Source organism: Clostridium sp. chh4-2, assembly GCF_002899675.1.
GTDB lineage: Bacteria > Bacillota > Clostridia > Lachnospirales > Lachnospiraceae > CHH4-2.
In genome coordinates this window covers 1-57,307 of record NZ_PKUU01000005.1, presented here as the reverse complement: position 1 = coordinate 57,307, position 57,307 = coordinate 1, and the positions used below count along the sequence as shown (strand labels likewise).

At 45.5% G+C, this 57,307-nt stretch carries 54 protein-coding genes and 3 tRNA genes; 43 read left to right on the top strand and 14 right to left on the bottom strand.

Annotated features, from left to right (window positions below; genetic code table 11):
• Positions 1-158: 158 nt before the first annotated feature.
• The 3 genes from C0033_RS06640 to C0033_RS26895 all read left to right on the top strand — a co-directional run bounded on the left by C0033_RS06640 (position 159) and on the right by C0033_RS26895 (position 2,176).
• A complete protein-coding gene (locus tag C0033_RS06640; RefSeq protein WP_103227098.1) occupies positions 159-635 on the top strand; it encodes a sigma-70 family RNA polymerase sigma factor in 477 nt (158 codons plus the stop codon).
• 20 nt (positions 636-655) lie between these two features.
• Positions 656-1,516, top strand: a complete 861-nt coding sequence (locus tag C0033_RS06635) for a DUF3298 and DUF4163 domain-containing protein (protein WP_103227097.1) — start codon at positions 656-658, stop codon at positions 1,514-1,516.
• 369 nt (positions 1,517-1,885) lie between these two features.
• The gene (locus C0033_RS26895) at positions 1,886-2,176 is read left to right on the top strand and encodes a hypothetical protein (protein ID WP_180994597.1); all 291 of its coding nucleotides are present in this window, start codon (positions 1,886-1,888) and stop codon (positions 2,174-2,176) included.
• Between the two features lie 288 nt (positions 2,177-2,464).
• On the opposite strand, the gene arcC is transcribed toward C0033_RS26895, so the two are convergent.
• On the bottom strand, positions 2,465-3,394 hold the full coding sequence (gene arcC, locus C0033_RS06630; RefSeq protein WP_103227096.1) for a carbamate kinase: 930 nt from the start codon (positions 3,392-3,394) through the stop codon (positions 2,465-2,467).
• A gap of 219 nt (positions 3,395-3,613) precedes the next feature.
• Here arcC and C0033_RS06625 point away from each other — a divergent pair, with 219 nt between their 5' ends.
• The gene (locus C0033_RS06625; protein WP_103227095.1) at positions 3,614-4,633 is read left to right on the top strand and encodes a glycosyltransferase; all 1,020 of its coding nucleotides are present in this window, start codon (positions 3,614-3,616) and stop codon (positions 4,631-4,633) included.
• A 281-nt stretch (positions 4,634-4,914) separates the two neighbouring features.
• Here the strand turns inward: C0033_RS06625 and C0033_RS06620 are convergent, their stop codons facing one another.
• The 3 genes from C0033_RS06620 to C0033_RS06610 all read right to left on the bottom strand — a co-directional run bounded on the left by C0033_RS06620 (position 4,915) and on the right by C0033_RS06610 (position 7,505).
• Positions 4,915-5,571 (bottom strand): phosphatase PAP2 family protein, encoded by a 657-nt coding sequence (locus C0033_RS06620; protein ID WP_103227094.1) that lies wholly within the window; start codon positions 5,569-5,571, stop codon positions 4,915-4,917.
• 195 nt (positions 5,572-5,766) lie between these two features.
• Positions 5,767-6,834, bottom strand: a complete 1,068-nt coding sequence (locus C0033_RS06615) for a HAMP domain-containing sensor histidine kinase (RefSeq protein WP_103227093.1) — start codon at positions 6,832-6,834, stop codon at positions 5,767-5,769.
• A complete protein-coding gene (locus C0033_RS06610; RefSeq protein WP_103227092.1) occupies positions 6,831-7,505 on the bottom strand; it encodes a response regulator transcription factor in 675 nt (224 codons plus the stop codon). Before C0033_RS06610 ends, C0033_RS06615 begins: the two co-directional genes overlap by 4 nt.
• Positions 7,506-7,730: 225 nt before the next feature.
• Between C0033_RS06610 and C0033_RS06605 the strand changes: the two genes are divergently transcribed.
• The 5 genes from C0033_RS06605 to C0033_RS06585 all read left to right on the top strand — a co-directional run bounded on the left by C0033_RS06605 (position 7,731) and on the right by C0033_RS06585 (position 15,843).
• Entirely contained in the window at positions 7,731-8,885 is a 1,155-nt protein-coding gene (locus C0033_RS06605; protein WP_103227091.1) for an efflux RND transporter periplasmic adaptor subunit, read from the top strand.
• A 14-nt stretch (positions 8,886-8,899) separates the two neighbouring features.
• Positions 8,900-11,905: an efflux RND transporter permease subunit gene (locus C0033_RS06600; protein ID WP_103227090.1), complete on the top strand. Its 3,006-nt coding sequence runs from the start codon at positions 8,900-8,902 to the stop codon at positions 11,903-11,905.
• A 14-nt stretch (positions 11,906-11,919) separates the two neighbouring features.
• Positions 11,920-13,080, top strand: coding sequence for a TolC family protein (locus C0033_RS06595; protein ID WP_103227089.1), 1,161 nt, complete (start codon positions 11,920-11,922; stop codon positions 13,078-13,080).
• 29 nt (positions 13,081-13,109) lie between these two features.
• The gene (locus C0033_RS06590) at positions 13,110-14,207 is read left to right on the top strand and encodes a hypothetical protein (RefSeq protein ID WP_103227088.1); all 1,098 of its coding nucleotides are present in this window, start codon (positions 13,110-13,112) and stop codon (positions 14,205-14,207) included.
• Positions 14,208-14,916: 709 nt separating this feature from the next.
• The gene (locus tag C0033_RS06585) at positions 14,917-15,843 is read left to right on the top strand and encodes an alpha/beta hydrolase (protein WP_146043742.1); all 927 of its coding nucleotides are present in this window, start codon (positions 14,917-14,919) and stop codon (positions 15,841-15,843) included.
• A gap of 7 nt (positions 15,844-15,850) precedes the next feature.
• On the opposite strand, the gene C0033_RS06580 is transcribed toward C0033_RS06585, so the two are convergent.
• Positions 15,851-16,771, bottom strand: a complete 921-nt coding sequence (locus C0033_RS06580) for a LysR family transcriptional regulator (RefSeq protein ID WP_180994596.1) — start codon at positions 16,769-16,771, stop codon at positions 15,851-15,853.
• A gap of 1 nt (position 16,772) precedes the next feature.
• On the bottom strand, positions 16,773-17,768 hold the full coding sequence (locus tag C0033_RS06575) for a LysR family transcriptional regulator (RefSeq protein WP_180994595.1): 996 nt from the start codon (positions 17,766-17,768) through the stop codon (positions 16,773-16,775).
• 236 nt (positions 17,769-18,004) lie between these two features.
• Here C0033_RS06575 and C0033_RS06570 point away from each other — a divergent pair, with 236 nt between their 5' ends.
• The 4 genes from C0033_RS06570 (at position 18,005) to C0033_RS06555 (ending at position 22,079) form a co-directional block, all read left to right on the top strand.
• Entirely contained in the window at positions 18,005-19,087 is a 1,083-nt protein-coding gene (locus tag C0033_RS06570; protein ID WP_180994594.1) for a tripartite tricarboxylate transporter substrate-binding protein, read from the top strand.
• A gap of 74 nt (positions 19,088-19,161) precedes the next feature.
• Positions 19,162-19,656 (top strand): tripartite tricarboxylate transporter TctB family protein, encoded by a 495-nt coding sequence (locus C0033_RS06565; RefSeq protein WP_103227083.1) that lies wholly within the window; start codon positions 19,162-19,164, stop codon positions 19,654-19,656.
• A gap of 12 nt (positions 19,657-19,668) precedes the next feature.
• Positions 19,669-21,168 (top strand): tripartite tricarboxylate transporter permease, encoded by a 1,500-nt coding sequence (locus tag C0033_RS06560; RefSeq protein WP_103227082.1) that lies wholly within the window; start codon positions 19,669-19,671, stop codon positions 21,166-21,168.
• A 32-nt stretch (positions 21,169-21,200) separates the two neighbouring features.
• Positions 21,201-22,079, top strand: a complete 879-nt coding sequence (locus tag C0033_RS06555) for an MBL fold metallo-hydrolase (RefSeq protein ID WP_242984434.1) — start codon at positions 21,201-21,203, stop codon at positions 22,077-22,079.
• A 203-nt stretch (positions 22,080-22,282) separates the two neighbouring features.
• Here C0033_RS06555 and C0033_RS06550 read toward each other — a convergent pair.
• Together C0033_RS06550 and C0033_RS06545 are read right to left on the bottom strand one after the other, a co-directional pair.
• Positions 22,283-22,356, bottom strand: a tRNA-Met gene (locus tag C0033_RS06550).
• A 31-nt stretch (positions 22,357-22,387) separates the two neighbouring features.
• A tRNA-Val gene (locus tag C0033_RS06545) sits at positions 22,388-22,460 on the bottom strand.
• 173 nt (positions 22,461-22,633) lie between these two features.
• Here C0033_RS06545 and C0033_RS06540 point away from each other — a divergent pair.
• The 6 genes from C0033_RS06540 (at position 22,634) to C0033_RS06515 (ending at position 27,868) form a co-directional block, all read left to right on the top strand.
• Positions 22,634-23,560, top strand: a complete 927-nt coding sequence (locus C0033_RS06540) for a YegS/Rv2252/BmrU family lipid kinase (protein ID WP_103227081.1) — start codon at positions 22,634-22,636, stop codon at positions 23,558-23,560.
• A gap of 20 nt (positions 23,561-23,580) precedes the next feature.
• Positions 23,581-24,126, top strand: coding sequence for a 2-C-methyl-D-erythritol 2,4-cyclodiphosphate synthase (gene ispF, locus C0033_RS06535; protein ID WP_103227080.1), 546 nt, complete (start codon positions 23,581-23,583; stop codon positions 24,124-24,126).
• A gap of 29 nt (positions 24,127-24,155) precedes the next feature.
• A complete protein-coding gene (gene cysS, locus C0033_RS06530; protein ID WP_103227079.1) occupies positions 24,156-25,565 on the top strand; it encodes a cysteine--tRNA ligase in 1,410 nt (469 codons plus the stop codon).
• Positions 25,550-26,002 carry a ribonuclease III domain-containing protein gene (locus tag C0033_RS06525; protein ID WP_103227078.1) on the top strand — a complete coding sequence of 151 codons (453 nt, stop codon included), beginning with the start codon at positions 25,550-25,552 and terminating at the stop codon, positions 26,000-26,002. The genes cysS and C0033_RS06525 overlap by 16 nt, the downstream gene beginning before the upstream one ends.
• On the top strand, positions 25,999-26,739 hold the full coding sequence (gene rlmB, locus C0033_RS06520) for a 23S rRNA (guanosine(2251)-2'-O)-methyltransferase RlmB (protein ID WP_103227077.1): 741 nt from the start codon (positions 25,999-26,001) through the stop codon (positions 26,737-26,739). Before C0033_RS06525 ends, rlmB begins: the two co-directional genes overlap by 4 nt.
• A 151-nt stretch (positions 26,740-26,890) precedes the next feature.
• Positions 26,891-27,868 carry a transglutaminase-like domain-containing protein gene (locus C0033_RS06515; protein ID WP_103227076.1) on the top strand — a complete coding sequence of 326 codons (978 nt, stop codon included), beginning with the start codon at positions 26,891-26,893 and terminating at the stop codon, positions 27,866-27,868.
• A gap of 817 nt (positions 27,869-28,685) precedes the next feature.
• Here the strand turns inward: C0033_RS06515 and C0033_RS26890 are convergent.
• Complete coding sequence (locus C0033_RS26890) at positions 28,686-28,826, bottom strand: hypothetical protein (RefSeq protein ID WP_180994593.1); 141 nt, start codon at positions 28,824-28,826, stop codon at positions 28,686-28,688.
• Positions 28,827-28,919: 93 nt separating this feature from the next.
• Between C0033_RS26890 and C0033_RS06505 the strand changes: the two genes are divergently transcribed.
• From C0033_RS06505 to C0033_RS06475, 7 genes are read left to right on the top strand one after another with little or no spacing between them, the layout of a single operon-like run.
• On the top strand, positions 28,920-29,972 hold the full coding sequence (locus C0033_RS06505) for a type II secretion system F family protein (RefSeq protein WP_103227074.1): 1,053 nt from the start codon (positions 28,920-28,922) through the stop codon (positions 29,970-29,972).
• 14 nt (positions 29,973-29,986) lie between these two features.
• Positions 29,987-30,337, top strand: coding sequence for a hypothetical protein (locus tag C0033_RS06500; RefSeq protein ID WP_103227073.1), 351 nt, complete (start codon positions 29,987-29,989; stop codon positions 30,335-30,337).
• Positions 30,327-30,818, top strand: coding sequence for a DUF4860 domain-containing protein (locus C0033_RS06495; RefSeq protein WP_103227072.1), 492 nt, complete (start codon positions 30,327-30,329; stop codon positions 30,816-30,818). Before C0033_RS06500 ends, C0033_RS06495 begins: the two co-directional genes overlap by 11 nt.
• A complete protein-coding gene (locus tag C0033_RS06490) occupies positions 30,811-31,257 on the top strand; it encodes a hypothetical protein (protein ID WP_103227071.1) in 447 nt (148 codons plus the stop codon). Before C0033_RS06495 ends, C0033_RS06490 begins: the two co-directional genes overlap by 8 nt.
• Complete coding sequence (locus C0033_RS06485) at positions 31,254-31,703, top strand: short-chain dehydrogenase (RefSeq protein WP_103227070.1); 450 nt, start codon at positions 31,254-31,256, stop codon at positions 31,701-31,703. Before C0033_RS06490 ends, C0033_RS06485 begins: the two co-directional genes overlap by 4 nt.
• A 28-nt stretch (positions 31,704-31,731) precedes the next feature.
• Positions 31,732-32,796, top strand: a complete 1,065-nt coding sequence (locus C0033_RS06480) for a PilT/PilU family type 4a pilus ATPase (RefSeq protein ID WP_103227069.1) — start codon at positions 31,732-31,734, stop codon at positions 32,794-32,796.
• A 21-nt stretch (positions 32,797-32,817) separates the two neighbouring features.
• Positions 32,818-34,281: a galactose ABC transporter substrate-binding protein gene (locus tag C0033_RS06475; RefSeq protein WP_103227068.1), complete on the top strand. Its 1,464-nt coding sequence runs from the start codon at positions 32,818-32,820 to the stop codon at positions 34,279-34,281.
• A gap of 125 nt (positions 34,282-34,406) precedes the next feature.
• Here C0033_RS06475 and C0033_RS06470 read toward each other — a convergent pair whose 3' ends face one another.
• Positions 34,407-35,417 (bottom strand): DUF4397 domain-containing protein, encoded by a 1,011-nt coding sequence (locus C0033_RS06470; RefSeq protein WP_103227067.1) that lies wholly within the window; start codon positions 35,415-35,417, stop codon positions 34,407-34,409.
• Between the two features lie 151 nt (positions 35,418-35,568).
• On the opposite strand from C0033_RS06470, the gene C0033_RS06465 reads away from it, so the two are divergent.
• The 3 genes from C0033_RS06465 to C0033_RS26885 all read left to right on the top strand — a co-directional run bounded on the left by C0033_RS06465 (position 35,569) and on the right by C0033_RS26885 (position 37,600).
• Positions 35,569-35,641: transfer RNA gene (locus C0033_RS06465), tRNA-Thr, on the top strand.
• A 910-nt stretch (positions 35,642-36,551) separates the two neighbouring features.
• Positions 36,552-37,103, top strand: coding sequence for a hypothetical protein (locus C0033_RS06460; RefSeq protein ID WP_180994592.1), 552 nt, complete (start codon positions 36,552-36,554; stop codon positions 37,101-37,103).
• Between the two features lie 329 nt (positions 37,104-37,432).
• Positions 37,433-37,600 (top strand): hypothetical protein, encoded by a 168-nt coding sequence (locus C0033_RS26885; protein WP_180994591.1) that lies wholly within the window; start codon positions 37,433-37,435, stop codon positions 37,598-37,600.
• A 47-nt stretch (positions 37,601-37,647) separates the two neighbouring features.
• Here C0033_RS26885 and C0033_RS06455 read toward each other — a convergent pair whose 3' ends face one another.
• A complete protein-coding gene (locus C0033_RS06455) occupies positions 37,648-38,595 on the bottom strand; it encodes an L-lactate dehydrogenase (RefSeq protein WP_103227065.1) in 948 nt (315 codons plus the stop codon).
• Between the two features lie 149 nt (positions 38,596-38,744).
• Here C0033_RS06455 and C0033_RS06450 point away from each other — a divergent pair, with 149 nt between their 5' ends.
• Genes C0033_RS06450 through C0033_RS06440 form a run of 3 tightly spaced genes read left to right on the top strand, consistent with a single transcriptional unit; the run spans position 38,745 to position 42,720 of the window.
• A complete protein-coding gene (locus C0033_RS06450) occupies positions 38,745-40,421 on the top strand; it encodes a glutamine--tRNA ligase/YqeY domain fusion protein (protein ID WP_103227064.1) in 1,677 nt (558 codons plus the stop codon).
• Between the two features lie 58 nt (positions 40,422-40,479).
• Positions 40,480-41,886, top strand: a complete 1,407-nt coding sequence (locus C0033_RS06445) for a PLP-dependent aminotransferase family protein (RefSeq protein ID WP_103227063.1) — start codon at positions 40,480-40,482, stop codon at positions 41,884-41,886.
• 18 nt (positions 41,887-41,904) lie between these two features.
• Entirely contained in the window at positions 41,905-42,720 is an 816-nt protein-coding gene (locus tag C0033_RS06440; protein ID WP_103227062.1) for a hypothetical protein, read from the top strand.
• Positions 42,721-42,750: 30 nt separating this feature from the next.
• Here C0033_RS06440 and C0033_RS06435 read toward each other — a convergent pair whose 3' ends face one another.
• Positions 42,751-43,095, bottom strand: coding sequence for a hypothetical protein (locus C0033_RS06435; protein WP_103227061.1), 345 nt, complete (start codon positions 43,093-43,095; stop codon positions 42,751-42,753).
• 564 nt (positions 43,096-43,659) lie between these two features.
• Between C0033_RS06435 and C0033_RS06430 the strand changes: the two genes are divergently transcribed.
• The 7 genes from C0033_RS06430 to C0033_RS06400 all read left to right on the top strand — a co-directional run bounded on the left by C0033_RS06430 (position 43,660) and on the right by C0033_RS06400 (position 50,709).
• Positions 43,660-43,944 (top strand): co-chaperone GroES, encoded by a 285-nt coding sequence (locus C0033_RS06430; protein WP_103227060.1) that lies wholly within the window; start codon positions 43,660-43,662, stop codon positions 43,942-43,944.
• A gap of 101 nt (positions 43,945-44,045) precedes the next feature.
• Positions 44,046-45,665 (top strand): chaperonin GroEL, encoded by a 1,620-nt coding sequence (groL, locus tag C0033_RS06425; RefSeq protein WP_103227059.1) that lies wholly within the window; start codon positions 44,046-44,048, stop codon positions 45,663-45,665.
• A gap of 106 nt (positions 45,666-45,771) precedes the next feature.
• The gene (locus C0033_RS06420) at positions 45,772-46,266 is read left to right on the top strand and encodes a DUF6106 family protein (protein WP_103227058.1); all 495 of its coding nucleotides are present in this window, start codon (positions 45,772-45,774) and stop codon (positions 46,264-46,266) included.
• 275 nt (positions 46,267-46,541) lie between these two features.
• Complete coding sequence (locus C0033_RS06415; RefSeq protein ID WP_103227057.1) at positions 46,542-47,741, top strand: PLP-dependent aminotransferase family protein; 1,200 nt, start codon at positions 46,542-46,544, stop codon at positions 47,739-47,741.
• Positions 47,742-47,947: 206 nt separating this feature from the next.
• Positions 47,948-49,402, top strand: coding sequence for an IMP dehydrogenase (gene guaB / locus C0033_RS06410; protein ID WP_103227056.1), 1,455 nt, complete (start codon positions 47,948-47,950; stop codon positions 49,400-49,402).
• 120 nt (positions 49,403-49,522) lie between these two features.
• Positions 49,523-49,846: a cupin domain-containing protein gene (locus C0033_RS06405; RefSeq protein ID WP_103227055.1), complete on the top strand. Its 324-nt coding sequence runs from the start codon at positions 49,523-49,525 to the stop codon at positions 49,844-49,846.
• A 23-nt stretch (positions 49,847-49,869) separates the two neighbouring features.
• Positions 49,870-50,709: a sugar phosphate isomerase/epimerase family protein gene (locus tag C0033_RS06400; RefSeq protein WP_103227054.1), complete on the top strand. Its 840-nt coding sequence runs from the start codon at positions 49,870-49,872 to the stop codon at positions 50,707-50,709.
• 216 nt (positions 50,710-50,925) lie between these two features.
• Here the strand turns inward: C0033_RS06400 and C0033_RS06395 are convergent, their stop codons facing one another.
• A complete protein-coding gene (locus C0033_RS06395) occupies positions 50,926-51,351 on the bottom strand; it encodes a DUF3842 family protein (RefSeq protein ID WP_103227053.1) in 426 nt (141 codons plus the stop codon).
• Between the two features lie 209 nt (positions 51,352-51,560).
• Between C0033_RS06395 and fumC the strand changes: the two genes are divergently transcribed.
• Entirely contained in the window at positions 51,561-52,934 is a 1,374-nt protein-coding gene (gene fumC / locus C0033_RS06390) for a class II fumarate hydratase (protein WP_103227052.1), read from the top strand.
• 121 nt (positions 52,935-53,055) lie between these two features.
• On the opposite strand, the gene C0033_RS06385 is transcribed toward fumC, so the two are convergent.
• Positions 53,056-54,465 (bottom strand): spore germination protein, encoded by a 1,410-nt coding sequence (locus C0033_RS06385; protein ID WP_103227051.1) that lies wholly within the window; start codon positions 54,463-54,465, stop codon positions 53,056-53,058.
• Positions 54,466-55,101: 636 nt separating this feature from the next.
• Here C0033_RS06385 and C0033_RS06380 point away from each other — a divergent pair.
• The 3 genes from C0033_RS06380 (at position 55,102) to C0033_RS06370 (ending at position 57,151) form a co-directional block, all read left to right on the top strand.
• Positions 55,102-55,515: an NUDIX domain-containing protein gene (locus C0033_RS06380; protein WP_103227050.1), complete on the top strand. Its 414-nt coding sequence runs from the start codon at positions 55,102-55,104 to the stop codon at positions 55,513-55,515.
• Between the two features lie 106 nt (positions 55,516-55,621).
• Complete coding sequence (gene dcd / locus C0033_RS06375; RefSeq protein ID WP_103227049.1) at positions 55,622-56,167, top strand: dCTP deaminase; 546 nt, start codon at positions 55,622-55,624, stop codon at positions 56,165-56,167.
• A gap of 111 nt (positions 56,168-56,278) precedes the next feature.
• A complete protein-coding gene (locus tag C0033_RS06370) occupies positions 56,279-57,151 on the top strand; it encodes a YitT family protein (RefSeq protein WP_103227275.1) in 873 nt (290 codons plus the stop codon).
• Positions 57,152-57,307 lie beyond the last annotated feature (156 nt).

Sequence of the window (57,307 nt, the reverse complement as noted above, 5' to 3'; positions counted from 1 at the left end):
GCCCGAAACCGGAACTGGAAAGTTCCTGCAAAACTGCCAAAACCGGAACGGATAGCAGAGATCACCTGGGCTGTGAATAGTAAAATTTTTTTATGCTGAAACTTTTTTATCCGTCTGAACCGTCAAACAGATAGAACAGCAGGAAAGGAGAAAACGGATTGAACAATATAGAGTCGGAAGTGGAAAAAATTCTTTTGGAAAACTACCAGAAGTATTACAGACTGGCATACAGCTATCTGAAAAATGAAAACGATGCCTTGGATGCAGTCCAGGAAAGCGCATACCGCGCCATTAAAGACTGTAAAAAAATGCGCCAGCCGGAATATTTGTCTACCTGGATTTACCGGATTGTAATGAATGTTTCCATTGACTTATTACGAAAGAAAAAAAGGGAAAATCTTGTGGATGAGATTGAAGAATCTGCATATGTGCCTCCGGATTCGGAGTTGGAAGTGGCAGATCTTTTAAAGGTATTGGAGGAAAAAGACCGGACCGTCATCATATTAAGGTTTTTTGAAGATATGAAACTGGAAGACATAGCCAAAGTCATGGAAGAAAATATTAACACGGTAAAGTCCAGGCTGTATCGGGCGCTGAAAAAACTGCGGGTGAACTTGGAACCCGGGACATTATAGGAGAAAGGAGCTTTCACAATATGTCAGAAAACAAAGAATTAGCGGAAATGAAGAAAAAATACGAAGAGATTCCCGTGCCGGAACAGGCGCTTGAACGCATGAAACAAGGGATTGAGTCAGCTAAAAAGGAGAGTAAAATCTTGAAAATAACAAAATACATGAAAAACACCGGAGTGACTGCCGCAGCCGCAGTTTTAGCCATCACAGTGCTCACCAATGTCAACCCGACCATAGCAAATGCCATGGAACAGATTCCCGTCATCGGAGCAATCGCTAAAGTGGTCACTTTCCGTACCTATGAAGACCACACCAATAATTTTGAAGCCGAAATTCAGGTCCCTAAAATCGAAACAGAGAACGGCCAGGCCGCTGACGGTCTGAATAAAACCATCGAAGAATATGCTCAGTCCCTGATCAAACAATATGAGGACGATTTAAAATCCAGCGAGGGCCAGGGAAATTACAGCCTGACTTCCAATTACGAAGTGGTAACGGACAGTGAACAATACCTGTCTCTGCGAATCAACACCACATTGGCGATAGGAAGCGGAACCCAATACGTAAAGATATTTACAATCGATAAAAAGACCGGAGAAATCCTCACTCTGGACAGTCTTTTCAAGGATGTCCCCGACTACAAGGAGAAGATCAGCCAAAATATCAAAAAACAGATGGAAGATCAGATGACCGCAGACGAAAACATCTTCTATTTCTACCACTCCGAAAACCCGGAAGACGATTTTAAGGGAATCACCGGAGAGGAAAGCTTTTACTTTAATCAAACAGGCGACCTCGTCATCACCTTCGACGAATACGAAGTAGCCCCAGGCTACATGGGAGCAGTAGAATTTACAATCCCGAAAGACTTACTAAAATTGTGATTTAACGGGGAGCGAAGGGGTACGCATGGAATCAGGAGGCGGAACCGGAAGGAAATGGTCTGAGAAGGCCGCCGGGCCGCCGAAGGAAGATACAGCCGATTGGGATTCGGGATTCGCCCCTAAGAACTACTAAGGCCCGCAAGGACAGAACGAGGCAGGCCAGCGCCATTCGCAGTGAACTCTTTATGACTTCGCTGCTCAGCGGCGCTTTAGAACCTGACACCGAAATCAGGTTCTACCTGCCTCGTTCTGCCCTTGCGGGCCTAAGTAGTTCTAAGGGGTTCCATACGATCCCAATCGGCTGTATCTTCCTTCGGCGGCCCGGCGGCCTTCTCAGACCATTTCCTTCCGGCTCCGCCTCCTGATTCCATGCTGGTTTTCGCTGGCCGGGTTAAAAACAATATTTGCGCTTCGGTATTTATGCAGAGCCACATTTATGTAGATCGTGAAGGGATTTTTAAAAATGCTTCAGGTTTTACTTTAAACGTCAAGGCATTTCACAAAAAGACCTCACCCTTTACATTAAATGGTGAAGGGATTTCTAAAAAAGACTTCACCCTTGATGTAAAATTTACTCACAATCCACCAAATCTTTTTTATCCTAAGCTAGCCAAGCAACAGCCGGAAAGAAGGGGAAACCTGGGCGGGCGGCGGACATAGAGAAAGGCAGGGGATCGTGTGCAGACCCTTAGTGATACTTGGTCGGCAAGAACGAAAAAAGGCAGACAAATACTGAATTCCGGATCAGTATTTGAGGCGCCCTTGAGCGATGAAGTCATCAAGAGTTCATCGCGAATGGCGCCGCGCTGCCTTTTTCCGCTCTTGGCGGCCTAGTATTACTTAGGGTCGAAACCCGAATCCCCTGCTTTTCTCTATGTTCGCCGCCCGCCCAGGTTTCCCCTTCTTTCCGGCGTTTCTTAGTTAACTAAATAAAGATTTCCCCAATATTTATTCGATGACAGTCCCTGCTTTTCCGGCCAGGCTGTCTTTGGCTTTTTCCAAGGAAGTGATCACTGCGCTGCGGCCCTTTCCGGCACGGATGAAATCGATGGAGGCCTGTACTTTTGGAAGCATGGAGGCGAATTCAAAGTGGCCTTCTTCTATAAACTTTTCGGCTTCAGTTACAGTCATGCGGCTGATTGGCTCTTCGTTCTCTTTGCCGTAGTTCAGAGTTACATTGTCCACGCTGGTTACGATCATCAGGACATCTGCATCCACTTCTTTAGCGAGCAGGCCGCTTGATAAATCTTTTTCGATAACTGCACTGGCGCCCTTTAAGTTAGCGCCCTGTTCCATAACGGGAATGCCGCCGCCTCCGCAGCAGATGACGATCTGGTCTGCGTCTAAGAGTGCTTTGATTGCGTCGATCTCAACGATGGAGATTGGATGGGGAGCGGCTACGATTCTGCGGTATCCGCCTTCTACTTCTACCACGGAGTTGCCTTTTGCATCTTCTTCATCAGCTTCTTCTTTTGACATAACACGTCCAACTACTTTAACAGGGGTGTAGAACGCCTCGTCATAGGGATCTACCATGACCTGTGTTAAAACGGTTGAAACAGGTTTGTAGATTCCGCGTTTAATTAAGGCAGAACGAATGCCGTTCTGCAGGTCATAGCCGATGTAGCCCTGGCTCATGGCAGAACATACGGACATGGGAGCGTTGGTATAACCCTCATGCTGTTTGCCGAATTCATTCATGGCAGTATGAATCATCCCCACTTGCGGTGCATTACTATGAACAATGGCTACCTGCCAGCCTTCCTGAATAAAATCGGAGATGACTTTAGCTGTTTTCACAACCGCCTCTTTCTGCTCCGGAAGATTGGTACCCAAGGCATTGTGTCCCAATGCCATAACAATTCTTTTTTTAGCCATAACGATTACCTCTTTTCTGTACGAGTTATTCACTCCCGTTTTACGGTTTTAGGGAGAAAAATATAAGTTTATTATAGTATTTGCCAGGCAAAAATGCAACAATTACTTAAAAAGGGATAGTTTAAGAAATTTTTTATATAAAAACGAAAATTCCATGTTATAATAGGGAAAATGAGGGAAAACTTTATTAGAATGATTGAAACATAAGGAGGATTCGCTGTGAAATTACTTTCTGTAGCAATACCGTGCTATAATTCAGAAGCTTATATGAGACATTGTATCGATACGCTGCTGACCGGAGGCGAAGAAGTTGAAATCATAATTGTGGATGACGGATCAACCAAGGACCATACGGCTGAGATCGCAGACGAATATGCTCAGAATTATCCCACGATCTGCCGCGCAATCCATCAGGAAAATGGAGGTCATGGAGAAGCCGTGAATACCGGGCTTCGCAATGCCACCGGAATCTATTACAAAGTAGTTGACAGCGATGACTGGGTCAATGAAGAGGCGTTTAAACAGGTATTGGCAACTTTGCGCAGATTTGTGTATGGAAATGAGACGTTGGATATGCTGATCTGCAACTTCGTATATGAAAAAGAAGGGGCAAAGCGGAAACGCGTGATGAATTATAAGACAGCCCTTCCTAAAAATGAGCTGATCACCTGGGATGATGTGAAGATATTTATGACCGGACAGTATATTTTGATGCATTCCGTAATTTACAGGACAGAGCTGCTGTTCAAATGCGGATTGGAACTGCCCAAGCATACATTTTATGTGGACAACATTTTCGTATACCAGCCGCTGCCGTTTGTCAAAACCATGTATTATCTGGATGTGAATTTCTACCGGTATTATATCGGAAGAGAAGACCAGTCGGTCAATGAAACGGTGATGATCGGAAGAATTGACCAGCAGATCCGTGTGACAAAGCTGATGCTGGATTATTATGATGTAACCAAGATACAAAACAGGAAGCTCAGAGGATATATGGTTAAGTATCTGGAGATTATGATGGTGGTCTCCTCCATTCTTGCCATTAAGTCAGGAACAGAAGAAAATCTTCAGAAAAAGAAGGAATTGTGGATGTACCTGAAACAAAAGAATATGCCGTTGTATCTGAGACTCCGCTGGGGATTTTTAGGACAGGGCATGAATCTGCCGGGTAAAAGCGGAAGGCAGGTTTCCATCGCAGGATATAAGATTACACAGAAATTTTTTGGATTCAATTAAGATAGAAAAAGGACTGATCCATATCACGGTTCTTTCTTGGCTTTGGGTGCGGGGCTGTGCCGGAGGGTTAATATCCCGTGTCCGCCGGGCTTCCTACTCGCCGTAAAAATGAACGTGACTGTCGGACACAAAATGCATGTGTTCGACAGTCACGTTCATTTTTACGGCTCGTATTCAGATGGCGGTACACTGGGATATTAACCCTCCGGCACAGCCCCGCACCCAAAGCCAAGAAAGAACCTATATCACGGACCAGCCCTTTTAAATTGTTGTCAAATCAATCAGCCGAGCACCTTTTGAGTAACTTTCTTTCTGTTTTCCGCATAAGCGCTGCCATAAACCAGAGGATACATGATGTACGCCATGATCATGGAGCCGGCCACATCCACAACGGAATGCTGTTTTAAAAATACGGTGGACAGGCAGATCAGGAACATGAGTAAAAAAGATCCGATCCGGACAGCCCGGTGTTTTTTCAATGATTCACTGCGCATGACTGCTATATGAACGCCAATGGAATTATAGGCGTGAATGCTTGGAAATACATTGGTCGAGGTATCTGCCGAGTGGAGCACGGATACCAGCCAGGAACAAACATTCTTACCAGGATCGACTACAGGCCTTAAATCGGTGCCGTTCTCAAATAAAGTGCAGATCATCAGGCTGATGGTCATTCCGGTAAACAAAAAGATACACAACCGGTAATAATCCCGCTTATCGGTGAAGAAGAAGTAAAGGATCGTTCCGGCTACATATAAAAACCACAGCAAATATGGAATAATAAAATATTCATTAAAAGGAATCAAATCATCCAGCGCCACATGCATCACATAATAATTACGGGTGACTGTGCGTTCCAAATATAAAAACCATGGAAGATAAAGAAAGGCATAACTGAGTATCCAAACATGCTTATACTTTTTTATCAGGTTTTTCATTAGCTCACAACCTTTCACTTTTTTCGGATTATAACACACCCGAAAAAATATAACAATAGTGTTAATAAAACGTTAAGAAAGTGTTCCACGATAATTTATTATATGCTATTTTTCGAAAGAAAAAACCTGTCAAAACACAGAAATTTTACATAAAATTATCCAATCTTTTGAGCATAATTTAGCTATGAGTATAAGTTAGTTTTGAGCATACTCGGAATATTTAGGAAGTATGACTGTGAACGTAGTTCCTACGCCGATCTCGCTGTCCACGGATATTGTTCCCTTATACAGTTCCACGATTTTTTTCACAATGGTGAGGCCGATTCCGTTGCCTTCTGTGGTATGGGATGCGTCTCCCTGGTAGAAACGGTCGAAGATATGCTGTTTTGTATTGGCGTCCATGCCATAACCATTGTCCCACACCTGGAAAATGACGCAGGTGTCTTTTTCGTGAAGTTTGATTTTAATCTTCCCCTTTGAAAGGGAGAATTTAATCGCATTATCGATCAGATTGATCCACAGCTGGTCCAATAACCCCTTGTTTCCATAGAAAGTCACTTCATCCAAGTCGATGATCAGCTCCAGTTCCTTTTTCTGCCATTTGGATTCCAGAAGCAGGATCGCCTGGCGGATCTCTTCAGACAAGTCGAAATCGCTGTTTTCCGTGACAATGTTGATCTTTTCGATACTGGAAAGATTGAGCACATTGGTTGCAAGCTGGGACAGGCGGTTGGCCTCGCTGATGATGATATCCAGATATTCGGTGCGTTCCTCTTCGGTAAGCGTGTCATTTTTCAGAATTTTGGCAAACCCGCAGAGAGAGACGATGGGGGTTTTGAACTCATGGGAAAAATTGTTGATGAAATCAGAGCGGAGCAGCTCGGTATTTTCCAGTTCTCCGGCCATCCGGTTGAAGCTTTCCGACAGTTTGACTAATTCCTGGGTGGTATCTAAGGAGATTCTGACGTGGAAATCCCCTTCTGCCAGCTGATTGATGGCGGCGATCAGGTCGCGGACCGGCTTTAAAGGAATGCGGCTGGCTAAAAAGGAAAGAAGGATGCCGAAAATTGCGCTGAGAACGAATAAAAGCGGAATCGGCCGCCAGAATTGGGGCATGCGGATATCGGCCTGAAAGGCTATCTTCCAATACAGATACATTAAAAAGCCCTGGAGCGTCATAACGGACAGCACGATCAGGAAGATAAAGATGGTGATGGCCAGGGTAATGTTCCTGTAGGGCTTGTGTTTAAATGGTATTTTCATATATTTTTCACCGCCTTATAACCCAGTCCCCGGATGGTTTCAATGGTAAATTCCGGGAAGCTTTCAAAACGCTTGCGCAGCCGGTTGATATGTACGTTAATGGTATTGTCTTCGGTTTCCGATTCCACGCCCCAGATCTCATCCATCAGCTGAATCCTGGTGAAGATCTTGTTGGGATAGGAGAGCAGCTTGTAGAGCAGATAAAATTCCTTGCGTGGCAGAGTTTGTACTTCCGAACCCCGGGAAACGGTTAATGCATCATAGTCTAAGATCACCTCTCCGATGATGATCTTATGTTCGCTGACAATCTGAGCCCGCCGCAAAAGCGCTTTGATTCTAAGGATCATCTCTTCTTCATCCACTGGTTTTGTCATATAATCGTCGGTTCCGACGATGAATCCCTTTCTCTTATCTTCTGGCAGCTGCTTGGCTGTGACCATCAGGATGGGCAGGCTGTAATCATGATTCCTTAACTGCCGGGTCAGCTCATATCCATCCATGTGAGGCATCATGATGTCCATCACCACCAGATCGATATGCTGGGTATCTAAGACTTCCAGAGCCTCCAGGCCGTCGCAGGCCAAAACAGGACAGTAGCCGTGTTCTTTCAGGATGGCTCCCATCAGTTTTCTGGTATTTTTATCATCTTCCACAACTAATATTTGAAACATAAATCGTACCTCCGGTCCATTGGTTCTTCGAATCATATGCAATATATAACGGTTTATCAGAGCTGTTCATTTATTCAATATTATAACATGGTTTTATAAAGCCAATATAAATAAATCACAGAATATTCACAATTAATTAGAAGAAGCGGCGGATTTGTTAATGTTGAATTTATCTTAGGGCTATAAGATAAAAGAAAATTTAGCCCGTTAAAGGAGAATTGAAACATGGATAAGAAAAAGAAGATAAAAATAGGGGCGGCTGTCGCAGGCGTGGTGATAATTGCAGCGGCAGCAGTTGTTATGTCAGGCGGTAAGAAACAGGCCCAGCCGTCGGGAATGATGATGGGACAGCAGCAGGCGGCTCTGCCGGTTGTGAAAGCGGCCAATCCCACAACAGGAGATATCAGCCTGACCACAGGGCTGACCGGAACGGTTGAGCCGTCGGATGTGGTCTATGTCTATGCAAAGGCCTCCGGCGATGTGACGGCCGTGTATGTGAAAGCGGGAGATACGGTTGCGGCCGGAGATGTGCTTTGCGAAATCGATACCCAGCAGGTAGAGACAGCGCTAAACTCCATGGAATCGGCAGAGGTGAATCTGACGGAAGCCCAGAGCAACCTGAGCCGTATGCAGATTCTCTATGCCAGCGGCGATTTATCGGAACAGGAGTATGAGCAGTACCGCAATAAAGCCACATCGGCCATATTACAGTATGAAGCCGCCAAATTAGCTTATGACAAGCAGGTGGAATACAGCAGGATAACCGCTCCCATCGGAGGAAAAATTGAAAGCTGCGATATAGAAGTTCACGATAACATTTCCCAGTCGAAACAGCTTTGTGTAATTGCAGGAGCAGGAGAAAAACGGGTGTCCTTCTATGTGACGGAGCGCATGATGGCCAACCTGGAAGTGGGGGATGAGATGAATATCACAAAGAACGGTATGAGTTATCAAGCCTACATCAGTGAGATCAGTTCCATGGTGGATGAAACCACCGGTTTATTTAAGGTAAAGGCCGAATTAAAGGATACGGATGCCATTGCAACCGGAAGTACGGTTAAATTAAATCTGGTTACGGAGAAAACGGAAAATGCGATGCTGATTCCGGTAGACGCGATCTATTACAGCGGCGGCGTGGGTTATGTGTATCTTTATAAGGAAGGAAAAGCGGTTCAGGTTCCGATTGAAGTTGGAATCTATGATTCGGAGTATGCGGAGGTTCTGTCAGGAATTTCGGCAGATGATATGGTAGTCAGCACTTGGAGTTCCAACCTTTACGAGGGCGCTTCCGTAAAATTAAAGGGCGAAGAAACGAAAGAGAGCGGTCAGAATGACAAAAAACCACAGGATTCGGCGGCTCCGGTTCCGGCGGCACAGTAGAGGAGGTCTTACATATGGGAATTACAAAATTTGTGCTCAAAAGGCCGGTAACGACGGTCATGGCATTGCTCTGTCTGCTTGTATTCGGTATTTCATCCGTATTTTCCGCCACATTGGAACAGATGCCGGATACCGACCAGCCTATGCTGATTATAAGCGCCAGCTATTCCGGCGCAGGACCGGAAGATATCTGTGAACTGGTGACCGAGCCCATCGAGGATGCGGTAGGCACGCTGGAAGGAATTAAAAGTATGAGCTCTTCATCCAGTGAAAACAGGGCCATGATCATGCTGGAATACGATTATGGAACCGATATGGATGAAGCATATGATGATTTAAAGAAAAAAATGGATAACCTGAGCAGACAGCTTCCCGATGATGCGGAAACCTCTGTGATGGAAATGAATAATAACTCCGGCACCACGATGATGCTTTCCATCAGCCACAAAACGGAAAAGGAATTGTACGATTATGTGGATCAGACGGTTGTGCCGGAATTTGAAAAGATTTCTTCCATAGCGGAAGTGGACGCGATGGGCGGTTCCTCCGAATATGTGAAGATCGAACTGCAGTCGGAGAAAATGGCTCAATATAAAGTGACCATGTCCCAGGCGGCGTCAGCCATCTCAGCGGCTAAACTGTCCTATCCTTCCGGAAGCACCATATCCGGAAATCTGGAACTGTCCGTTACCACATCATTGGAAAATGAAACGGTAGACGACTTAAAGACGGTTCCGATCACCACATCCAGCGGAAAGATCATCTATCTGGAGGATATCGCCAATATTTATGAAGCGGAAGAACAGAGGGGAGGAATTTCCCGGTATAACGGACAGGAAACCATTTCAATTTCCATCAAAAAGCAGCAGAGCAGCACGGCGATGGAAGTGTCCTCGGCTGTTCAAAGCGCCATAGAAAGTTTGGAAGCAGCGGATGAGGATCTGAGCATCAGGATTGTAAACGATACCGCGGATTCGATTCTCAGCTCTTTAAAGGATGTGGCGGAAACCATGGTTTTGGCCGTAATCATTTCCATGGTGATCATATTTATCTTCTTCGGCGATTATAAAGCGTCGCTGATTGTCGGAAGCTCCATCCCGACTTCCATCCTGTTATCCCTGATTTTAATGACCTCCATGGGATTTTCATTAAATGTTATTACAATGAGCGCCCTTGTGCTGGGGGTCGGAATGATGGTGGATAACTCCATTGTAGTGCTGGAAAGCTGTTTCAGGGCAACCCAGGCATCGGAGGATAAGGGAATGCTGGGATATGCCAAATGCGCGCTGGAAGGCACCGGGATCGTCATCCAGTCCATTATCGGTTCCACGGTCACCACATGCGTTGTATTTATCCCTCTGATGTTCTTGCAGGGAATGACAGGGCAGATGTTTAAGCCTTTAGGATTTACCATTGTTTTCTGTATGAGCGCATCTCTGTTTTCCGCTATGACGGTTGTGCCGCTTTGCTATTTGATGTATAAACCCCAGGAAAAGAATCATGCGCCTATGTCAGGGCCGGTTGTGGGAATGCAGAACATTTACCGGAAGGTCATGGCAAGGCTGCTTGAACACAAGGCGGTTGTAATGGTTGTTTCGGTGGCCCTGTTGATTGGAATTTACGTGATGGCAAGCGGCATGGAAGCGGAGCTTATGACGGCAGACGATACCGGAACCATCAAAGTTTCCATTGAAACGAGGCCGGGAATTCTGACGGAAAAGGCCGAGGATATGCTGAACCAGGCGGAAGAGATCGTAAAAAATGACGAGAATGTGGAGTCCTACATGCTCCGCTACAACAACGACAGCGGTTCCATTACCGCCTACCTGAAAGATGACCATGCGATGAAAACGGATGAGATCGCAGAACTTTGGGAGCAGCAGATGTCCGATATCGACAACTGCACCATCACTGCGGAAGCATCCAGTTCCATGAGCTTTATGGGAAGAAAACGGGGATATGAAGTGATCCTGAACGGCACCCAGTACGACGAATTAAAAGAAGTGAGCGATAAGATCGTAAAGGAAATGACAGAGCGGGATGACGTTTTAAATGTCCATTCCAGCATTGAAAATACAGCTCCTATTGTTACCATTAAAGTAGATCCTGTGATGGCATCCGCAGAAGGGCTCAGCGCTTCTGCCATCGGCTCTTCCGTAAAGCAGATGCTGGACGGGGTGGAAGCCACCACGTTAACTGTGGACGGCAAAGAGATCAGCGTCATGTTGGAATACCCGGAAGACGAATACAGAACCATAGACCAGTTAAAAGGAATTATACTGAATACTTCTTCCGGCGGATATGTGGCGCTCACCGATGTGGCTGAAATCTATTTTAAAGACAGCCCGTCTTCGATATCAAAATCCGATAAAGCATATAAGATCACCATTACCGCCGACTATGCAGGCGCTAATGTTAAGTCGCTGATCGACAGCGAAGTGATCAGCCCCAATCTGACAGGAACCATAACTACAGGGGTAAACTCCATGGACCGCATGATGCAGGAAGAATTCTCTTCTCTGTATCTGGCTATTGCAATCGCAGTTTTCATGATCTTTGTAGTTATGTCCGCCCAGTTCGAATCGCCTAAATTTTCATTTATGGTTATGACCACAATTCCTTTCAGCCTTATCGGTTCTTTCGGGCTTTTGAAGCTGACAGGGGTTACCATCAGCATGACATCCCTGCTGGGATTCTTAATTCTGATCGGTACGGTTGTCAATAACGGCATTCTCTACGTGGATACGGTAAACCAGTACCGGATGACAATGGATTTAAAGACAGCGTTAATCGAGGCGGGAGCTACCAGACTCAGGCCGATCCTGATGACCAGTCTGACCACAATTCTTTCCATGATCCCCATGGCGCTGGCTATCGGAAGCAGTGGATCTACAACCCAGGGTCTTGCCATCGTTAATATCGGCGGTCTCACTGCCGGAATTGCGGTAGCCCTGTTTATGCTTCCGGTATACTATGCGGTTATGAACGGAAAGAGGGAACGAAAGGTATTGGATCTGTAGGAAAGGAGGAAACCATGCGAACGAGAAAAATGATAACAGCGTGCTGCCTTACCGGAGTGATTGCGTCTCTGACTCCGTTTTACGCGCTGGCAGGCAGCCCGGAATTTGCTTATACGGCGGAAAAATGGGCTTCTCTGCGGGATAATAAATTGGAATATGACGAAATTGGAGATCTGATTCATGAATATAACAGCACAGTCCTCCAAAATCAGATTGCTTATAAAGAATATCGGGAAGAGGATCAGGACGATATCGCCCAATCCTATTACGATGCGGCTGAGGACATTTACAGCAATATCGAGTATCCGGATTCAGACGATTCCGGGTACGCCGGCCGTCTGTCCGCGGCTCTAAGCAGTGAGCTTCAGGCCGATAAACTGATGGAACAGGGTGACAACAATGTTTCCGACAGCGAGGTCATCAAATTGGGATATGATCAGACGGAGATGGAGCTGGTAAAAAGCGCCCAGACTTTGATGATCAATTACTGGACCCAGCTTTATAATCTGGAAAAGATAAAAAGCAGTAAAGAACTTTCCGAGCTTCAGTATCAGTCTGTGGCGACAAAGCTGACAGCAGGAATTTCTACCCAGGCGGAACTTTTGTCGGCAAAAGAGGCGGTGACATCGGCAGAAGCGTCGATCCGGTCAGCGGAAAGCGCCCTCAGCCAGTCAAAACAGAGCCTGTGCATTATGACAGGATGGAGCTACGGGGCAGAGGTGGAGATCGGAGAGGTTCCGGAGCCGGATCTTTCACGGATCGGGTCTATTGACCTGGAAACGGATATAAAGACCGCTTTGGAGAACAACTACAGCATAAAAATTGTTAAGAAGAAAATTGCCAATGCGAAGAAAACGAGCACAAAAGAGAATCTGGAAGAGACGTTAAAGAGTAATGAACGGACCGCATCAGCCAGCGTTAAAAATGCGTATCAGAACATTTTGCTCACAAAATCCGACTATGACCAGGCGCTTCAGGCATACGAACTGGAAAAGAAAAACATGGATACGGCAGACCGCCAGCTGCAGGCAGGAACCATAACCCCCAATGCTTACCAGCAGCAGAAAGCATCTTTTTCCAATGCGGAAACATCAGTTAAAACCACCAGTCTGTCGCTTACTCAGGCAATCCAGGATTATGACTGGGCGGTCAACGGCCTGGCATCCGTATCATAAAGATGAGGAATAGGAAGGAGGGATTATCAGTGAAATGTAATCGGTTACTATCCATATTCCTGGCGGCAGTTCTGATTACCGGCGCAGCTGCTCCCATCAGTTCTCAGGCAGAAGAGACGCAAACCGTCAGCTATGAAAATCTGAAGGAGCTTCTGAAAGCAGGAAATCTGTCCCTGAAAAGCTCATATGACAGCTATTATGATAATGTAAAAGCATATGAAGAGATGAGAGATACCCTGAAATGGCAGCAGCTGAACCTGGAAGGGAAAGCGGATGACCTGGAGGATTCGGATTCTGAAACGGCGTCCGTCTACTCCTCAAATGCCGCTTCTCTTAAAATGTCATCCAGCCAGCTGACCAAGCAGATCAAGACCATGAATGAAGAAAAAAGCACGAAATCACTGGAAAAATCAGCAGATGCCATGACCATGACAGCCCAGACGCTTATGAATTCCTACAATCAGATGTTGTGCAATATTGAAGCAAAGGAAAAAAGCGTGGAGGCCCAGAGAGCATCCTATTCGGCCGTCACCATAAAAAACGGAATGGGATCAGCTACGGAAGCGGACGTTTTGTCAGCTGAGAAAAGCCTGTTAAGCGCAGAAAACTCCCTGGCCTCTCTGAAAGAAAATGCCTCCCAGTTAAGGGAGCAGCTTCTTACCATGCTGGGAATGGGCAATTCGGAAAGCGTTGTGATCGGAACGATCCCTGAACCGGATCTTGGCGCTATTGATGCCATCGATTTTGAAACAGACCGGCAAAAGGCGGTGAACAACAGCAGCAGCGTACAGAGCGAACGCCACGCGAGCGCAAAAGGCACAGCCAATATAAACCAGAAGTTCAAAAAAGTGGAGGCGGCAGAAAGCGAGGCGGCCGTTTCCATAGAGAGCGTCTATCAGACCCTTCTGCAAAGGCGCATCGAATACCAGGCTGCGCTGGAAGCGTATGAAAGCGCCTGTTTAAGCTACCAGTCACTTCAGATAAAACAAACGGCAGGAATGCTCAGCAATACCGAATATCTGCAAGGGGAAGCTTCTTACCTGGAAAAGAAGGCCGCCAGGGATGTGGCGGGAATGACGTTGTATCAGGCATATGAGACTTATCAGTGGGAAGTAAAAGGAATTTAAAAAAAATTATTTAAGTAGGGTACGCCGGAAAGAAGGGGGAACCTGGACGGACGGCGGAAATGATATGGGATAGGGGATTCGAGTTTCGACCCTAAGAGGTACTAAGGCCGCCAGAGACGGAAAAAGGCAGCGCGGCGCCCATTCGCGATGAACTCTTTATGACTTCATCGCTCAAGGGGCGCCTCAAATGCTGATTCGGAATTCAGCATTTGTCTGCCTTTTTCCGTCTCTGCCGGCCAAGTACCTCTAAGGGTCTGCAAACGATCCCCTATCCCATATCATTTCCGCCGTCCGCCCAGGTTCCCCCTTCTTTCCGGCTGTTGCTGGCCAGCTAAGAGTTAAAAAAATTTTAATCGGAAAGTAAATTTTTACATCAAGGGTGAAGGCTTTTTCAGAAATGCCTTCACCCTTAATGTAAATGTGATTCAACATAAATACGGATGCATAAAAATGTTTTTAACCAGGCCAGCGAAAACCAGCACGTAATCGGGAGGCGGGGCCGGAAGGAAACCGGCTGAGAGGACAACCGAGACGGGGCCGGAAGATTCATAACTTTTTGGCATGGCATTTATAAATAAGTGAGAATGGCTGTGAGCTCTGAGGTGTCTTATACTGGAATGTGAAAAGAGATTTCAGAAAAAAGAGGGCTTCAAGCTTTAAGAAAGGCAGTTCAGCCATCTCTAAGCTTCAGGAGCGGGAAAGGAGTTTTATGAAACATTTTATTGATCCCGGCAGAAAAAGGAACAGTGTTAACTTTGTCGATCACATCGTGTATTCAAGAGTTAAGGATTTGGATGGAAATGATTTGGAGCTGGATCTGTCCATCATGGCTCAGAGCGGGAATATTGAGATGCAGACAGCCGGAGGAGTTATGCCGGAAGCTCACGAAATTGAATATCATCCTGCAATTATCTGGGTGTCCGGCGGAGGGTTCCGCGGTGTGGATAAAAATCAGATGATAGCGGAAACCCAGTTCTTAGCCGATGCGGGCTACACCGTAGTATCCGTTTATTACAGAAGCAGCTCCCAGGGGAAATTCCCGGCCCAGATTGTCGATGTGAAGACAGCGATCCGTTTTTTACGGGCTCATGCGGATCTTTATCACATTGATGTGAACCGGATAGGAATTATGGGGCGTTCGGCAGGAGGATATCTGGCCGCATTTATCGCGATGAATGACGGCGAGTATGAAAGTGAAGAATGGAGCGGTTTCTCTTCCAAAGTTCAGGCGGCCTATGATATGTTCGGTCCGGTGGACATGGTGAAATTGATGGAAGCCGACCAACTGGCCATGGCAAAGGACCCCAACCACCGCTGGAAGACCGTGGAAGACACGCATGCCGGAGCTTTTATGGGCGGGGACCCGGCGACGATGAAAGAGAGGGCAAAAGAGGCCAGCGTGAATCTTAGAATTACGAAAGAGATGTGCCCGATTTTAATTGCTCATGGGGATTCCGATCCATTGGTGCCTTCCTATATCAGCCAGGAATTTTATGATGCCATCAAAGCAGAAGGAATGGAGGACAGAGCCGAGCTCTACCTGCTAAAAAATGGAGAACACGGCTCACCGGAATTCTTTCAGGAAGAAATGAGAGAAATCGCACTGGAATTCTTCCATAAAAACTTAGGCAATTAGAATATAATTACCTTTTGGAAGACACGTATTGTGAAAATGTTTGAAATTGTTTTGAGATAATCTGAAGCAATTCCCGTACCGGAGTTTTAAATGCTTCATTTTGCGGATAAGCTGCTACTAGGTAAAAAAGATAGGGCGAATCGGCGGGAATTGGATCGACTAGGGCCGGATCGACAGCGTTCATACGCGTTTTTGGTAAAAATGCGCAGCATTGCCTGTGATATACGGCTTCCAGGGCGGTGTTAAAAGACGCGGCTTCCATCACTGTTTTCGGAGAGATTCCGATGGAAGCCAGCCATTCGTCCTCCATATAACGGAATGTGGAGCCGGATGGGTGCAGGGCGAAAATTTCATTATTTAATATATTTTTGAACTGATTTGTTGTGACATCTGCAGGAACCGTAAATTTTCCATGAGGCAGTATGAGAACCAGTTCGTCTGTAAAAACAGGAAGGCATTCCAAACCCTCCACATGTAAAAAGGTCGTGGCGATTACCGCCAAATCGGCCTTTTTTTCAGTTAGAAGTTTTTTTGCCTGATATGCATTGGTATCGGCATATTGTATATAAAAATCAGGGTGTTTTTCCCTGAAGAGAGGAAAGATCCGTTTGAGAAAAAAATTGTGGTAAGGCGCATCGATCAGAAGATTCAGGGAATCCTTTTGTTTTCTGCGCATCTCATCCAATGTTTTATTCATCTGTTCCTCAACGTGCAGAATCGTCTGCGCGTTGTTTATAAAGATAATTCCGGCGTCCGTAAGAGTGAGATGGGGCTTACCGCGGATGAAAAGCGGAGCGCCCAGTTCGTCTTCGATTTTCTTTAAGTGGCGCGATAAAACCGGCTGAGACAGATAAAAACGGTCGGCCGCCTGGGATATGGACTTTTCTTCCGCAATCGCAATGATATATTCCAGAATCTTGGTATTCATATCAATCCTCCATGTATTGTGTGAAATGGTGGGCATAATCAAATTCTTTTACAAGATCTAAAAGAGGCGGGCTCCAATTAATCTGGTAATTGGGATTTTCTGCATTGTATTCCAATTCCAGAAAGATCAGAAAACGTTCCGCTTCTGACAACTCATGACCTTTCCTCGTCAAAATACCGGCGTTTAAATGGGCTGGCTGATAGACGCGGAAATAGGAGATTTCCGGACTGTGAACCATATAATAGGCAGGAAGAGGGCCTACGCCTACGCCGGAACGGATCATGGATTCCGCCATAATTATGTTTGGAGAGGAAAATGCGGTCAGAGGCTGGAATCCGGCCCTGGAAAAGAGGGGCTGGACGGCTTGATATAAAGCAGAATCCGGAGCGGGCATAACAAAAGAGGTATCCCGGAATTCTGCCAGGTCTATGTAGGGCAGTGTGCTGAGGGTGTCATAGGAATGTCTGACTAGGCGGTGAAAGGAGGGAACTGCGAGAACGATTTCTTCCGAATGAAGGGGAAGGGACTGCAGTTCCGGATTCATAGTGCCGGTATTAGCCGATAAAGCCAAATCGATCTTTTCCTGAACCAGCAAATCCTGCAGTGAGGAAGAGTATCCTTCATGCGGAATTATCCGGATCTGAGGGAAATACTGGCTGAACTTAGGAAACACGTGGGCGATGAAGAGCGCGCCGCGGTGTGGGGAAATTCCCACGTGAAGTTCCGTAACAGCCGGGCTATCCAAGAGACGGATCGAATCCCTGGTCCGGGTCTGTATGCCCAGAATCTCTCTTGCCGCTTCAATATAGACTTTGCCTGCGGGAGTGGGGTAAAGTCTTTTTCTTTGTGTGAAAAAAAGCTCCATGCCGGTTTGATGTTCCAGTTCAGCAATGTATTTGCTGAGCGCGGGCTGGGAGATGCCTAGCTGTTTGGACGCCTTAGACAGGCTTCCTGTGGCGGCGATGGCTAAAATATAGGGCAGCTGTTTGGTGTTCATGAGAATCCTCCCCATTTTTATCATTTGATAAGAACTATTGGTCAATCTATAACTTTTAGACATAGCATATATAAAAAAGTGAGAATTGTCAATGGTATATTGCTGTATTATACTGAGTGAGAAGTGATAAATATGAATAATTTACATAAAAATAAATGAAAAATAGGCATACATGATGTGCCGGATTGTTCATGTTTTTTGTACGCCAAATTTTATATGAGGAAGGAAAATGTCTTATGAAAAAGAAAATCGCACTTATTACGGCAGCTTTACTATTGGGCACATCACTGGCAGGATGCAGCGGTTCGCAAAAAGCGGCAGCTGATACGGCCGGCACATCGGCAGGGAATGAAAAGAAGGAGGCAGCTGCATCGGGAGAGGTGAAATGGCCGTCCGGTTCCACCATATATTTTGATGTTCCGGCAAAAGCAGGAGGCGGTACAGATTTGATTACCCGCTATGTGACAGCTGGATGGGAGACTTGTCTCTCAGGCGTAAATTTTGTTGTGACCAATTATGACACCTCGGAAGTAGGCGCCCAGCATGCGGCTAAGGCAGATCCCGACGGCATGAATCTGACGGTTGCAGCGTGCGCGAATATGGACAACTATTTATCGGGTTCTTCAGAAGTGAATCCTATGGAAGACCTGACCGTGATCTGTAAAGTTAACGCGGGAGGGCCTCAGGCCTGGATCGCATCACCGGATGCGCCTTATAACAACATGAAGGAGCTGATGGAATACATAAAGGAACATCCCAGCGAGCTGACCGTCGGCTGTACATTGGGCGGTACGTCTCAGCTCATCTGGCTGAATACGCTGGCAGCCATGGAAGAGGGGCTGGATCAGCAGGTGAACTATGTACAGTGTTCCTCAGAAGCGGATAAGCTGACAAATGTGGCGTCCAAAGCGATTGATCTTGGAAACTGCTCGGTCAATAATGCGCTGTCCTATCAGCAGGATGGAAAACTGAAAGTTTTAGGCATTGTAGGGCCGGGATCATTGACAAAAGACGAATGTGCAAAACTGATCGGACAGGAGTTAAATGATTCATTCTTATCCATGCCGGAACAGGGAATCGATGCGGTATGGGATTCCGGATATTACATTATGGGACCGGCAGGTATGGATTCTGCTTTAGTTCAAACGATCAATGAAAGTCTTCAGGGGCTGACGGAAGCTCAGCCGTTTGTGGATGGTATGAACACCATGGCAATGCTTATCGATGTAAAGGATGTGGAAGGTTCCAAAGCTGATTTCCAGACAGAGTGGGATATTAATTATGAATTATTATCCAATCTGGGGCTGATGATCCGCTGATAAAGGATGGTATGATGAACCGGGCCGGCTAAACTGCATTGGCCGGCCCGGTTCGTTGAGAAAAGAGGTGTGATATGAAAAAAGTGAATAAAACATATGTCATGGGTATCGTGTGTATTCTGTTTTCATTCTGGATTTTCTGGGAAACATCCCGGATTCCGGAGCGGCTGGTTTCAAATGAACCGGGTCCTAAATTGTTTCCATATATAGCGGCGTCCGGCATTTTCCTGTTTTCCGTCGTTTCCATGATTTTTGACGGGAGCAAGGAGAGAAAGTCGGAGGGCAAACCATATCTGGATGCCGCCGGCTGGAAACGGACCGGCATCATTCTTGGAGAGACCGTTGTATTTGCTTTGGGAATGAAATATTTCGGCTTTTGGCTTACCTCTATGCTTGGAATGATGATGTTCATTATGACCTTAAAAGGGGATAAGAAAATAAAGACGGTTTTTGCAGTTGTTTTAAGCATTGTATTGGGGACGGTCTGCTATCTTGGCTTTACAAAAGGATTTGTGATTCCGCTGCCTAAAGGAGAGATCTGGTCAATGCTTGGAATCAGTATGATATAGGGAGGAAGGCTAATGGCGACTTATTTGGCTTCATTAATGACGGTTTTGCAGCCGATGAATTTAATCATGCTGTGGGTTTGTGCGGTAATCGGCTGTATTTTAGGCGCGATCCCGGGACTTTCCGGAGGGCTTGGCATTACATTGATTCTGCCGATGACATTTGCGCTCAATACGGAACTCAGCTTTTGTATGCTGCTTGGCATGTACGTGGGAGGTATTTCCGGCTCCTTTATAGCGGCGGTGCTGGTGGGTATTCCTGGTTCGGCCGCATCCATAGCTACCTGTTATGACGGCTATCCGATGACGAAAAAGGGAAAGGCGGCCAGAGCGCTGACCATCGGCATCACCGGTTCCTTTATCGGAACTGCAGTTTCGATTATCGTGGCTACTTTATGTTCCAGCGCGATTGCCGATATCGCTTTGGCTCTGGGGCCGTGGGAATATTTCAGCCTCTGTTTCATGGCAATTTCCCTGGTGGTAGGTTTGAGCCGGGGATCGATCTATAAAGGGCTTCTGGCAGCATTTATCGGCATCTGGCTTTCCACTGTGGGAACGGACCAGGTGACTAACCAGATGCGTTTTACATTTGGAAATTATAATTTATTCGCGGGTATTAACGTTGTTTGTCTTCTGATGGGAACATTTGCGCTGCAGCAGGTTGCCACAAGCTATGCAAAGGGAACCCAGGAAATGCCTGCGGTGGATATGAACGGCCTGAAAGGTTTTGGATTGACAATTAAGGATTTTGTAAAGAGCGCGAAAACCATTATCACCTCTTTGTTCGTAGGGCTTTGGATCGGATTCCTTCCCGGAATGGGTTCCGGTGTTGCCAATATGATTGCCTACGGACAGGCGAAAAAGATGAGCAGGCATCCGGAAGAGTTTGGAACCGGAGTGGATGACGGCGTATGGGCGTCCGAGGTTTCCAATAATGCAGGCGTCGGCGGAGCGCTGATCCCGATGATGAGTCTCGGTATCCCGGGAGACGGAACAACCGTTTTGCTTCTTTCCGCTATGACGATACACGGACTGCAGGCAGGCCCAATGTTCATCTCCACCAATCCAAATCTGGCTTATATGATATTTGCCGCGGTACTGGTGGCTGCCGCCCTCATCTTTGTCACGGAGCTTCTGACCAAAAGATGGTTTCCGCTGCTTCTGAAGGCGCCTTACCATTATCTTTACAGCGCCATTTTAATGATCTGCTTTTTAGGAGCTTTCAGCGCCAGCACTTCCATGTTCAGCGTTTATATGATGATCGCGTTCGGACTGTTTGGAATTATACTGGACTTTTTCGAGATTCCCATGAGCCCGTTAATGCTGTCCTATATCCTGGGCACGAATCTGGAAACTTATTTCCGCCGCGGATGTTCTTATGCAAAAGGCGATATGACTTCATTTTTCACGCGTCCGATATCCTGTATCTTCCTGATCATCGGAATCTACAGCCTGCTTAGTCCTGCGGTAAAATATTTTATCAGAAAAAATAAAAGCAAACGGGCCGCTGCATAAAACCGGCAGCCCGGAAAGGAGTAATATAGGACATGTCAATGAAAGAAGATTATGAAATATACATGGAGCGGAGAAAAAAGCGTCTGAAAGAACCCATGTCAGAGATATGGATGGACCGGGAAAGCAGGTACATGCATCCGTTTCAGATGTACGGAAATCTGTATTACGTGGGAGATAACTGGGTATGTGTGCACCTGATAGACACGGGAGAGGGCCTTCTTCTGATTGACGGAGGAAACTGCGGAGCTACCGCAATGCTGATCCAGTCCATATGGGAGGCCGGTTTTAATCCCGCAGACGTAAAATGGATGATTCTGTCCCACGGCCACGTAGACCACATCGGAGCCGCTGTTTTCTTCAAAAAGATGTTTGGCACCCAGCTCCTTTTAGGCGCTCCCGATGCGAAAATGTTTGAAGAAAACCCGGAACAGTCCGTAATTCAGGAAAGCACCGACTATGCGGACACCCTGTTCAAACCGGACGTCCTGATCCAAGATAACGATGTGATCACCTTTGGAAATACCACAATACAATTTTATCTGGTTCCCGGCCACACAGCCGGCTGCATCGCCTGCTTTTTCGATATCCACGGCGAACAGGGAACAAAGAGAGCCGGATATTACGGCGGCTTCGGCTTCAACACGCTCCTTCGTGAATTTTTAAAAGAAATCGGCGATCCCACCTACCAGATGAGACAAACCTATCTGGATTCTCTGAAAAAAGTAAGAGATCAGCCTGTAGACGTATTCATGGGAAATCACACCAACAACAATAAACTGGTAGAAAAACGCCTCTATATGAAGGAACACCCCGGCGAAAACCCCTTCATAGACAACAAAGCCTGGGCCTCATACCTGGACGAAAAACGCGACAGCCTGCTGTCATTTATGAAAGACCCTGCAAACTTATAATATTAGTCTTATACATTCCACCATATATCCGCTAGCACCTTACTTCATATCAACTTTGTTTTACCTCACTCCCGAGAAAACCAGCATGGAAAAAAGCCGTTCCCGGTTCCGCCCCATCCCTTTTCCATGCGTCCCCTTCGCCAAAAAAGTCAAGGCAAAACAAAAAACCTTGCGATTATATAATCACAAGGTAAACGCGAGAGTAGCGGAAATTGGACTTGAACCAACGACACCACGGGTATGAACCGTGTGCTCTAGCCAGCTGAGCTATTCCGCCATATGAAATTGTATCGATTCTTTCGAATCAGTGGGACCTATAGGGCTCGAACCTATGACCCTCTGCTTGTAAGGCAGATGCTCTCCCAGCTGAGCTAAGATCCCAGGGTTTTGTAGTCTTGCAGACATCTAAAGTGCTGTGCTTGTCGACTGCTTGATTAGTATAATTGATATTGTTTTAATTGTCAATACTTTTTCTACAATTTTTTTCATAATTTTTATTATCATTTCGGGGTGTTTATGATACAATATAGGATAATAAGATTATGGAGGCTTTTATGTATCATTTTATCGTGAATCCCAATGCCTGCTGCGGACGCGGAGCCCGCATCTGGAAGAAACTGGAACGGCAATTAGATTCTGCTAATATCGAATATGAAGCCCATCTGACAAAACAGCAGGGAGATGCAAGGCGGTTTGCCGGCGAATTGACGGAAGGCAGGAAAGAACCGAAGATGATAGTTGCGGTGGGCGGCGACGGTACGGTCAATGAAGTGTTGGACGGTATCAGTTTTTGTGGTCCCATAACATTTGGATATATACCGGCCGGTTCCGGCAATGATCTGGCCCGAAGCCTGAGGATTTCGAAAAATCCTTACCGGGCTTTAAAAAAGATTTTAAATCCCAGATATCATAAGCTTCTGGATTATGGGGTAGTCTCTTATGGAGAGGATGTTATTTCATATAGAAGATTTATGGTCAGCGCGGGAATCGGGCTGGATGCTGCGATCTGCCATAATATGCTTCATTCCGGACTGCGCCGGGGCCTCAGCCGTCTTCATTTAAACGGCTTGAGTTATATTTTGATCGGATTCAGGCAGCTGATGTGCGCGAAACCGGTAAAAGGATACATACTGCTGGATGGTGTGCAGAAGGTGGAATTTAATCACATCTACTTTATTTCGGCACACATTCATCCGTATGAAGGCGGAGGGTTTAAATTTGCACCCAAGGCCGATTACAGCGATGGGAAGCTGGCGGTATGCGTGGCTTCCGGTTCATCCAGGAGAAAGCTGATTCCTGTACTGGCAGGCGCGCGTTTTAAAAAATATGGAAAACGTCCGGGAATCCGGAATTTTGAATGCCGGGAACTGGTCATTCATACGGACAAGCCTTTGGCTGTTCATGTAGACGGCGAAAGCTGTTTATGCCAGCAGGACCTTCAGATTCGATGTATTGAAAAGAAGATAAGGATCATAGTTTAGACATAAAGGAGATTTTTAATATGAGAATAGGACAGGGATATGATGTACACCGTCTGGTGAAAGACCGCAAACTGATTTTGGGAGGGGTGGAAATTCCGTATGAGCTGGGGCTTTTGGGCCATTCCGACGCGGATGTATTGGTACACGCTGTGATGGACGCCCTTTTGGGAGCTGCGGCATTGGGAGATATCGGACAGCATTTTCCGGACACCGATCCGCAATATAAGGGAATCTCCAGCATAGAGCTTCTCAAACATGTGCGGGCGCTTCTGGAAGAGCGTGGATATGTGATTGAAAATATCGATGCCACCATCATTGCACAGCGGCCGAAGCTTGCACCCTACCGCCCTCAGATGACGGCTAATATCGCAGAGGCTCTGAAGCTGGAACCGGGGCGCGTCAGCGTGAAGGCTACCACGGAAGAGGGGCTTGGCTTTACGGGAAATGGCGAAGGAATTTCATCTCAGGCCATAACCCTGTTGACGGAAACCGCTGATTACTGTTATGATGATAAAATACTGGCCAAAGACTGCGGCTCCTGCGGCGGCTGCTGCAAAAAAGCATAGATAGAAGAAGTGAGAGGACAGAGGAAATTATGAAGATCTATAATACCTTAACAAAGAAAAAAGACGAATTTGTGCCTTTGGAAGAAGGCAAGGTTAAGATGTATGTGTGCGGACCTACCGTATATAATTTTATCCATATCGGCAATGCCAGGCCAATGATCGTATTCGATACGGTCAGACGTTATTTTGAATACAAAGGCTATGACGTTAACTATGTATCCAACTTCACCGATGTGGACGATAAGATCATTAAAAAAGCCATTGAAGAAGGCGTGGATGCGGATACAATATCAAAACGCTACATCGAAGAATGCAAAAAGGATATGGAGGCGATGAATGTAAAAGCCGCCACCACACATCCGCTGGCAACCCAGGAAATCTGCGGAATGCTGGATATGATCCAAACATTGATTGATTCCGGCCACGCATATGCGGCGGCGGACGGAACCGTTTATTTCCGCACCAGTTCTTTTAAGGATTACGGCAAATTATCCCATAAGAACCTGGAAGACCTGCAGTCCGGTTTCAGAGAGATCAAGGTAACAGGAGAAGATGGCAAGGAAGATCCTACGGATTTTGTGCTTTGGAAACCGAAAAAAGAAGGGGAGCCTTATTGGGAGTCTCCATGGTGCGAAGGCCGTCCGGGCTGGCATATTGAGTGTTCCGTTATGTCCAAAAAGTATTTGGGAGACCAGATCGATATCCATGCAGGCGGCGAAGACCTGATCTTCCCTCATCATGAGAATGAGATCGCACAGAGCGAGGCGGCCAATGGAAAAGAGTTTGCCCGTTACTGGATGCACAATGCATTTTTAAATATCGACAACAGAAAGATGTCAAAATCTCTGGGCAATTTCTTCACAGTCAGAGAGATCAGCGAGAAATACGATCTTCAGGTGTTGCGCTTCTTCATGCTTAGCGCCCACTACAGAAGCCCGTTGAATTTCAGCGCCGAACTGATGGAAGCGTCTAAAAATGGCCTGGAGCGTATTTTAACTTCCGTAGACCGTTTAAAGGATCTGGAAGGAAAAGTCCAGGGCGAAGCTTTAAAGGAAGACGAGACGGCCGCAAAAGCGGATGCCGATAAACTGGTTGAAAAATATGAAGCTGCTATGGATGACGATTTCAATACGGCAGATGCCATTTCCGCTATATTCGAACTTGTGAAGCTGAGCAATTCCACAGCCAATGAATCAAGCTCTAAGGCTTATGTATGCTTTATGAAAGCCACAATTGAAAAACTCTGCGACGTTCTCGGCATCATCACTGAGAAAAAAGCGGAGATTCTGGACAGTGAGATTGAAGAGATGATCGAAGCCAGACAGCAGGCCAGAAAATCTAAGAATTTTGCCCTTGCAGACGAGATCCGCGGAAAACTTCTGGATATGGGTATCGTTTTGGAAGATACCAGAGAAGGTGTGAAATGGAAGAAAGCATAACGACACAGCTGTCATTTATAGATCACTTTAAAAACAGTCTGAAACTGGGGGAAGTGGATGTGCGCACCTACTCCCCCTTGGTGCTTGCATATATCGGAGATGCGGTTTACGAAGTGGTCATCCGCACAAAAGTGATCAACCACGGAAGCATGCAGGTAAATAAAATGCATAAAAAGAGTTCCAGCCTGGTTAAGGCGGAAACTCAGGCCAGCCTGATTAAAGTGCTGGAAGAAGAATTAACGGAAGAAGAATTGGCGGCTTTTAAGAGAGGGCGCAATGCGAAATCAGTCTCCACCGCGAAGAATGCGTCGGTGATCGACTACCGTATGGCCACCGGATTTGAAGCGCTAATCGGCTACCTGTACTTATCGGAACAGTACGAACGAATGATAACATTGATCAGCCATGGGCTTGAAAAGATTGGAGAATTGGAATGAGATACGAAGAGTTTACCATAGAAGGAAGAAATGCGGTTCTGGAGGCATTTCGCTCCGGTAAGACCATCGATAAGCTTTTTGTGCTGGATGGATGCAAGGACGGTCCTGTTCAGAGCATAACGCGGGAGGCCAGAAAACAGGATACGATCATCAACTATGTGGCCAAAGAACGTCTGGACCAGATATCGGAAACAGGAAAACACCAGGGCGTGATCGCTTATGCGGCCGCTTATGAATATGCTGAGGTAGAAGACATCCTGAAAGCGGCGGAAGAAAAAGGGGAACCTCCTTTTATCTTTTTGCTGGATGGAATAGAAGATCCTCATAACCTGGGCGCCATCATCCGTACTGCCAATCTGGCCGGCGCTCACGGCGTCATCATACCTAAGAGAAGGGCCGCAGGCCTGACGGCGACTGTGGCAAAAACCTCCGCAGGAGCCTTAAATTATACTCCGGTTGCCAAAGTGACCAATCTGGCGGCAACCATAGAAGATTTGAAGAAGAAAGGCCTCTGGTTTGTCTGCGCGGATATGGGCGGCGAACTGATGTACCGCCTGGATCTGAAAGGCCCCATCGGCCTTGTAATTGGAAATGAAGGCGACGGCGTGGGAAAACTGATCCGTGAAAAATGCGACATGATCGCGTCCATTCCCATGAAAGGCGATATCGATTCCTTAAACGCATCGGTTGCGGCCGGGGTTCTGGCCTATGAGATCGTAAGACAGCGTCTGCTGTAAGCGCAATAATTCAGCCTTCCGATACCTGCGTTGGTAACGGAGGGCTGAACTATTACCTGTAAGGAAAACGTAAGTGACAAAAAGATTTACATTATACGATAAAAAGACTATAATGTAATCGTAACCAGAAATAAATACGGAGGTTTTAATTATGAAGAAAAGGAATATATCCGCCGGATTTCTGGCCGTTGTGTTAACAGCAGGCTTAATGGCATGTTCATCCGTCGGCAGTGAAGCCGTACAGAGCAGTGCAGCGGAAACCACCGCAGCATTGGTTGTGATTGAAGATAACCAGATCCCTTTATATGAGAAGCCGGCCAGCAGCAACGTCCGCCAGCCACAGGCATCCGGAAGCGTTGTATATAATAATAGTAAAGTGCTTTTGGACGCATCCAACTCCGGCCAGGGTTATGTGATGTTAAAATATACGGGCAGCAATGCGAAGATCAAAGTTCAGATTACCAAAAGCGGAAAAGAAACCTATACCTATGATCTGAACGCAAGAGATGATTACGAAGTATTCCCATTATCGGAAGGAAATGGTTCTTATTCGGTAAAGGTATTTGAAAATGTTACAGGCAACCAGTATTCACAAGCATTCAGCCAGGATCTTTCCGTAACAATCGCAGATGAATTCGCCCCGTTTTTGTATCCGAATCAATATGTGAATTTCAGCAGCAACTGTGCGGCGGTACAGACAGGCGCTCAGATTGCGTCAGGGATCAACGATCCGATCGAAGTCGTCTCTGCGGTATACAATTACGTAGTAACAAACCTCACTTACGATACAGCCAAAGCTTCCAGCGTTAAATCGGGATATCTGCCCGATGTGGACACGGTTCTCGCACAGAAAAAGGGCATCTGCTTTGACTACGCAGCTCTTATGACGGCAATGCTCCGTTCCCAGAACATACCGACCAAGCTGGTAGTAGGATATACCGGCAGCGTATACCATGCATGGGTCAATGTTTATATCGACAATGTGGGCTGGGTTGATGGCATGATTTTCTTCGACGGAACCGACTGGCAGCTGATGGACCCCACCTTTGCATCCTCCGGAAAACAAAGCAAAGAGATCATGGAATACATCGGCAACGCATCCAATTATCAAGCCAAATTCTTATACTAAACGAAATGCAAATCTTTATTTAGTTAACTAAGAAACGCCGGAAAGAAGGGGAAACCTGGGCGGGCGGCGGAACTAGAGAAAGGCAGGGGATCGTGTGCAGACCCTTAGTGATACTTGGTCGGCAAGAGCGGAAAAAGGCAGACAAATACTGAATTCCGAATCAGTATTTGAGGCGCCCTTGAGCGATGAAGTCATAAAGAGTTCACCGCGAATGGCGCCGCGCTGCCTTTTTCCGCTCTTGCCGGCCTAGTATCACTTAGGGTCGTAACCCGAATCCCCTGCCTTTCTCTAGTTCCGCCGTCCGCCCAGGTTTCCCCTTCTTTCCGGCTGTTGCTTGGCTAGCTAAGTAAAAAAGATTTTGCGGAATAGTAAGTAAGTTTTTACATCAAGGGTGAAGGCATTTTCGGAAAAGCCTTGAGGATTTAATGTAAAGGGTGATGTCTTTTCGCGAAAAGCTTTGATGTTTAAAGTAAAACATGAAGGCATTTCTGATAATCCCTTAAAGATTAATGTAAATGTGATGCTACATAAATACCTAGTAACTCATATTGTTTTTAACCAGGCTAGCGAAAACCAGCACGGAATGGGGAGGCGGAGCCGGAAGCCAATGGTCGGAGGGGCTGTCCGGGCCGGGGAAGGAAGATGCCGCCAAATGGGATCGTATGGAACCCCTTTAGAACTACTTAGGTCCGTAAGGACAGAACGAGGCAGGTAAAAACTGATTTCCGTCTCAGTTTTTAAAGCGCCCTTGAGCAGCGAAGTCATCAAGAGTTCAATGCGAATGGCGCTGGCCTGCCTCGTTCTGTCCTTACGGGCCTTAGTAGCTCTTAGGGGCGAATCCCGAATCCCATTTGGCGGCATCTTCCTTCCCCGGCCCGGACAGCCCCTCCGACCATTGGCTTCCGGCTCCGCCTCCCCATTCCGGGCGTCCCCCTTCGCCAACCCCGTTAAATAACAATTTAGTGCAGCCCCCATTTTTTGTATTCTCATATTTACTTCCAAGTTGAGAAATAGTATACTTGGTAACAGGTGACAGGAAGGAGAAAAAGTGATGGCAAAAAAAATGGAACGGAAATATTCATACGAAGAACTGTCAGCATTCTGCCTCCAGATATCATTGCTTCTGGGCTCTGCGATCCCTTTAGATGAAGGGCTTTCGATAATGGCAGAGGATGCGGCGACGGAATCTGAAAAAGAGATGCTGTTATATATATCGGAAGAAGTGGAGCTTGGAGAACCATTTGCAGAGGTGCTGGAAAAGACGGAAGCATTTCCCCCTTATGTGGTGAGGATGGCGAAACTGGGGCAGCAGACGGGTACTCTTGATCAGATTATGGAATCCTTGTCCGTGTACTATGAAAAAGAGAATGCGCTACTCAGAAGCATCCGTAATGCGGTTACATATCCGATCATTATGGTGTTTATGCTTTTAGTGGTATTGTTTGTGCTGTTCATTAAGGTTATGCCTATTTTTGAAGATGTGTATGCCCAGCTGGGGGCGCAGATTTCTCCGGTTTCCAAGTCGGCCATTCAATTGGGAGGCATTTTCAGCGGCGCTGCCTTAGCGGTATCCTGCGTTCTTGCTGCAGTGGTAGCGGTGATCTGGATTGCGTCCAAGTTTGGGAAGAAGTTTCATGTGGTGGAATCATTTATGGATTCCATGAAACGTAAGAGCAAGATAGCCCTTGCGGTGGCAAACAGAAGATTTACCTCTGTTCTGGCTCTGACTTTGAAGAGCGGAATGGAATTGGAAAAGGGTATGGGCCTGGCACAGGAGCTGGTGGAAAACAGTAAGGTGGAGGAACAGATTCGCAGGTGCGGCGAGGACCTGGAAGACGGAAGCAGTTATTATGATGCGATGAAAAAGACTGGGCTGTTCAGCGGTTTTCATATCCAGATGATCAAGGTTGGCAGCAGAAGCGGCCGCCTGGACACTGTGATGGAGGAAATCTCTAAGGATTACGAACAGCAGGCGGACAATGCCATCGACAATATGATTGCCAGATTTGAGCCAACGGTAGTCGCAGTTCTGGCGGTTTCGGTAGGACTGATCCTGTTGTCCGTAATGCTTCCTTTAGTCGGCGTGTTGTCGGCAATCGGCTGATATGAGGTACATAAATGGTTGAAAAGAAAAAAGAAAAGAGATCAATAATCGGAATTCTGCTGTCCGCAGTGCTGTTTGCTGCGGTTCTGTGCATCTTCTGGCTGGGAGTTTCTTTCTTTTCCGCGAAGGCGGATGAGAAGGGGGCCGACACGTTAAGGCGCGGAATCAGCAGGGCGTCGGTACAATGCTATGCGATTGAAGGGCGGTATCCGCCAAGCGTGGCTTATCTTGAGGAAAATTACGGAATTCAGATCGATGAAAGCCGCTATAATGTGTTTTACAGCGGATTTGCATCCAATATTATGCCGGAGATAACGGTTATTCCGGTAAAGAAAGAATCAGGAGGCGGATGGGATGGGAAATAAATCCGTGCATAAAGGCCAAACCATGAATACGCTTTTTACAATGCTCCTTTTTCTGGTTTTTGTGTTGTGCGCTCTGTTTACCGTACTGATCGGCGGCAAGGTGTATGAGAATATTACGGCGCGTATGGATGAAAATTATACGGGAAGTACGGCGCTTAATTATATTGCCAATAAAGTACGCCAGGGGGATGCTTACGGAGGCATTCAGGTGAAGGAAGTGGAGGACACCCCGGTTTTGGAGCTGTCCCAGGAAATCAACGGCGAAACGTATATGACCATGATTTATTATAAAGACGGGAGCATCCGTGAATTGTTTACGGATACTCAAAGCGGACTGGGGTTATCGGACGGACTGGAGATTATCGAATGCGACGGTCTGAATCTGAGCCAGGATGGCCGCCTGATTACGGTGGAGACTACGGGAGAGGGCGGAAGCAGCCTGACGTTGTCCCTGAGAAGCGGAGGCGGTGCAGATGAGTAAAAAAAGAGAAACTCCGTCAGGAATGTTTATGATGGAAATGATTATGGTTGTATTTTTCTTCATTTTATGTGCCAGCACCTGTATTCTGGTCTTTGTTAAAGCGAATAACATGAGCCGTCAGGCCAAAGATTTAAATCAGGGAGTATTGATGGTGGAAAGCATTGTTGAGATATGGAAGGCAGAAGGAGAAAAGGGACTGACTGAAAAAGTGGGCGCACAGGCTCACGGAGACGGGAAACCAAGGTACGATGTGTACTGGAACCAGGATTGGAAGCCGGCAACCGGGGAAGCGGAGGCCGTTTACCGGGGGGATATCACATTATCGGAAAAAGACGGAATGTCCTATGCTGAAGTGGTGATTTTCAAAATGGAAGATAACGATGAAGTATTTCGTTTAGAAGCGCAAAAATATAGACGGACAGTGAGGGAAGACGGATGAAGGGAAGAATGAATATCGGAAGCACCTCTCTGATCCTGATTTTTATCGTGCTGTGCCTGGCAACGTTTGGGCTTTTATCGCTCAGCAGCGCCAAGGGAGACTGGAATTTGGCTCAAAAAGGAGCGGCGTCGGCCCGCATTTATTACCAGGCGGACAGTGACGGTGAAAATTTCCTTAAAATGGCGGACGAAAAGATTAAGGAAGCATTTTCGGCGCCGGGAGAGGAAGGGCTGGAAAATGCTCTTGAAAAAACGCTGGGAGATTATTACAGAGCGGATTCCGGCACGGTTGAAACGGATATTCCTATGGAATATGGCCAGGTTCTGCATATTGCCCTTCAGGTGACGAAAGAGGGCAAAAACCTGTATGAGATTTCAGAGTGGAAAGTATTTAATCAGGATGAATACGAGATTGATGATTCCATGCCGGTTTGGACCGGTGGATGAATGAAACTTTTGAGAGGAAAGACAGAGAATGAATGTTGAAGAATTGCTAAGCCTTGCTGTTCAAAAGAAGGCAGGAGATATCTTTTTAGTACCAGGTATGCCGTTTTCTTATAAGATCGGCGGGCGCATTATTTATCAGGGAGAAGAGAAGATCTATCCGGATGAGATGGAAAAGATGATTACGGAACTTTACCGGATAGCGGGAAACAGGAGCATGGAGAAGGTGAGATCCCATGGAGATGACGATTTTTCTTTTGCGATCCCAAAAGTTTCCAGATTTCGTGCCAATGTATTCCGGCAGAGAGGTTCTCTGGCTGCGGTAATCCGTGTGGTAACATTTGACCTGCCTAATTTCGAGGAACTGCATTTGCCGAAGAATATTGTGGATATAGCCAAGATGACCAAGGGATTTGTGCTGGTGACCGGACCTGCGGGAAGCGGAAAGAGCACCACTCTTGCCTGCATCATCGATGAGATCAACCGTACCAGAAATGCCCATGTTATCACGCTGGAAGACCCCATCGAGTATCTTCACCGCCATAATAAGAGCGTTGTTACCCAGAGAGAGATTGCGACGGATACCGACAGCTATGTATCCGGCCTCCGGGCGGCTCTGCGTCAGGCGCCGGATGTAATTCTGGTGGGAGAGATGCGCGATTTTGAAACGATTAAAACTGCGATGACAGCTGCGGAGACCGGGCATCTGGTGATTTCCACCCTTCATACGGTGGGCGCGGCCAATACCATTGACCGTATCATCGACAATTTCCCGCCCAATCAGCAGCAGCAGATCAGAATCCAGATTTCCATGGTCATGCAGGCGGTCATATCGCAGCAGCTGATCCCCACGGTCGACGGGGGCGTTTATCCTGCATTTGAGATCATGTTTTTTAACAATGCGATCCGGAATATGATAAGAGAGTCCAAAATCCATCAGATTGACAGCGTTATTTCAACTTCCCAGGCAGAGGGAATGATCTCCATGGATACCAGCCTGATCAACTTGTATAAGCAGGGAATTATATCCAAGGAAAATGCGGTGATATACAGCAATAACAGCGAATTAATGGAAAAGAAACTGAACCGCCAGTAGAGACGGAGATGCGAGGTAGAGATGAGAAACTGCAGAAAGTGGCTGGCATCCCTGTGTATTATTTTTGTAATCCTGATGGCAGCAGCATGCGGCGGAAAGCAAAAGGCGGAATCTGTGCCCCAGGAGGAACCTTCTTCTGAAGCGGAGGCCCCTAAATTAAAGATCGGCGTCTGCATCTATAATTATGACGATAAGTTTATGACCCAGTACCGGGGCGAGATAGAAAAATATCTGAAAGAAGCATATGACGCGGATGTTTTGGTGGTAAACGGCCGGGGCGATCAGGATGAACAGAACCGCCAGATCGACCAGTTCCTGTCTCAGGGATACGACGGATTGATTGTCAATGCGATTCAGGTGTCTGAAGTGGAAGAAATGGTGAATAAATGCCGGGATGCATCAGTGCCGGTTGTATTTATCAACAGGGCGCCGGATGAAAAAGAGATCGGGCGGTGGAAGGACCAAAACATAGCCGCATCCTATGTAGGAACCGACGCCAGACAGTCGGGAACATATCAGGGAGAGATTATTTTGGAAACGCCAAACCGGGGGGATTTTAATGGGGACGGAGTGGTGAGCTATGTGATGATTACCGGTGCCGATAACAACCCGGATTCGGAATACAGGACCGAATATTCCATAAAAGCGTTGGAAGACGCGGGGATCAGGACAAAATGTCTGACTGAGCACTGCGGCAACTGGAGTCAAAAAGAGGGATACCAGCTGGCATCCAATGCCCTTTTCCAATATGGAAGGGAGATTGAAGTCATTTTCTGCAACAATGATGCCATGGCTAACGGCGCCAGAACCGCGGTTTTGGAGGCGGGGCGAACGGTTGGAGACGATATCTGCCTGGTCGGCGTGGATGCGCTCAGAGACACGGTGGGATTTGTCGAGGAAGGAACGGTTACGGGCACCGTATTCAACGATTACGTTACCCAGGCCCATACGGCATCCGATGTGCTGATCAAGATGATTAACGGTGAAAAGACGGATAAAGAATATACGGTAGACTATGTAAAGATCGTCGGCAGCCTGACGAATAAAACCATTGGATTTTGCGTGCCCAAAACAAAAGAGGACGAAGAACTGCAGTACCGGGAAGAATTAATAAGCCGGCTGGGAGGGGGGTATAATGCAAAAGTGAAAATGGTTGAAGTGGAAGGGGACTGGGACAGCCTGGTAAAAGAGATCAATTCCTTTGCAGAACAAAAGGTTAATGCGGTCATCATCGATATGTCCCAAGTGACGGTTCCCGAAAAGGTGGAAAAGAAATGCAGGGATGCAGGGGTATCCGCACTGCTTTTAAAGGCACCTTTAGAGGGAGAATCTCAGGAAACAGAGACTCAGGAGGATGGGATTCAGAAGGAAGAAACTCAGGAGGACGAAGAGGAGAATTCTGCTGTTTCTGCCCAACGCGCGGCGGAGGCAGCAATCGATTTGACAAAGAAACCGTATCCTTCCGTCATTATCATGGAAAGATAGATGAAATCATAATTATTCGGTACTAGAAACATGAAAGCAATGAAATAACCGCGGTGCGGCTGATTTGGAAAGCCGCACCACGGTTATTTGTTTTAAAAACAGGAATGGACAAAAACAGGAAAAGATTAATCTTCGACGGTCATTACGCGGAAAGAATTATCGGACCAGGTATTGCCAATGATGTAGGAAGTATAATTTTTACCGGCCTGAATGTCCACGTAGAAGGATACCAGCGGCTGGCTGGACATATTGGAACCGGCGATTGCACCGATTACGATAATCGGAAGTTCCCGTACAATTGAGAAACTGTTGGCCCGTGTCAGATAGAACTGATAGGAGCCAGCTACCGCCTGTTTGTAAGCGGTGACTTCCTGGAACCCGATATTGCGGAATACAGTTTCGCCGCCATACAGCTTCAGATCAAAGTTGGAACCAACATAGGACATATTGGCGATCCGGTAGCATCCTGAATTAAAAGGCAGATTTCTGCATCCGGTATCTGAAACCCGGATCATATTCAAGCCGCCTGAACCGGAATCCACAAGAACCATAGTGACTTTTTCTCCGGAAACGAATGGAAATGTCTGCTGTAAAAGAATGGAGCGCATTCCTGTCGCCCGGCGGACGGTAACGGTATGGAATCCGTCGGCGATCCAGTCGTAAGAGCTGATGGTGGCAAAACGTGAATTGACGGCATAAGGTTCATTATCAATCGAAATATTCACCGGGAATGAATTGGTGGATGCATTCAGGAAGCGAACCTGGCCATAGTACTGGGCAGGTGGATTTAATGGAAAATTAGGCCAGGAAGGCTGAGGCCTGCCCGGAGCTACGGGACCGCCTTCGCCAGGATTCGGCAGTGGAATTACTGGTATGTTGCTGCCCGGGCCTGGAGCCACAGGACCGCCTTCGCCTGGGTTAGGAAGCGGAATCACAGGAGTATTACCGGAATCAACGGGACCGCCTTCTCCTGGATTGGGAAGCGGAACAACCGGAGTATTGTCATTGGTATTGCCGGGCCAAACAGGAGCACCTCCTTCCGGAGCTACCGGAGTGGTCAGCCCATAGTCATTGTTAGCAGCGGGTGTAGATCCGTTATTGCTGCGGTTATCCGCAGTCATATCATTTTCAGCCATAATTGCCTCGTTATCTTTTTTACTTTAACTTATGAGCCGGGAAAATATTCTGTGAGCAAAAATGGTAAAAAATATTAGAAAATAAATATTATATGTTGACAAAAGTAGTTTCTCATGATAATATATCTAAGGCTTAACCAAGCCAGTAAATGCTGCTGTGGCTCAGTCGGTAGAGCGTCGCATTGGTAGTGCGGAGGTCACGGGTCCGATTCCCGTCAGCAGCTGTATTGAGAACCTTGATAAAATCAAGGTTCTTTTTAGTTTTTGCCGAAATGCATAATGATAATTATTATAGGAACATGCATCATGGCTTCTATTTAACTGTTACTGATTCTGGAGCAGAATTTTTCCTTGTAAATTCAAACCATTTATTACTAAAAGCCAACCATCGGAGGTTGGCTTTTTGCTGCCCGAAATATGGGAGCTATTAAAAAGATAGTATATAGGAATTTAGGGGACGGAGGAGCAAATCCACTTTCACAAGAAATCATGGAATTTTTTATAAGAAATAGGTTAGATAGATGATTCCATTAAATGATGATTGTGTAAATGAAATTATAAAGATTCTAAGAATACAAGATATAAACGTTTAAAATGGGAGTGTTGCGTATTTACGATGATTTGCAAAAAGACTAAAGAAATAGTGTAGGTAGAAGTTGGAATTACCACTTAAATGAGGAATGGAATATGAACAGCAGAGTGCTTATAGCGGCATTTATTTTGGTAAAATGGATAGGGCTTGGGTAACTTTAGTATGTGATAGCTACTTTCAATAATGAAAAGAACCAATTTATACCAGATTCGACAAGGAAGCATGTAGAATGGTATTGTAATTTATGGATTATAGCACTATTTTTGAGAATATGTTGTGTATATTAAAGAGAGACTTGCGCTTGCAATATAGACTTATTATAATAAGTCTATATTGCAACATAAATTGTTAATTGGAGTGAAAATATGCATAAAATTATAGAGTGTATTAATACTTTTTCAGTTTATATTAGCGCCATAATTATATTGTACTCTTTTATCAAAGTATCTATCGATTTAATGGATTATTTTAGGAAGAAAAGAAAGTTAATTAAAATTTTAAATATAAAAAATAAAGTTCTTATATCACCATCGATGTTTGAGATGAAGAAGTTTGTAAAAGATTGGGATTTAGTTTTTGATGAATTTATAACTTATGGGGATATGAAAGCAGTTTTGCAGATTATTTCAGTATTAAACAAACTACACTATACATTTGATCTATATACTGATAGAAATGTAGAGTTTCCAGAAATTCATATTGGGTTAAAAACAAATAAGTATGCATTGAATTATGTGAAAAAAGTTTGTCCAACATATAAATCATGGATGGAGTCAGATGGAACTGTAATGTTGAAATTTGGAAATAGACTTTTGTATTATAGATACAATATGTATGATTATGCGTTTTTAATTAAATTAACTAAGGATGATTATTATGGCCGCACCATACACTTGATTTTTGGAGGATATGATTTGGGTACATATAAGGCAATAGAGTTTCTGTCATCATACAGTAATCAAATATATAAAAGGTTTAAACAAGGTCATTATTGCATAGCAGTAAAAGTCGATTTTAGGAGTAGAGCATTTGATATGGTTACAGGTATAATTGATTTGACAGATGATTTTTTTAACACTAGCAATAATTTATAATTTCTTGCTAAGATAAGAGTATAAATAGACAGCAGAAAATAATTATTAAGAGGAAGCGACAGCTTATAGTACCACTTTTGTAGATATCATGTAATAGAAGTGGGATGAGTTGTTCTATTGATTATAAGAATAATCCCGGTTTTACGCAATCTGCTATGCTTCACAGATCCTTAATTACTGCTCAACAAAAGGGAGGAGGCCGGTCAGGAGTACTCCTGCCGGCCAAGTATTATGAAAAAAAGCGATAAACGTTTTTGTCTTATGAATACAGTATAGGAAAAAAATATGAGCAGTCTGTTTCCGAAATATGAACGGATTGTAAGGAGTTTGTGAAGATTTTGACCTTCATGCTTGGATGCTATATAGACAATGAGACGACAAATAGAACCATTGAAGCATGCGGCGGCTATATGGCTGAAACGAAGCTATATAAAGATGGAAAAATGATGGAAAGCAGAAAACAGACCATATGCGGTAAATTTCCCCAACGCATATGATCTGCTATAAATGATGCTGTGTTATACTTGCCCGGATTTTTACCGGTTTACAAAATCTGACTAAAACTATCTCTCAAAGTAGAACAGGACTGATCCAGCTTTTTCAGCTCGTCATCCGATAAAGAGAGCTTCAATATCCGCTGGATTCCGTTCTGGTTAATGATGCAGGGAACTCCGGTGAAAACATCTGTCTGGCCATATTCGCCGCAGAGCAGGGCGGAAACGGTCAGAACGCTGTTTTCGTCTCCCAGTATCGCTTTTGTGATGCGGGTAAGAGCCATGCCGATTCCATAGTAGGTGGCTTTTTTTGCTTCGATGATCTTATAGGCTGCGCTGCGGACTTCTTCGGAGATCGTTTCCAGATCGTCAGTGTTGCAGCTGTTTTGTGAATCGCCGCACAATTCCAGAATAGGTTTGGTGGCCAGCATGGCCTGGCTCCATGGGACGAATTCGCTGTCGCCGTGTTCGCCCATTACATAGGCATGGACGTTGCGCGGATCAACTTTCAGATAGTCCCCAAGCAGATAGCGGAGTCTGGCCGTATCAAGAGCGGTTCCGCTTCCTAAAACTCTTCTTGGATTAAATCCGGATAAAGCATATACCATTCGGGTCATAATATCCACTGGGTTGGTGGCCACTAAAAAGATGCCGTTAAAGCCGGAGGATACCACCGGCTCCACGATGGAACGGAAGACCACGGCGTTGCGCTTTAAAAGATCCAGTCTGGTTTCACCCGGTTTCTGGGCGACGCCGGCGCTGATCACCACGATGTCCGCATCACGGCAGTCATTGTAGCTGCCTGAGTAGATTCTCATATTGGAGCCGGAAAATGCCAGGCCGTGATTCAAATCCATGGCTTCTCCTTCCGCCCTTTTTTTGTCAATGTCAATCAATACAAGTTCATCGCATACATTTTGATTCAGAAGGGAATAGGCGTAACTCATGCCGACCATTCCGGTTCCGACTAAAACAACTTTTCGTTTATCTATTTTCATTTACAGAACTCCTTTCTGATTCTTTTATTAGTGTATCTACTTTTAGATAAGAACATTCGCATAAAACCCTTTTCTAAATAAAGGAAATATGGTATGATTAGCTATTATTAACGATGTCCCCGATGGGACAACAGCAATGGAGGAAAATTATGGAAGAGAATAAAGCATTAGAAAGTGTTTCTAAAAACTTTATTGAACAGGAGATAGATAAGGATCTGGCGGAAGGCGTTTATAATCACGTGCAGACCCGTTTCCCGCCGGAACCTAACGGATATCTGCATATTGGACATGCGAAGTCCATTCTTTTGAACTCCGGACTTGCACAGAAGTACGGCGGCAAATTCAATTTAAGATTTGACGATACCAATCCGACAAAAGAAAAAGTGGAATTTGTAGAGTCCATTAAAGAAGATGTGAAGTGGCTGGGGGCGGATTTTGAAGACAGACTGTTTTTTGCTTCCAATTATTTCCAGCAGATGTACGATTGTGCGGTCTTTTTAATTAAGAAGGGAAAAGCGTTTGTCTGCGATTTGACGGCAGAAGAGATTCGCGAATACCGTGGAGATTTTAAAACGCCAGGTAAGGAAAGCCCATACAGAAACCGCAGCGTGGAAGAGAACTTAAAGCTGTTTGAAGAGATGAAGGAAGGCAAGTATCAGGACGGAGAGAAGGTTCTCCGCGCAAAGATCGATATGGCGTCTCCTAACATCAACATGCGCGATCCGGTTATTTACCGTGTGGCGCATATGAGCCATCATAATACAGGGGATGCGTGGTGCATTTATCCTATGTATGATTTTGCGCACCCGATTGAGGACGCAATTGAGAATATCACACATTCCATCTGCACGCTGGAATTCGAGGATCACAGACCGCTTTATGACTGGGTGGTGAGAGAATGCGAATTTGAGAATCCTCCGCGTCAGATCGAATTTGCAAAATTGTATCTGACTAACGTTGTTACCGGTAAACGCTATATTAAAAAGCTGGTGGAGGACAAGATTGTAGACGGCTGGGATGACCCGCGTCTGGTTTCAATCGCCGCGCTCAGAAGAAGAGGATATACGCCCGAAGCGATCCGCATGTTTGTGGATCTGGTTGGAGTTTCCAAGGCCAACAGTTCCGTGGATTATGCGATGCTCGAGTACTGTATCCGTGAAGACCTGAAGTTAAAGAAGCCGAGAATGATGGCTATTTTAAATCCGGTAAAACTGGTGATTGATAACTATCCGGAAGGACAGACAGAAGAGCTGGAAGTTCCCAACAACTTAGAGAATCCGGAACTGGGAAGCAGAACCGTGCCGTTTGGCAGAGAACTGTATATTGAACGCGAAGATTTTATGGAAGAGCCTGTTAAAAAGTATTTCCGCCTGTTCCCCGGCAATGAAGTGCGCCTGATGAGCGCTTACTTTGTAACATGTACCGGCTGTGAAAAGGATGAGGACGGCAATGTGACGGTTGTGCACTGTACCTATGATCCGGCTACAAAGAGCGGATCCGGCTTTGAAGGACGGAAGGTAAAGGGGACGATCCACTGGGTAGCCGCAGATACCGCGTTAACGGCTGAATGCAGACTGTATGAGAACATTGTGGATGAGGAAAAGGGAAAATTGAATGAAGACGGCAGTCTGAACCTGAATCCCAATTCTTTGACAATTTTAAAAGAGTGCTATGTGGAGCCGAATTTCTCAGATGTGAAGGCATATGACAGCTTCCAGTTTGTGCGCAACGGATATTTCTGCGTGGACTGCAAGGACAGCACACCGGAGCATTTGGTATTTAACCGCATTGTGTCATTAAAGAGTTCATTTAAAATAACAAAATAACTTGAGTTACCAGGGCGGAGGATATGGAATAGGGTCTTCCGCCTTTTTGGAGTCTGAGATGGAATTAATGGTGCCTTTAAAGTCTCATTCAGAAATCCCACTGTATGAGCAGATCTATGAATATATAAAAGAAGAGATAAAGTCAGGTAATCTAAAGGCGATGACCCGCCTTCCGTCCACCCGGGTGCTGGCTGAGAACCTGAAAGTGAGCAGAAGCACCTCCCAGCTGGCATATGAGCAGCTGCTTTCAGAAGGGTATATTGAGGCGGTTCCCTGTAAAGGATATTATGTATCCAAGATTGAAGAGCTGGTGGAAGTGGGGAAGGGGCAGGACGAAGGGTTTGTGCCGGCGGACGAGTCGGAAGAAACGGAATATCAGGTGGATTTTTCGCCAAGAGGAATCGATCTGGACAGCTTTCCCTTTAATACGTGGAGAAAGATTACCAGGAACACCCTGGTGGATGATAATAAAGCGATGTTTATTGCAGGAGATCCTCAGGGAGAACTATCCTTGAGAGAAGCGATCCGGGAATATCTTCATACGGCCAGAGGGGTGAACTGTACGGCTGACCAGCTGGTTGTGGGAGCGGGAAGCGAATACCTTCTGATGCTCCTTGAACAGGTGCTTGGGCCGGACCGGGTGATTGCCATGGAAAATCCTACCTATAAACAGGCGTACCGGGTATTTAACAGTTTAGGATACCATGTCTGCCCGGTGGAGATGGATAAATACGGCATGAGTCTGGAACTTTTAAACGAAAGCGGCGCACAGCTGGCTTATATCATGCCTTCCCATCAATATCCCACAGGCATCGTCATGCCGATTAAGCGGAGGCAGGAACTCCTTCTTTGGGCAGGACAGAGCGGGGAACGTTTTTTGATCGAAGACGACTATGACAGTGAATTCAGATATAAAGGAAAGCCAATACCGGCGCTGCAGGGCATGGATACGGAAGGAAAAGTGATCTATATCGGGACCTTTTCCAAATCCATCGCTCCGGCCATCCGTGTCAGCTACATGGTGCTTCCAAGGCCGCTTTTAAAAGAATATAAACGGAAAGCCGGATTTTACGCTTCCACCGTTTCGAGGATTGACCAGAATATTCTGTATCAATTTATTGTGGGCGGCTATTACGAACGCCATTTAAACAGGATGAGGGCGATTTATAAGAATAAGCATGATGCGCTTATGAATGCGTTAAAATGTCTGGAGAAAGATTTTACTGTAAAAGGAGAATATGCAGGTCTTCACGTTCTGCTCACCAGCAGGAAGAAAATAGAAGAAGACGTGCTGGTACAAAAAGCTGGAGAAGTGGGCGTCTGTGTTTACGGACTGTCCGGATATTTTATTCATCCAATTCATAATAATACCAAATCCACAGTTGTGCTGGGTTATGCAAACCTGACAGAAGAACAGATCTGCTATGGAATCAGGCTGTTGGAAACGGCCTGGCTGGCGGAATAACCGGAAAGGAGTGTGCGGGTGAGGATAAAAAGATATATGCTGTTGTTGGCCGGTGTTCTTGCAGTGGTATTTTTAACGCTGCTTTATTCGGGAACCGGAAAACGGAGCGAAACAGTTACGGAAGAGGAAACTCAGACCCAGGCGGCAACGCCGTCAGAGGCGGTGAAAGAAGAGGGCATGATATCTGACGAGGAAAGAGTTCTGCTGGAAACCTTGGAAGAATACTTGAAAAATACGGATCTTTTGGCAGCGGCAGCCTTGCTCAACGACAATGAGCAGGCGTTCCGTGATCTTTATTATAATACGATGCAGGGAAAACCTTATTTTTTTAACGGAGAGGAAGCCGGTTATCTCATTGAAGGTGAGGGGATTTGTTTTCAGTCCTATTCCACCGTCTTTTACGGCAGCTTTGATGAAAATGGATTGGAGGGGCCGGGGCTGGCACTTTTGGCCATTCGTCTGGAGCATCCAAGATATGATTATTCAGCCGGCAATTGGGAAGAAGGGCGTTTGAACGGAAAGGGGATTATCGGGTACAGCTATTACGAAGGGATCAATGAAGAAGAAGCCCGCGAAATTAAAAAAGAGGGCACTTTTATTCAGGATCTGATGGACGGCCCTGTCACCTATACCAGCGTCAATTCAAAAGGTGTGGAGACTGTCTGGAGTTTTTCGGCTGAAAACGGCGTCACTTCAATCGATGATAAATGGGAATACGATCCGGATAAAAAGGAATACCATCTGCCGTCCGATCTGGATGGCAGCAGGATTTACATGCAGGAAGAGGACAGCCTTTCTGAGGTGCGCTGGAAAAATATGATACCGTGGAAATAATAACGAGGCGGGAGTGAACTCCCCGCCTCGTTATTCTGTAATATCATCTTCAATTGTAGTTGCGTCTTCAGGTTGTTTGGCATCTTCGCTTACTGTTGCAGAAGCTGGTTCTTCCGGAATGTTTGCTTCTTCCGGTTCTTCTTTTGGAGCTTCCGGTGCAGGCCCTTTTTCCGGATTCAGGGACACATAATTACGGGACATAGTACTGTCTGCCGGTTCGTCAGAATCCTTATCGTCTTCTCCTTCGAAATCGTGGAAGTCTTCTTCCAGTTCGTCGTGAAAAGATTTATATTTAGTCAAATAAGAGATACCAGCCGCAACGACTCCGGCAATTGCAGCAAACGCCACGAATTTACCCAATCCTTTTTTTGCCATATCAATACTCCTTCCTGATATAGATCTCTGTATTAATCTATATTGTAATACCAATAAAAGAAAAAATAAAGGTATATATTAAGAAAATTTCTATAAAATATTTTAGTGAGTTGGAATTTGGCGAAAATTAGGAGTTACTGTTCACAGTCTTGTGGCTCTCTGCCGTCCGGTCATGCTCCGGCGGTTTGCAGAACCTTTCCTGTGACTTTGCAGGGCATTAGCAATTCTTAACGCGCAGAATTTTTCGTTCAAGGGAAATGCCCACCTGTTTGAGCGAAGCGAGTTTGGGCATTTCCCTTGGTTTTTAGAAAAATCCTGCACGTTTAGAAGCGCTTATGCCCGAAACCGGAACTGGAAAGGTTCTGCAAACCGCCAAAGCCTGGCCGGACGGCAGAGAGCCACGGGACTGTGAACAGTAACAATTAGGGAGTAAAATTTAAAAAAAGTTAGCACTCAACTATTGACAGTGCTAACAACACGTGCTATAACATTACTATGTGATAAAGATATAAAACTTCCTGAACAGGGAAGGAAAATAATGAATAGATTGAGGAGGAATTCAACATGAAGTTAGTACCATTATTTGACAGAGTTGTATTAAAACAGTTAGTGGCAGAAGAGACTACCAAATCAGGTATCGTATTACCAGGTCAGGCAAAAGAGAAACCACAGCAGGCAGAAGTTATTGCAGTTGGCCCGGGCGGTGTTGTAGATGGAAAAGAGATCACCATGCAGGTAAAAGTAGGCGATAAAGTTATCTTCTCTAAATATTCAGGAACCGAAGTGGAAGTAGAAGATGAGAAATTCGTAGTTGTAAAACAGAATGATATTTTAGCTGTTATCGAATAATAACCGGTTGTTTTTTAGAACATGACAGCAAGACGAATGAACGCTTGCAGCAGGATTTGCCAAGGCAAACCTGAAAATATAGATATTGGAGGAATGAAATCATGGCAAAACAGATCAAATATGGCGTAGACGCAAGAAAAGCTCTTGAAAGCGGTGTAAACCAGCTGGCAGACACCGTTCGTGTAACATTAGGACCGAAAGGAAGAAACGTAGTTCTGGATAAATCTTTTGGCGCTCCGCTCATCACAAACGACGGTGTTACCATTGCAAAAGAGATTGAACTGGAAGATGCATTTGAGAATATGGGCGCTCAGCTTGTAAAAGAAGTAGCAACCAAGACCAACGATGTTGCAGGTGACGGTACAACAACAGCAACCGTTTTAGCTCAGGCTATGATTAACGAAGGAATGAAGAACCTGGCAGCAGGCGCTAACCCAATCGTTTTAAGAAAAGGTATGAAAAAAGCTACGGAAGCAGCAGTTGAAGCAATCGCTAAGATGAGCCAGCCGATCAACGGCAAAGAGCAGATCGCCAGAGTAGCGGCAATCTCAGCATCTGATGATGAAGTCGGCGTATTAGTTTCCGACGCTATGGAGAAAGTTTCCAACGACGGTGTTATCACCATCGAAGAGTCCAAGACCATGAAGACAGAGCTTGACTTAGTAGAAGGTATGCAGTTTGACCGCGGTTATGTTTCCGCTTATATGTCCACAGATATGGATAAGATGGAAGCAAACTTAGATGATCCATATATCCTGATCACAGATAAGAAGATCTCCAACATTCAGGAAATCCTTCCAATTCTGGAACAGATCGTTCAGTCCGGATCCAAGCTTTTAATCATCGCAGAAGATATTGAAGGCGAAGCTCTTACCACATTGATCGTTAACAAATTAAGAGGAACCTTCACAGTAGTAGGCGTTAAAGCTCCTGGCTACGGAGACAGAAGAAAAGAGATGTTAAAAGATATCGCTATCTTAACAGGCGGTACCGTGATTTCCGAAGAATTAGGATTAGACTTAAAAGAGACAACCATGGCTCAGTTAGGCCGTGCAAAATCAGTTAAAGTTCAGAAAGAGAATACGATTATCGTAGACGGCTGCGGCGACAAAGCGGAGATCAGTGCAAGAGTTGCCCAGATTAAGGCTCAGATTGAAGAAACAACTTCTGATTTCGATAGAGAAAAATTACAGGAAAGACTTGCAAAACTTGCCGGCGGCGTAGCTGTTATCCGTGTGGGCGCTGCAACTGAAACAGAGATGAAGGAAGCAAAACTGCGTATGGAAGACGCTTTGGCAGCTACAAGAGCAGCTGTTGAAGAAGGCATTATCGCAGGCGGCGGATCTGCTTATGTTCATGCGGCAAAAGATGTTGCAAAAGTGGTTGAAACACTGGAAGGTGATGAGAAGACAGGCGGTAAGATCATCCTGAAAGCTCTGGAAGCTCCATTATATCATATCGTTGCCAATGCAGGACTGGAAGGCTCTGTTATCATCAATAAGGTAGCAGAATCAGCAGTAGGCGTAGGTTTCGATGCATACAAAGAAGAATATGTTGATATGATCAGTGCCGGTATCCTTGATCCTGCTAAGGTTACGAGAAGCGCACTTCAGAATGCGACAAGTGTTGCATCAACTCTGTTGACAACTGAATCCGTTGTTGCTAATATAAAAGAAGAAACTCCTGCGATGCCAGCTGGTGGCGGAATGGGAATGATGTAATAACGTGAAGCAGAGCAGCATGTAAGTAAAGGGATCTGCCATGTCCTGCATGTGCAGGTCCCTTTACTATTTGTTTCTGTTTTATATGGAGAAAGGGAATTGACCTATGAATGAAGCATATTCAGAGTGGCTGGTTAAGAGAAAACCGCCGGTGTACGCAATTGCCGTAAAGGCAGTTATGATCGTGTTATGTATTTTTTCTGTGTTTCTGGCTTTAACAACTGTTTTAGGAGTGATCGCCTTGTTAGTGGTTGGAGGGGCATCATTTTTTGTATTTCAGAATATGAATCTGGAATATGAATATCTTTTTGTCAACGGACAGCTGTCCATTGATAAGATTATGGGCCGTTCCAGAAGAAAACAGGTGTGGGAAGGAACGATGGAAACGATTCAGATCGTAGCGCCTTCTGATTCCTATGTGCTGAAAGATTATGAGACATCCGATACAAAGGTTGTGGACTATTCTTCCGGACAGGCTGGTGCGAAAACGTATGCTTTAATCAATAAGTCAGCCGGCAATACGACAAAGGTTATATTTGAGCCGAACGATAAGATGCTTCACTGTATGAAGCAGATCAGCCCGCGCAAGATCGTACAGTAAATGTATTGTTCGATAAATTATCGCTCAATTTATCGCTCAATAAATTTTGAATTTTTAGTTGCAATCGCTGAAAAATTATACTATAATTTACCACGTAAGAAAATTTCATACAGGCATCCATAAAAACGAAAGGGTTTTTTCCTTTTCGTTTTTTGCTTTTTTTTACAGTTTTTAACAGAGCCAGACTTTTTTGGTGTCCCCCAATCTGGAAAACTGCAGGATGACCTGTATGGAATTTCTTATGAACTTATAATGCAAAGGGAGAGAAAAACAAGATGGACTATCAATTTTCGGACAGAATTAATGCGGTCAAGCCGTCATCGGCTGATAATATACTTAAATTAATGGGAACTCCGGGTCTTAAAAAGTTTTCCGGAGGAAATCCGGCGGCAGAAGCATTTCAGGTGGAGACGATCAAAGGCATTTCCAGAAGAATGCTGGAACATGATCCCATCGGAATCCTGCAGTATTCTGTGACCGAAGGATGCCCGGAGCTTTTACAGGCTGCCAAGGAATTTTTAAACAGGAAAGAGATCAAGGTCAGCACAAAAGACCAGATTATAATCACCAGCGGAAGCGCTCAGATCATGGATTTGCTTTCAAAAGTGCTGTGTAATGACAATGACAGGGTTTTAGTGGAAGCTCCTACCCTTATGGTGGCTATGAGCGCATTCAGAAGCAATGGGGCCATTGTGGAGGGAGTAACGCTGGAAGAAGACGGAGTGAACTTGGAAGAGCTGGAACAGAAGCTGGCGGCAAAACCTACGCCAAAGTTATTTTACGTGATTCCGGATTTTCAGAATCCTACAGGGGTGACCACTTCATTTGAGAAGCGGAAGGCGATTTATGAGCTCTGTGCCAAATACGGAACCATAATTCTGGAGGATAACCCTTATGGAGAGTTGAGATTTGCAGGAGAGGAAGTTCCCTCCATTAAAAGCTTAGATAAAGAGGGAATTGTGGTCTATGCCGGCAGTTTTTCAAAGATCATAGCGCCTGGAATCCGCGTGGCTGCGATGTCCGCGCCTGTGCCTATCGCTCAGAAGGTAGCTAAGGCCAAGATGCTGAATGACGTGCACAGCACGGTATGGAGCCAGAAGATCTGTGCGGAGATTCTGACAAACTGCAATATGGATTATTATGTGGGAAAACTGCGCGCTATCTATGGGAAAAAGTCCAGAATTATGCTGGATGCAATAAAAGCTTATTTCCCCCAAGAGGTTTCCTATATCACCCCTGAGGGAGGGATGTTTTTATGGGTAACCCTTCCCGATTCCATAGACATGAGTGAATTTGTTAAAAAGGCATTGGACAGAACTGTAGCACTGGTGCCGGGCGATGTATTTTATCCGGATTCTGAGGCGCCCTGCCATTCATTCCGTATGAATTTTTCCACTCCTGAAGAGCTGGAAATTGTGGAAGGAATTAAGATTCTCGGCAAGCTGATGAAAGAAGAACTGGGATTAACCGAATAATTAAAGATTATGTAGGCGAGTGCATATTTATGCATTCGCCTTTCTGGTCTGTGATGGATTGCGGTTCATGGGAATAGTAACCCAGGCGGACAAAAGTGTAAAAATGTGTTTGACAAGCAATCTAAAATTTGCTAGACTTAATAACTAACAGCAACACCAGTTATTAAAAATATTAATAAACACTATAAGAAAGAGAGGAAAAATTAATGGGTACAATTATTGGTGAAGGCATTACTTTTGATGATGTTCTTTTAGTTCCAGCGTATTCAGAAGTAATTCCCAATCAGGTTGATCTGAGCACTTACCTGACCAAAAAAATTAAACTGAACATTCCGCTGATGAGCGCCGGTATGGATACAGTTACTGAGCATAGAATGGCGATTGCAATGGCAAGGCAGGGTGGTATTGGTATTATTCATAAGAATATGTCCATTGAAGCGCAGGCAGAAGAAGTAGATAAGGTAAAACGTTCGGAAAACGGCGTTATTACAGACCCATTTTATTTATCCCCGGAACATACATTGAAAGATGCAGATGAGCTGATGGGAAAATTCAGAATTTCCGGCGTTCCGATCACAGAGGGCAAGAAGCTGGTGGGTATTATTACCAACCGCGACCTTAAATTTGAAGAGGACTTTTCCAGAAAGATTAAGGAATGCATGACTTCCAAGCATTTGGTTACCGCGAAAGAGGGAATCACACTGATGGAAGCCAAGAAGATTCTCGCCAAAGCCAGAGTGGAAAAACTTCCGATCGTGGACGATGATTTTAACTTAAAAGGTTTGATTACAATCAAGGATATTGAAAAACAGATCAAATATCCATTTTCCGCAAAAGACGGACAGGGAAGACTTCTCTGCGGCGCGGCTGTAGGCATTACGGCCAATGTATTAGACCGTGTATCCGCCCTTGTGGAAGCAAAAGTTGACGTAGTGGTTCTGGATTCCGCCCATGGACATTCTGCTAATGTAATCCGCTGCGTTAAGATGATTAAAGAGAATTATCCTGATCTTCAGGTGATTGCGGGCAACGTGGCAACCGGAGAGGCTACCAAGGCGTTAATCGAAGCCGGTGTGGATGCGGTTAAAGTTGGTATCGGACCTGGTTCTATCTGTACAACCCGTGTGGTTGCCGGTATCGGTGTGCCTCAGATCAGCGCAATTATGGATTGCTATGCAGTGGCGAAAGAATTTGGGATTCCGATTATCGCCGACGGCGGCATTAAGTATTCCGGAGATTTGACAAAAGCCATCGCCGCAGGCGGAAGCGTATGTATGATGGGAAGCCTGTTCGCCGGCTGCGATGAGAGCCCGGGAACCTTCGAATTATATCAGGGAAGAAAATATAAAGTATACCGCGGTATGGGATCGATCGCGGCGATGGAAAACGGAAGCAAGGACAGATACTTCCAGTCAGATGCAAAGAAACTGGTTCCGGAAGGCGTGGAAGGCCGTGTGGCTTACAAGGGCCTTGTAGAAGACACTGTATTCCAGATGCTCGGCGGACTCCGTTCCGGTATGGGATACTGCGGAGCACAGAACGTTCCGGCCTTACAGGAGAACGGCAGATTTGTTAAGATATCAGCGGCTTCTTTGAAGGAAAGCCACCCTCATGATATTCATATCACCAAGGAAGCTCCTAACTACAGCATTGATGAATAATTTTATGTAAGAGGCGCCGCCCCATGACGAAACAGGTTGTGGGGCGGTATTTTTTATCTTGCATTTCGGATAATGTATGATAAAATTATTGTAAATACTTACAAAAAAGGAGAATGGATTATGTATGTAGAAAATAAAAACATTGAATTAACAGATCTGGGCGGCGGCGTTGTCCGTAAAGTGCTGGCTTACAGCGAGAACCTGATGTCCGTTGAACTTCATTTTGACAAGGGCGCTGTCGGAGCAAAACACAGCCATCCTCATGAGCAGATTGGATATCTGATTTCCGGTTCTCTTTTATTTCAGGAAGAGGGAAAAGAAGATAAGGTGCTGGTAGCAGGGGACACTTATTATGTGGCGCCTGACGTTCCTCACGGTGTGGTGGCATTGGAGGAAACCATGCTTCTTGATATCTTTACACCAATGAGAAAAGATTTTGTATAAACAGATAAAGGTGGTAATTTGAGATGAATTATGGAATGAGATGTCACGATCTTTGCCCGAAAGGCGATTTTGATACCGTATTTGATGCGGTAAAGGCACATGGAGTGGATCAGATACAGCTGGCTTTTGGTAAATCCATTGAAGGATATGATTTTAATTACGGTCATTATTCTCCCGGATTTGGCCGGATGATCAGCAATAAATTAAAAGAACGCCAAATTCATGTGGCGATTCTGGGCTGTTATATTAACCCGGTGAACCCGGATGAAACAAAAAGAATGGCAGAAGTACATAAATTTATTGAGCATTTAAAATATGCCAAAGCGATTGGAGCCGATATGGTGGGTACGGAAACCGGCCGCTATGACGTTAATTTTGAAGTGGCTCCGTATACTTATACAGAAGGCTGCTATCAGCTGTTCTTAAAAAGCATGAGAGAAATTGTAAGCGCTGCCGAAAAACTGGGAATGATCGTGGGTGTGGAAGCGGTTCACAATCATACGTTATACTGCCCTGAGATGATGAAACGGTTCTTGGATGACATTGATTCTCCCAATGTAGAGGCAATTTTCGATCCGGTCAATTTAATCAGCAGTGAAAATTACGAGAAGCAGGAAGAGATTGTAGAACGCGCATTGTCATTCTATGGGGACAGAATTACCATGGTGCACATCAAAGACTTTGTATTGGAGAACGGCCGTCCTAAGTTTGCCCATGTGGGTGAAGGCATGTTCAATTACAAGCCGGTTTTGAAATATTTAAAAGAAAATAAGCCGTATGTAACGATGCTTCTGGAAAATTCCAATGCGGACCGCTATCACAGCGATGTGGAATATCTGCAGAAAATCTACTCCGAAGTTTAAACTTGGAGATGTAAATTTTATGAATTGAGAAATATAGGAAAGAAGGGGCGCCCTGGGCTGCCCCTTCTTTCCTGTTGTTGAATGGCTGAGGTTAAGCAGATTTGGCGGATGTCAAATACCATTTGGCCTGTTCTTCCTTTGCCGGCCCGGACGATGGTTCGGACCGGCCTTTCCCCGTGTTGCCCCCAGCTCGTGCATATCTTTAGCCAAAGTTAATCATTTGGCACGAAATCCATCGGTTATCAGAGTGTCCAGATATTCAACCGCCTCTTTTATATAATCCCCGGAAGAAAGCTGTTTGCACCCTACCACATGATGATTGCAGCGGTTTACCGGAATCAGAATCTTATGGGCATGGCTGGAGCCGATTGACGATGCCATGGCAGGGGTGATTTCCCCTAACAGAGAATTGGCGATTATAATGCCGATGGGGCCGATGATGATGTCCGCATCCCGGCTGTTGACAATGGCGGGATTTTCACCTGTGGCGCCGTAATCGGCTCCGGCTTTCAACATTGCGGCAGTGGCGATACTATTGGTTCCTATAGCGATCAATTCCAGGCCCGGATGGTCTTTTTTTAACTGTTCGATAATCGTTTTTCCTATCTTTCCGCCCTGGCCGTCGATAACAATAATTTTCATATTAACCTCTCATTTCTTATCAGATTGTATAAATTATAATTATTATGTTCCTGAGGTTCCTTTTCCGGCCTCATCATGGTACTATTTTATAGGATGTCACACGATTATGCAAGTGTGGAAAAATAGGATCAGTTGTAGTATAATAAAGTTCAAAAAATAAACGTAAAAGATACAGAGCCGGGAATACCTGACGGCGGAACGGAGGAAAGATGGAATACAGAATTGAACACGATACCATGGGAGAGGTGAAGGTGCCGGCTGACCGTTATTGGGGCGCACAGACTCAGAGAAGTTATGAAAATTTTAAGATCGGAACGGAAAAGATTCCGTTGGAAATAATCCGCGCATTTGCCGTTTTAAAGAAGGCGGCTGCAATTGCCAATGAAAAGTCGGGAAAGCTGGATCACAGCCTGGCAGAGGCCATCTGCTCAGCGTGTGATGAGGTTTATGCGGGCAAATTGGATGAACATTTTCCCTTGGTTGTATGGCAGACAGGAAGCGGAACACAGTCCAACATGAATTTAAATGAGGTGATAGCCAACCGGGCCAATGAGATACTGGGAGAGAAGAAAATCCATCCCAACGATCATGTGAACAAATCACAGAGTTCCAATGACACATTTCCAACGGCCATGCACATCGCTGCAGTTGTGGAGATTGAAGACAAGCTGATTCCCGCCATTGAACTTCTGACGGCGACATTTGACCGTCTGGAAAAAGAATATGCGGGAATTATTAAGACGGGCAGAACCCATCTTCAGGATGCGACTCCTCTCACTTTGGGACAGGAGATCAGCGGATGGAAGGAGATGCTGGTTAAGACAAAGGGGATGATTGAGACTTCTCTGGAAGATGTGAGAGAATTGGCTCTTGGCGGAACCGCAGTTGGTACAGGCTTGAATGCTCCGGCTGATTTTGGCCGTTCATCGGCTGAAGAGATTTCGAAACTGACCGGAAAACGCTTTAAAACTGCGGACAACAAATTCCATTCCCTTACCAGCAAGGATGCCCTTGTGTTCACACACGGCGCATTAAAAGCCCTGGCTGCCAATCTGCTGAAGATAGCCAATGATGTGAGGCTTTTATCCAGCGGCCCTCGCTGTGGAATCGGCGAACTGTTAATTCCAGAAAATGAACCTGGCAGTTCCATCATGCCGGGCAAGGTGAATCCGACCCAATGCGAGGCCATGACCATGGTGGCCTGCCAGGTAATTGCCAATGATGTAGCCGTAGGTTTCGCGGCGTCTCAGGGCAACTTTGAACTGAACGTATATATGCCGGTCTGCATTTATAATTTCCTTCAGTCCGTTTCCCTGCTTTCCGGCGCCCTTGTATCCTTTAATAATAACTGTGCGGTGGGAATCAAGCCAAATGAAAAGAAGATTAAAGAATATCTGGATCAGTCATTGATGCTGGTAACCGCCCTCAATCCTTATGTGGGATATGAAAATGCGGCGAAGATCGCGAAGATGGCTTATAAAGAAGGAATTACACTGAAAGAAGCAGCGTCCGCCCTGGGATTGCTGACAGCGGAAGAATTTGACACATATGTAAAACCGGAAAATATGGTACATCCGTTATAATCGGTTGTTCCGGCCTTCTTGTCCGTGTGATATAATTGAAGAGAATCGAATGAAGAAAAGATAAAAGCAGGAAAGCTTATCCGTTTGTGATATGCTTTCCTGCTTCTTTATCCGGCCGTTTCTATTTTTCCTGATGGGGCAGGCGGCTTCTTGTAAATCTGTTTTTCAGCGCTTTAAAATTAAATGGTATCAGCGGATAGATGTAGCTCTTTCCTGCAATGGTTTTGTTAAATACAATTGCACAGACGGAAATGATAATTCCTGCAATATAACCGTATATATTAAATACTGCGGTCAGGATCAGCAGAAGAATGCGCATGAATTTAAGCGCATAGCCCAGCTCAAAACTGGCCTGGGAATAGTTTGCAACCGTTACGAAAGCCATATAAAGCATGGTTTCACTGTTAAACCAGCCCGATTTCACCGAATATTCACCCAGAACAATACCTGCGATAACACTCAGAGGTGTGGTCAGCATGCTGGGCGTATTGACTGCGGCCAGCCTCAGTCCGTCGATGGCAAATTCCAGTATCAATAGCTGGAAGATCAGCGCAACATAAGCGGGATCAGATAATTTGATAAATTCCAGCCACGGCGGTATGATGTCCGTATTCTGCATGAGCAGAAGCCATGTCGGCGTGAGCAGCAGCGTTAAAATAGAGATTACCATTCGGGAAAGGCGGAGATAAGTTCCCGTAATGGGCGGAAAATAGTAATCATCCGCTTCTTCTATGATATCGAATACAGAAGAGGGCAGAATCATGGCGGCCGGGGAGTTGTCCACCAGTATGATTACATTTCCTTCCAGTATTGAAGCTGCTGCAGTGTCGGGGCGTTCGGAAAATTTGAACTTAGGAAACGGGTTGTACCATTTGCCTGGATAAAGGCATTCGGCCAAGCTTTCCTGGTTCATGGTCAGTGCGTCCACATGAAGTTTCTCTATTCTGGTTTTTATCAGGTCTAAAAGCTTGTCGTCCACCCTGTTTTTCATATAGCAAATTGCGATGTCGGTATGAGAGCTTTCTCCTGCGTTCATGATCTCCACGGTCAGCTTAGGATCGCGGATTCTTCGGCGGATCAAAGCTGTATTAAAGATCAGAGTCTCTACAAAACCATCGCGGGAACCTCTCATCACCTTGTCCTTTTCCGGTTCGGAGACGCCTCTGGCCGGATAGGTGCGGCAGTCTACGGTCAGGCATCCGGCATAACCGTCGATGAACAGGCAGGAAACGCCGGAGAGGAGCTGTAAAATCATATCGTCATCATTTTTAACAATGCCGACCTCTCCGTAGGGAATAAACATTTTAGAAAATTCATGTATGTCTTCCGGCAGATCTTCCGGCTTTAATGCAAAGAAAGACGGGAAAATCTTCAGCCATACTTCGTCCTTTGTAAAACCGTCGATAAAGTAAAGACAGGCTTTGCGTCCACCCAAATTTATGACACGATAGACTACGTCAAAGTTAGTGTCCACATCCAGCTTGCTTTTTAAGTAGTCCATATTATCTGATAACCGACTGGAAAAATTCATAATAACCTCCATTTCATGTTACTAATATTGCAATAACAGAAGTATGTGCAGTTTTTGTAAAAATTATGAAAGCTATGGGAAAAAGACAAATGTCTTTGGTATAAAGACTTTTGTGGTAAAGATTCATAAAACTGATGTCGATTTATTGTCACTTATGCAAAAATGCACAAAAAAAGTTGACATCTATTAATAAAAGTGCTATATTGTCCATGTGAGAAGCACAAAGGGGTGCCTTGCGAATTTCTTTGGCATGGGGATGCCAAGATACATAACTATTAGTGTGACGGTTTTGATCGTGACCAAAGAGCTGCTTTCTGTGGGGGAAAGGCAGCTCTTTTTTATATCATAGGATTCGGGTGTTAAAAGGTCTTGCCCCGCAAATTGTCTAAAGTGTTTGCATGTGCAGGAATTTAGGAATCCTTAGACTGCCGGATTTTGCGTTGAGACGAAAATGACAGCATGTCTGAGCGCAGCGAGTTCTGCATTTTCGTCTCGTTATTAGCAAAATTCGGCGGTCTTAGGATTCCTTAGTTCCGAACCCTGCAAACACTTTAGACAATTTGCGGGGCAAGACCTTTTAACACCCGAATCCTATGATATAAAAAGCACTATGGCAGGAGGATCGGAGAACAGATTATGAAGTGCAGAATATTTCCACTGAACACACTGGAAAAATACAAATTTGTTGTTATTTTATCCGTATACAAGGAAAAAATAATGTTGAGCAGACATAAACAGCGTACCACTTGGGAAACGCAGGGAGGCCATATAGAAAATGGTGAAACGCCAAAAGAGGCTGCCGAGCGGGAATTATATGAGGAATCAGGAGCGGTGAAGTACCAGATAAAACCCGCATTTGACTATTGGGCAGGAGAGGGAGAAGACGGAGCAAATGGAATGGTATTTGTTGCCAGAATTGAAGAAATCGGAACGCTCCCGGAAAGTGAGATGAAAGAAGTGTCTTTCTTCGAACATCTGCCGGAGAATCTGACTTATCCTGATATTACACCTGTTTTATTCCAAAAAGCGCTTGTGTCTTCCCTCATATAGAATGAAGTAAAATCATCCGTCAAAGCATTTCCTGAATCATAAAGGAATTTTTAAAACGGAAAGAATATAAAAATCAAAATATAAAAACAGATATAGGAGAATGATCATGATACTTTCTGACAAGACAATACGTTCCATGCTTTCTAATGGAACTCTGGGAATCACACCTTTAGAGGATCACCAGATTCAGCCTGCCAGCGTTGATATCCGTTTGGGCAGTACTTTCAGCATTGTAGAAGACGACTGCAATTCTATCGTTAAAATGGGAAAAAAAGTGGAATATAAAACCATAGAGGCCAACCAGTACATTCTGCTTCCGGGACAATTTGTGCTTGCCACCACGCTGGAGTATTTCCGCATGCCGGATAATCTGACCGCTTTCGTGGAAGGCCGCAGTTCCATTGGCCGTCTGGGCCTGTTCATTCAAAATGCCGGCTGGGTAGATCCGGGATTTGAAGGGGAGATCACCCTGGAACTTTTTAATGCCAACCGCTGTGCCATTGAACTGCAGACCGGCCGGAGAATCGGCCAGCTGGTATTCGCCCAACTGGATGGAAATGCTGAAAATCCATACAGAGGAAAATACCAGGGTCAATGCGGAGCAACCGGTTCCAGAATCCATTTGGACGATGAAGTATCGGGAAAAATGTAAAGCGGTCCAGTCATAAATTCCCATGTATTTAAGAAAAAAATCCAGGAATACTAATTCATACGGCCATTCAGGCTGATAATAAAAAGAATGGAATGACTGGATATGGGAAAAATGACAGAATGGGAAAATTCGGAAGGCGCCCTTTTAGCGTTGGTGACCTTAATGTCAGTGATCGCGTCGGCTGCGCTTCAGGCTTATGCGGTACAGGTGTTTGTTCAGCCGGCGAATCTGGTTTCAGGAGGGTTCATGGGAATCGCCCTGCTGGTAAACCGGCTTGGAAGCGTGGTAGGAATACCCATTTCGACTTCACTGGCGCTGCTTTTATTGAATCTTCCGGTGGCGTGGATCTGCAGCAAAAGCATCAGCATCAGGTTCACGCTGTTTTCTTTGGTGCAGGTACTGACAGCCAGTGTTTTGCTGAAGGTGTGCAATTTTTCACCTTTATTTGATGATGAGATATTAAATGTGATTTTCGGCGGCGTTGCCTTCGGATTTGCCACCGTGATCGCACTGCGGGGAAATGCTTCGGCAGGCGGAACCGATTTTATCGCCCTATATGTGTCCAATAAAAAGGACAGATCCATATGGGAATATGTGTTCGCGGGAAATGTGGTGCTGATTGCAGTTTACGGCGCGCTGTTCGGTTGGGAATACGCAGGATATTCCATTGTATTTCAATATATTGCAACGAAGATTATATCGGCCTTTCACCATAGGTACGAACGGCTGACCCTCCAGATCACCACCGTTTTAGCCCCTCAGGTGATCGAGGCATACATCCGCGACTTCCGCCATGGGATTTCCTGCGTGGAAGCGGTGGGAGGGTACAGCAAGAAGAAAATGTATCTGCTCCACACCGTAATCTCTTCCTATGAACTCCAAAATGCAGTACAGCTGATGCGCCAGATCGACGACAAAGTAATCATCAATGTCTTTAAGACCAATGCATTTTATGGCTCCTTTTACAGAAAACCCATCAAATAAGCTAGATTGTTATTTAACGGGGGTGGCGAAGGGGTATGCCCGGAATCGAGATGCGGGGAAGGGAGAGGCGGTCTTTACGGGAACCCGGGCGGGGGGAGAATGAAAAAAGGACAATTGGGATTCGGGATTCGCCCCTAAGTGATACTAAGACCCGCA

What these genes read in the sequence shown, in the direction of transcription:
- C0033_RS06635 (WP_103227097.1), top strand. Translation starts at nt 656, where the DNA reads ATGTCAGAAAACAAAGAATTAGCGGAAATGAAGAAAAAATACGAAGAG.
- C0033_RS26895 (WP_180994597.1), top strand. Translation starts at nt 1,886, where the DNA reads ATGCTGGTTTTCGCTGGCCGGGTTAAAAACAATATTTGCGCTTCGGTA.
- arcC (WP_103227096.1), bottom strand. Translation starts at nt 3,394, where the DNA reads ATGGCTAAAAAAAGAATTGTTATGGCATTGGGACACAATGCCTTGGGT.
- C0033_RS06620 (WP_103227094.1), bottom strand. Translation starts at nt 5,571, where the DNA reads ATGAAAAACCTGATAAAAAAGTATAAGCATGTTTGGATACTCAGTTAT.
- C0033_RS06615 (WP_103227093.1), bottom strand. Translation starts at nt 6,834, where the DNA reads ATGAAAATACCATTTAAACACAAGCCCTACAGGAACATTACCCTGGCC.
- C0033_RS06610 (WP_103227092.1), bottom strand. Translation starts at nt 7,505, where the DNA reads ATGTTTCAAATATTAGTTGTGGAAGATGATAAAAATACCAGAAAACTG.
- C0033_RS06605 (WP_103227091.1), top strand. Translation starts at nt 7,731, where the DNA reads ATGGATAAGAAAAAGAAGATAAAAATAGGGGCGGCTGTCGCAGGCGTG.
- C0033_RS06600 (WP_103227090.1), top strand. Translation starts at nt 8,900, where the DNA reads ATGGGAATTACAAAATTTGTGCTCAAAAGGCCGGTAACGACGGTCATG.
- C0033_RS06595 (WP_103227089.1), top strand. Translation starts at nt 11,920, where the DNA reads ATGCGAACGAGAAAAATGATAACAGCGTGCTGCCTTACCGGAGTGATT.
- C0033_RS06585 (WP_146043742.1), top strand. Translation starts at nt 14,917, where the DNA reads ATGAAACATTTTATTGATCCCGGCAGAAAAAGGAACAGTGTTAACTTT.
- C0033_RS06580 (WP_180994596.1), bottom strand. Translation starts at nt 16,771, where the DNA reads ATGAATACCAAGATTCTGGAATATATCATTGCGATTGCGGAAGAAAAG.
- C0033_RS06575 (WP_180994595.1), bottom strand. Translation starts at nt 17,768, where the DNA reads ATGAACACCAAACAGCTGCCCTATATTTTAGCCATCGCCGCCACAGGA.
- C0033_RS06570 (WP_180994594.1), top strand. Translation starts at nt 18,005, where the DNA reads ATGAAAAAGAAAATCGCACTTATTACGGCAGCTTTACTATTGGGCACA.
- C0033_RS06565 (WP_103227083.1), top strand. Translation starts at nt 19,162, where the DNA reads ATGAAAAAAGTGAATAAAACATATGTCATGGGTATCGTGTGTATTCTG.
- C0033_RS06560 (WP_103227082.1), top strand. Translation starts at nt 19,669, where the DNA reads ATGGCGACTTATTTGGCTTCATTAATGACGGTTTTGCAGCCGATGAAT.
- C0033_RS06555 (WP_242984434.1), top strand. Translation starts at nt 21,201, where the DNA reads ATGTCAATGAAAGAAGATTATGAAATATACATGGAGCGGAGAAAAAAG.
- C0033_RS06540 (WP_103227081.1), top strand. Translation starts at nt 22,634, where the DNA reads ATGTATCATTTTATCGTGAATCCCAATGCCTGCTGCGGACGCGGAGCC.
- ispF (WP_103227080.1), top strand. Translation starts at nt 23,581, where the DNA reads ATGAGAATAGGACAGGGATATGATGTACACCGTCTGGTGAAAGACCGC.
- cysS (WP_103227079.1), top strand. Translation starts at nt 24,156, where the DNA reads ATGAAGATCTATAATACCTTAACAAAGAAAAAAGACGAATTTGTGCCT.
- C0033_RS06525 (WP_103227078.1), top strand. Translation starts at nt 25,550, where the DNA reads ATGGAAGAAAGCATAACGACACAGCTGTCATTTATAGATCACTTTAAA.
- rlmB (WP_103227077.1), top strand. Translation starts at nt 25,999, where the DNA reads ATGAGATACGAAGAGTTTACCATAGAAGGAAGAAATGCGGTTCTGGAG.
- C0033_RS06515 (WP_103227076.1), top strand. Translation starts at nt 26,891, where the DNA reads ATGAAGAAAAGGAATATATCCGCCGGATTTCTGGCCGTTGTGTTAACA.
- C0033_RS06505 (WP_103227074.1), top strand. Translation starts at nt 28,920, where the DNA reads ATGGCAAAAAAAATGGAACGGAAATATTCATACGAAGAACTGTCAGCA.
- C0033_RS06500 (WP_103227073.1), top strand. Translation starts at nt 29,987, where the DNA reads ATGGTTGAAAAGAAAAAAGAAAAGAGATCAATAATCGGAATTCTGCTG.
- C0033_RS06495 (WP_103227072.1), top strand. Translation starts at nt 30,327, where the DNA reads ATGGGAAATAAATCCGTGCATAAAGGCCAAACCATGAATACGCTTTTT.
- C0033_RS06490 (WP_103227071.1), top strand. Translation starts at nt 30,811, where the DNA reads ATGAGTAAAAAAAGAGAAACTCCGTCAGGAATGTTTATGATGGAAATG.
- C0033_RS06485 (WP_103227070.1), top strand. Translation starts at nt 31,254, where the DNA reads ATGAAGGGAAGAATGAATATCGGAAGCACCTCTCTGATCCTGATTTTT.
- C0033_RS06480 (WP_103227069.1), top strand. Translation starts at nt 31,732, where the DNA reads ATGAATGTTGAAGAATTGCTAAGCCTTGCTGTTCAAAAGAAGGCAGGA.
- C0033_RS06475 (WP_103227068.1), top strand. Translation starts at nt 32,818, where the DNA reads ATGAGAAACTGCAGAAAGTGGCTGGCATCCCTGTGTATTATTTTTGTA.
- C0033_RS06470 (WP_103227067.1), bottom strand. Translation starts at nt 35,417, where the DNA reads ATGGCTGAAAATGATATGACTGCGGATAACCGCAGCAATAACGGATCT.
- C0033_RS06460 (WP_180994592.1), top strand. Translation starts at nt 36,552, where the DNA reads ATGAAGAAGTTTGTAAAAGATTGGGATTTAGTTTTTGATGAATTTATA.
- C0033_RS06455 (WP_103227065.1), bottom strand. Translation starts at nt 38,595, where the DNA reads ATGAAAATAGATAAACGAAAAGTTGTTTTAGTCGGAACCGGAATGGTC.
- C0033_RS06450 (WP_103227064.1), top strand. Translation starts at nt 38,745, where the DNA reads ATGGAAGAGAATAAAGCATTAGAAAGTGTTTCTAAAAACTTTATTGAA.
- C0033_RS06445 (WP_103227063.1), top strand. Translation starts at nt 40,480, where the DNA reads ATGGAATTAATGGTGCCTTTAAAGTCTCATTCAGAAATCCCACTGTAT.
- C0033_RS06435 (WP_103227061.1), bottom strand. Translation starts at nt 43,095, where the DNA reads ATGGCAAAAAAAGGATTGGGTAAATTCGTGGCGTTTGCTGCAATTGCC.
- C0033_RS06430 (WP_103227060.1), top strand. Translation starts at nt 43,660, where the DNA reads ATGAAGTTAGTACCATTATTTGACAGAGTTGTATTAAAACAGTTAGTG.
- groL (WP_103227059.1), top strand. Translation starts at nt 44,046, where the DNA reads ATGGCAAAACAGATCAAATATGGCGTAGACGCAAGAAAAGCTCTTGAA.
- C0033_RS06420 (WP_103227058.1), top strand. Translation starts at nt 45,772, where the DNA reads ATGAATGAAGCATATTCAGAGTGGCTGGTTAAGAGAAAACCGCCGGTG.
- C0033_RS06415 (WP_103227057.1), top strand. Translation starts at nt 46,542, where the DNA reads ATGGACTATCAATTTTCGGACAGAATTAATGCGGTCAAGCCGTCATCG.
- guaB (WP_103227056.1), top strand. Translation starts at nt 47,948, where the DNA reads ATGGGTACAATTATTGGTGAAGGCATTACTTTTGATGATGTTCTTTTA.
- C0033_RS06405 (WP_103227055.1), top strand. Translation starts at nt 49,523, where the DNA reads ATGTATGTAGAAAATAAAAACATTGAATTAACAGATCTGGGCGGCGGC.
- C0033_RS06400 (WP_103227054.1), top strand. Translation starts at nt 49,870, where the DNA reads ATGAATTATGGAATGAGATGTCACGATCTTTGCCCGAAAGGCGATTTT.
- C0033_RS06395 (WP_103227053.1), bottom strand. Translation starts at nt 51,351, where the DNA reads ATGAAAATTATTGTTATCGACGGCCAGGGCGGAAAGATAGGAAAAACG.
- fumC (WP_103227052.1), top strand. Translation starts at nt 51,561, where the DNA reads ATGGAATACAGAATTGAACACGATACCATGGGAGAGGTGAAGGTGCCG.
- C0033_RS06385 (WP_103227051.1), bottom strand. Translation starts at nt 54,465, where the DNA reads ATGAATTTTTCCAGTCGGTTATCAGATAATATGGACTACTTAAAAAGC.
- C0033_RS06380 (WP_103227050.1), top strand. Translation starts at nt 55,102, where the DNA reads ATGAAGTGCAGAATATTTCCACTGAACACACTGGAAAAATACAAATTT.
- dcd (WP_103227049.1), top strand. Translation starts at nt 55,622, where the DNA reads ATGATACTTTCTGACAAGACAATACGTTCCATGCTTTCTAATGGAACT.
- C0033_RS06370 (WP_103227275.1), top strand. Translation starts at nt 56,279, where the DNA reads ATGACAGAATGGGAAAATTCGGAAGGCGCCCTTTTAGCGTTGGTGACC.